General features: G+C 68.3%; 50 protein-coding genes and 1 pseudogene (2 of these 51 running past the window's edge). 10 read left to right on the forward strand and 41 right to left on the reverse strand.

Annotated elements, in window-relative coordinates; all coding sequences use genetic code 11:
* From aroB to BKH20_RS02680, 10 genes are all read right to left on the reverse strand, one after another.
* A protein-coding gene (gene aroB, locus BKH20_RS02635; RefSeq protein ID WP_075389834.1) for a 3-dehydroquinate synthase crosses the window boundary here: on the reverse strand, window positions 1–304 show its start. The gene continues 1,565 nt to the left of window position 1, outside the view; only the first 304 of its 1,869 coding nucleotides appear in the window; the start codon lies at window positions 302–304; the stop codon falls past the left edge of the window.
* Window positions 305–380: 76 nt separating this feature from the next.
* Window positions 381–1,613 (reverse strand): chorismate synthase, encoded by a 1,233-nt coding sequence (gene aroC, locus BKH20_RS02640; RefSeq protein ID WP_075389835.1) that lies wholly within the window; start codon window positions 1,611–1,613, stop codon window positions 381–383.
* Window positions 1,614–1,680: 67 nt separating this feature from the next.
* Window positions 1,681–2,652: a shikimate dehydrogenase gene (locus BKH20_RS02645; protein ID WP_075389836.1), complete on the reverse strand. Its 972-nt coding sequence runs from the start codon at window positions 2,650–2,652 to the stop codon at window positions 1,681–1,683.
* A gap of 12 nt (window positions 2,653–2,664) precedes the next feature.
* Window positions 2,665–3,882, reverse strand: a complete 1,218-nt coding sequence (gene mltG / locus BKH20_RS02650; RefSeq protein ID WP_075389837.1) for an endolytic transglycosylase MltG — start codon at window positions 3,880–3,882, stop codon at window positions 2,665–2,667.
* Entirely contained in the window at window positions 3,879–4,394 is a 516-nt protein-coding gene (ruvX, locus tag BKH20_RS02655) for a Holliday junction resolvase RuvX (RefSeq protein WP_075389910.1), read from the reverse strand. The genes mltG and ruvX overlap by 4 nt, the downstream gene beginning before the upstream one ends.
* Before the next feature lie 40 nt (window positions 4,395–4,434).
* Window positions 4,435–7,146 carry an alanine--tRNA ligase gene (gene alaS / locus BKH20_RS02660; protein ID WP_075389838.1) on the reverse strand — a complete coding sequence of 904 codons (2,712 nt, stop codon included), beginning with the start codon at window positions 7,144–7,146 and terminating at the stop codon, window positions 4,435–4,437.
* Window positions 7,147–7,384: 238 nt separating this feature from the next.
* Entirely contained in the window at window positions 7,385–8,008 is a 624-nt protein-coding gene (gene rpsD, locus BKH20_RS02665) for a 30S ribosomal protein S4 (RefSeq protein ID WP_009747225.1), read from the reverse strand.
* A 258-nt stretch (window positions 8,009–8,266) separates the two neighbouring features.
* A complete protein-coding gene (locus BKH20_RS02670; protein ID WP_075389839.1) occupies window positions 8,267–9,670 on the reverse strand; it encodes a replication-associated recombination protein A in 1,404 nt (467 codons plus the stop codon).
* Between the two features lie 117 nt (window positions 9,671–9,787).
* Window positions 9,788–10,405 (reverse strand): L-threonylcarbamoyladenylate synthase, encoded by a 618-nt coding sequence (locus tag BKH20_RS02675; protein WP_070663026.1) that lies wholly within the window; start codon window positions 10,403–10,405, stop codon window positions 9,788–9,790.
* Window positions 10,406–10,461: 56 nt separating this feature from the next.
* On the reverse strand, window positions 10,462–11,235 hold the full coding sequence (locus tag BKH20_RS02680; RefSeq protein ID WP_075389840.1) for a glycerophosphoryl diester phosphodiesterase: 774 nt from the start codon (window positions 11,233–11,235) through the stop codon (window positions 10,462–10,464).
* Between the two features lie 84 nt (window positions 11,236–11,319).
* Between BKH20_RS02680 and BKH20_RS02685 the strand changes: the two genes are divergently transcribed.
* Window positions 11,320–11,649: an ArsR/SmtB family transcription factor gene (locus BKH20_RS02685; protein ID WP_075389841.1), complete on the forward strand. Its 330-nt coding sequence runs from the start codon at window positions 11,320–11,322 to the stop codon at window positions 11,647–11,649.
* Window positions 11,633–11,956 carry a hypothetical protein gene (locus tag BKH20_RS02690; protein ID WP_075372307.1) on the forward strand — a complete coding sequence of 108 codons (324 nt, stop codon included), beginning with the start codon at window positions 11,633–11,635 and terminating at the stop codon, window positions 11,954–11,956. Before BKH20_RS02685 ends, BKH20_RS02690 begins: the two co-directional genes overlap by 17 nt.
* Window positions 11,957–12,101: 145 nt before the next feature.
* Here BKH20_RS02690 and BKH20_RS02695 read toward each other — a convergent pair whose 3' ends face one another.
* From BKH20_RS02695 to BKH20_RS02710, 4 genes are all read right to left on the reverse strand, one after another.
* Window positions 12,102–12,869: an alpha/beta fold hydrolase gene (locus BKH20_RS02695; protein WP_075389842.1), complete on the reverse strand. Its 768-nt coding sequence runs from the start codon at window positions 12,867–12,869 to the stop codon at window positions 12,102–12,104.
* Window positions 12,870–12,915: 46 nt separating this feature from the next.
* Complete coding sequence (gene aspS, locus BKH20_RS02700) at window positions 12,916–14,733, reverse strand: aspartate--tRNA ligase (protein WP_075389843.1); 1,818 nt, start codon at window positions 14,731–14,733, stop codon at window positions 12,916–12,918.
* Window positions 14,734–14,839: 106 nt separating this feature from the next.
* A complete protein-coding gene (locus BKH20_RS02705; RefSeq protein ID WP_256692995.1) occupies window positions 14,840–15,532 on the reverse strand; it encodes a DNA-directed RNA polymerase II in 693 nt (230 codons plus the stop codon).
* 178 nt (window positions 15,533–15,710) lie between these two features.
* The gene (locus BKH20_RS02710; RefSeq protein WP_075389845.1) at window positions 15,711–17,918 is read right to left on the reverse strand and encodes a hypothetical protein; all 2,208 of its coding nucleotides are present in this window, start codon (window positions 17,916–17,918) and stop codon (window positions 15,711–15,713) included.
* 1,005 nt (window positions 17,919–18,923) lie between these two features.
* Between BKH20_RS02710 and BKH20_RS02715 the strand changes: the two genes are divergently transcribed.
* The 4 genes from BKH20_RS02715 (at window position 18,924) to BKH20_RS02730 (ending at window position 24,947) form a co-directional block, all read left to right on the forward strand.
* Window positions 18,924–20,105, forward strand: a complete 1,182-nt coding sequence (locus tag BKH20_RS02715; protein ID WP_075389846.1) for an ABC transporter substrate-binding protein — start codon at window positions 18,924–18,926, stop codon at window positions 20,103–20,105.
* A 6-nt stretch (window positions 20,106–20,111) separates the two neighbouring features.
* On the forward strand, window positions 20,112–21,179 hold the full coding sequence (locus tag BKH20_RS02720) for an ABC transporter permease (RefSeq protein ID WP_075389911.1): 1,068 nt from the start codon (window positions 20,112–20,114) through the stop codon (window positions 21,177–21,179).
* Between the two features lie 4 nt (window positions 21,180–21,183).
* A complete protein-coding gene (locus BKH20_RS02725; RefSeq protein WP_075389847.1) occupies window positions 21,184–22,065 on the forward strand; it encodes an ABC transporter ATP-binding protein in 882 nt (293 codons plus the stop codon).
* 305 nt (window positions 22,066–22,370) lie between these two features.
* The gene (locus BKH20_RS02730; RefSeq protein ID WP_075389848.1) at window positions 22,371–24,947 is read left to right on the forward strand and encodes a DEAD/DEAH box helicase; all 2,577 of its coding nucleotides are present in this window, start codon (window positions 22,371–22,373) and stop codon (window positions 24,945–24,947) included.
* Between the two features lie 90 nt (window positions 24,948–25,037).
* Here the strand turns inward: BKH20_RS02730 and BKH20_RS02735 are convergent, their stop codons facing one another.
* The 8 genes and pseudogenes from BKH20_RS02735 to BKH20_RS15010 form a co-directional block, all read right to left on the reverse strand.
* Complete coding sequence (locus BKH20_RS02735; protein WP_070663038.1) at window positions 25,038–25,772, reverse strand: DUF4097 family beta strand repeat-containing protein; 735 nt, start codon at window positions 25,770–25,772, stop codon at window positions 25,038–25,040.
* Between the two features lie 111 nt (window positions 25,773–25,883).
* Entirely contained in the window at window positions 25,884–26,510 is a 627-nt protein-coding gene (locus BKH20_RS02740) for a CopG family transcriptional regulator (protein WP_075389849.1), read from the reverse strand.
* Window positions 26,511–26,572: 62 nt separating this feature from the next.
* Window positions 26,573–28,291, reverse strand: a complete 1,719-nt coding sequence (locus tag BKH20_RS02745; protein WP_075389850.1) for a GTPase — start codon at window positions 28,289–28,291, stop codon at window positions 26,573–26,575.
* Window positions 28,288–30,084, reverse strand: a complete 1,797-nt coding sequence (locus BKH20_RS02750; RefSeq protein WP_075389851.1) for a dynamin family protein — start codon at window positions 30,082–30,084, stop codon at window positions 28,288–28,290. Before BKH20_RS02750 ends, BKH20_RS02745 begins: the two co-directional genes overlap by 4 nt.
* Entirely contained in the window at window positions 30,081–31,526 is a 1,446-nt protein-coding gene (gene hisS / locus BKH20_RS02755) for a histidine--tRNA ligase (protein ID WP_075389852.1), read from the reverse strand. The genes BKH20_RS02750 and hisS overlap by 4 nt, the downstream gene beginning before the upstream one ends.
* 51 nt (window positions 31,527–31,577) lie before the next feature.
* Window positions 31,578–32,393 (reverse strand): MBL fold metallo-hydrolase, encoded by an 816-nt coding sequence (locus BKH20_RS02760; protein WP_075389853.1) that lies wholly within the window; start codon window positions 32,391–32,393, stop codon window positions 31,578–31,580.
* An 80-nt stretch (window positions 32,394–32,473) separates the two neighbouring features.
* Entirely contained in the window at window positions 32,474–33,487 is a 1,014-nt protein-coding gene (locus BKH20_RS15005; RefSeq protein ID WP_430793315.1) for an ATP-binding cassette domain-containing protein, read from the reverse strand.
* Window positions 33,488–33,535: 48 nt separating this feature from the next.
* Window positions 33,536–34,087, reverse strand: a pseudogene (locus BKH20_RS15010) (ATP-binding cassette domain-containing protein); the annotation flags it as partial.
* A gap of 293 nt (window positions 34,088–34,380) precedes the next feature.
* Between BKH20_RS15010 and BKH20_RS02770 the strand changes: the two are divergent.
* The 3 genes from BKH20_RS02770 (at window position 34,381) to BKH20_RS02780 (ending at window position 37,583) form a co-directional block, all read left to right on the forward strand.
* Window positions 34,381–35,937: a DUF349 domain-containing protein gene (locus BKH20_RS02770; protein ID WP_075389855.1), complete on the forward strand. Its 1,557-nt coding sequence runs from the start codon at window positions 34,381–34,383 to the stop codon at window positions 35,935–35,937.
* 566 nt (window positions 35,938–36,503) lie between these two features.
* Window positions 36,504–36,833, forward strand: a complete 330-nt coding sequence (locus BKH20_RS14490) for an EXLDI protein (protein ID WP_256692997.1) — start codon at window positions 36,504–36,506, stop codon at window positions 36,831–36,833.
* A gap of 381 nt (window positions 36,834–37,214) precedes the next feature.
* Entirely contained in the window at window positions 37,215–37,583 is a 369-nt protein-coding gene (locus BKH20_RS02780) for a hypothetical protein (protein ID WP_075389856.1), read from the forward strand.
* A gap of 242 nt (window positions 37,584–37,825) precedes the next feature.
* Here the strand turns inward: BKH20_RS02780 and BKH20_RS02785 are convergent, their stop codons facing one another.
* Window positions 37,826–38,698 carry a MerR family transcriptional regulator gene (locus BKH20_RS02785; RefSeq protein ID WP_081381568.1) on the reverse strand — a complete coding sequence of 291 codons (873 nt, stop codon included), beginning with the start codon at window positions 38,696–38,698 and terminating at the stop codon, window positions 37,826–37,828.
* A gap of 169 nt (window positions 38,699–38,867) precedes the next feature.
* Between BKH20_RS02785 and BKH20_RS02790 the strand changes: the two genes are divergently transcribed.
* Window positions 38,868–39,464 (forward strand): hypothetical protein, encoded by a 597-nt coding sequence (locus BKH20_RS02790; RefSeq protein WP_075389858.1) that lies wholly within the window; start codon window positions 38,868–38,870, stop codon window positions 39,462–39,464.
* An 18-nt stretch (window positions 39,465–39,482) separates the two neighbouring features.
* Here the strand turns inward: BKH20_RS02790 and BKH20_RS02795 are convergent, their stop codons facing one another.
* The 18 genes from BKH20_RS02795 to BKH20_RS02880 all read right to left on the reverse strand — a co-directional run.
* Window positions 39,483–41,810, reverse strand: a complete 2,328-nt coding sequence (locus BKH20_RS02795; protein WP_075372288.1) for a RelA/SpoT family protein — start codon at window positions 41,808–41,810, stop codon at window positions 39,483–39,485.
* Between the two features lie 147 nt (window positions 41,811–41,957).
* Window positions 41,958–42,515: an adenine phosphoribosyltransferase gene (locus tag BKH20_RS02800; RefSeq protein ID WP_081381219.1), complete on the reverse strand. Its 558-nt coding sequence runs from the start codon at window positions 42,513–42,515 to the stop codon at window positions 41,958–41,960.
* Window positions 42,512–43,615, reverse strand: a complete 1,104-nt coding sequence (gene secF, locus BKH20_RS02805) for a protein translocase subunit SecF (RefSeq protein ID WP_075389859.1) — start codon at window positions 43,613–43,615, stop codon at window positions 42,512–42,514. Before secF ends, BKH20_RS02800 begins: the two co-directional genes overlap by 4 nt.
* Entirely contained in the window at window positions 43,612–45,663 is a 2,052-nt protein-coding gene (secD, locus tag BKH20_RS02810) for a protein translocase subunit SecD (RefSeq protein ID WP_075389860.1), read from the reverse strand. Before secD ends, secF begins: the two co-directional genes overlap by 4 nt.
* Window positions 45,664–45,871: 208 nt before the next feature.
* The gene (gene yajC, locus BKH20_RS02815) at window positions 45,872–46,234 is read right to left on the reverse strand and encodes a preprotein translocase subunit YajC (RefSeq protein WP_070663050.1); all 363 of its coding nucleotides are present in this window, start codon (window positions 46,232–46,234) and stop codon (window positions 45,872–45,874) included.
* Between the two features lie 175 nt (window positions 46,235–46,409).
* Window positions 46,410–47,450, reverse strand: a complete 1,041-nt coding sequence (gene ruvB, locus BKH20_RS02820; RefSeq protein WP_075389912.1) for a Holliday junction branch migration DNA helicase RuvB — start codon at window positions 47,448–47,450, stop codon at window positions 46,410–46,412.
* Entirely contained in the window at window positions 47,443–48,096 is a 654-nt protein-coding gene (gene ruvA, locus BKH20_RS02825; RefSeq protein ID WP_075389861.1) for a Holliday junction branch migration protein RuvA, read from the reverse strand. Before ruvA ends, ruvB begins: the two co-directional genes overlap by 8 nt.
* Window positions 48,097–48,210: 114 nt before the next feature.
* Window positions 48,211–48,816 carry a crossover junction endodeoxyribonuclease RuvC gene (locus tag BKH20_RS02830; protein WP_256277504.1) on the reverse strand — a complete coding sequence of 202 codons (606 nt, stop codon included), beginning with the start codon at window positions 48,814–48,816 and terminating at the stop codon, window positions 48,211–48,213.
* Between the two features lie 71 nt (window positions 48,817–48,887).
* The gene (locus BKH20_RS02835; protein WP_070663053.1) at window positions 48,888–49,652 is read right to left on the reverse strand and encodes a YebC/PmpR family DNA-binding transcriptional regulator; all 765 of its coding nucleotides are present in this window, start codon (window positions 49,650–49,652) and stop codon (window positions 48,888–48,890) included.
* Window positions 49,653–49,696: 44 nt separating this feature from the next.
* The gene (gene pdxT / locus BKH20_RS02840) at window positions 49,697–50,395 is read right to left on the reverse strand and encodes a pyridoxal 5'-phosphate synthase glutaminase subunit PdxT (RefSeq protein WP_218638147.1); all 699 of its coding nucleotides are present in this window, start codon (window positions 50,393–50,395) and stop codon (window positions 49,697–49,699) included.
* A gap of 48 nt (window positions 50,396–50,443) precedes the next feature.
* On the reverse strand, window positions 50,444–51,151 hold the full coding sequence (locus BKH20_RS02845) for an NUDIX hydrolase (RefSeq protein ID WP_430793307.1): 708 nt from the start codon (window positions 51,149–51,151) through the stop codon (window positions 50,444–50,446).
* On the reverse strand, window positions 51,148–52,050 hold the full coding sequence (gene pdxS, locus BKH20_RS02850) for a pyridoxal 5'-phosphate synthase lyase subunit PdxS (protein ID WP_075389863.1): 903 nt from the start codon (window positions 52,048–52,050) through the stop codon (window positions 51,148–51,150). Before pdxS ends, BKH20_RS02845 begins: the two co-directional genes overlap by 4 nt.
* A gap of 164 nt (window positions 52,051–52,214) precedes the next feature.
* Window positions 52,215–53,516, reverse strand: coding sequence for a PrsW family intramembrane metalloprotease (locus BKH20_RS02855; RefSeq protein ID WP_075389864.1), 1,302 nt, complete (start codon window positions 53,514–53,516; stop codon window positions 52,215–52,217).
* 4 nt (window positions 53,517–53,520) lie between these two features.
* Window positions 53,521–54,288 carry a hypothetical protein gene (locus tag BKH20_RS02860; protein WP_081381569.1) on the reverse strand — a complete coding sequence of 256 codons (768 nt, stop codon included), beginning with the start codon at window positions 54,286–54,288 and terminating at the stop codon, window positions 53,521–53,523.
* Window positions 54,289–54,320: 32 nt separating this feature from the next.
* On the reverse strand, window positions 54,321–55,502 hold the full coding sequence (locus BKH20_RS02865; protein ID WP_070663058.1) for a glycosyltransferase family 4 protein: 1,182 nt from the start codon (window positions 55,500–55,502) through the stop codon (window positions 54,321–54,323).
* Entirely contained in the window at window positions 55,499–56,497 is a 999-nt protein-coding gene (locus tag BKH20_RS02870) for a phosphatidylinositol mannoside acyltransferase (RefSeq protein WP_075389866.1), read from the reverse strand. Before BKH20_RS02870 ends, BKH20_RS02865 begins: the two co-directional genes overlap by 4 nt.
* A complete protein-coding gene (gene pgsA / locus BKH20_RS02875) occupies window positions 56,494–57,126 on the reverse strand; it encodes a phosphatidylinositol phosphate synthase (protein WP_075389867.1) in 633 nt (210 codons plus the stop codon). Before pgsA ends, BKH20_RS02870 begins: the two co-directional genes overlap by 4 nt.
* Before the next feature lie 118 nt (window positions 57,127–57,244).
* On the reverse strand, window positions 57,245–57,246 hold a 2-nt sliver of the coding sequence (locus tag BKH20_RS02880) for an HIT family protein (RefSeq protein WP_075389868.1). 613 nt of this gene lie beyond the right edge of the window; a 2-nt sliver of its 615-nt coding sequence is all that appears in the window; its start codon lies off the right edge, out of view; the stop codon is cut by the window's right edge — 2 of its three bases fall inside, at window positions 57,245–57,246.

Consider the following 57,246-nt stretch of genomic DNA (forward strand, 5'->3'; position numbering starts at 1 on the left):
GACGCAGAACCGCTCCCCCACCCAGGGCGATCACGCCTTGAGCTGCCGCCGGGGAGTCCAGGACTGCCCGCATGGCCCGGTGCTCGCGGTCGCGGAAGCACTCCTCCCCCTCGGAGGCGAAAATCTCGGGAATCGTCATGCGGGCGCGCCTGCGGATCTCGGCGTCGGTGTCGGTGACCTGGACGCCCAGGGCCTGAGCCAGGAGCCTGGCCTGAGTGGTCTTGCCCGCACCGGGCAGCCCCACCAGAACCAGGGGCAGCTGGTCGTCGCGCAGAGCGATGGTCGGAACACGCTTCCAGGTCATGATCGTGACTCCCTCTCCGTTGAGATCGCTGTGGGTGGTACCAGTATCGCCCGGGCGTAGCGACTTACCACGAGATTCACCGCTCGGTTCGCCACTGCGTCCGTTCAGCGATGCGGCTCAGGTAGGAACGCAGGTTGCGTCGGGCCTCATCGGCCGAGTCGCCTCCGGTCTTGTCCAGTAAAAGGTCGGCCAGGACCAGGGCGGTCATGGCCTGAGCGATGACCGCTCCGGGGACGACGGCGCACACGTCGGAGCGCTGGTGGAGCCCGGTGGCGGCCTCGCCCGTGGCCAGGTCGACGGTGCGTAGGGCCCTGGGCACCGTGGAGATCGGCTTGAAGGCGGCCCGTACCCGCACATCGGAGCCGTTGGAGGTGCCGCCCTCGATACCGCCGGCGCGGTTGGTGGGCCGGGTGAGCGTTCCGCAATCCACTGAGACGATCTCGTCGTGGGCCACCGAGCCCCGCCGAGCCGCCTCGGCGAAGCCGTCGCCGATCTCCACGCCCTTGACGGCCTGGATCCCCATGAGCGCGGCCGCCAGGCGCGCGTCCAGGCGGCGGTCAGCGCTGACGTGAGTACCCAGTCCCACCGGGACACCGGTGGCGATAACCTCGACGACGCCCCCGAGCGTGTCACCGTCCTTCCTGGTGGCGTCGATCTCGGCGACCATGGCGGCACTGGTGGCGGGATCCGTGCAGCGCACGGGGTCGGCGTCCAGGCGCACGGTGTCCTCAGCACTCGGTGGGCGTACGTCGTCGGGCAGGGCGACTGATCCGATCCGCACGACGTGGCTGACCAGCCTGATACCGGCGATCTGCCCCAGAAGGGCCTCGGCCACGGCCCCCAGCGCCACGCGGGCGGCGGTCTCGCGGGCTGAGGCCCGTTCCAGGACCGGGCGGGCCTCTGGCAGGTCGTACTTGAGCATCCCCGGCAGGTCCGCGTGCCCGGGCCTGGGGCGGGTCAGCGGGCGGTTACGGGCGATCTCGCGCTCGTCACCGGTCCCGGCGTCGATGAGCAGCTCTTGGGGGTCCACGGGGTCGGCGCTCATGACCGTGGACCACTTGGGCCACTCGGAGTTGCCGATCTGCAGGGCTACAGGGCTGCCGATGGTGCTCCCGTGGCGGATGCCGCCCAGAACCCGCAGCTCGTCGCGCTCGAAGGCCTGGCGAGCGCCGCGCCCGTACCCCAGGCGACGCCGGGCCAGTGCCGCCCGGATGTCCTCACTGGTGATCCGGACTCCCGCGGGCACGCCTTCCAGCACCGCGGTCAGAGCCTCGCCGTGGGACTCCCCGGCCGTCATCCATCGAAGCATGGGGTAGATACTCTCACACGTCGATGCCGCCGGCGTCACCCGTCCTGAATCGTCGCTGTAGCGAGGATCAGCTTGAGGTCTCCGAGGAAACTGCGGTAGGGGCGCACGGCGGGGCCAGGGCCGCCAGGAGCGCGGTGCGCATGAGTTCGATATCGGGCTGCTGCCCGGTCATGAGCTGCACCTGGGGCACGGCCTGGTGCAGGAGCATAAGCCAGCCCGGGGCAAGGGCTCCCCGGGCGTGCGCCCAAGCACTGGCGACGGCGGTGGGCCAGGGGGCGTAGACGACGTCGAGCATGACGGCTCCTGCCCGGGTGCCGTCAGCCTGCTCCAGGGCCTTGCTCAGCGGGCCCGCCAGCGGGTCGGCCGCATGTGCCGGCAGGGTTGAGATGACGACGTCGGCTGCGGCCAGGCGTCGGGCCGCCTCGGTGTTGGAGGCGGCGTCGGTCGGTTTCCAGGTGAGGGGCTCGATATCCAGCCCCATGCGGTGGGCGGCGCTGAGTGCGCGTCCGGGGCCGGCGTGCCGTCGAGCCACGACGGTGATCCGGCCGGCCCGGAGCTCTCCGAGTGCCGCGAGGGCGGAGCAGGCGGTGGCGCCCGAGCCGAGCACCACGGCCTGCTCGACCCGGAGGTGGCCATCCGGGGAACCTGGTGTCTGTGTACGGGCGGTCTCCCGCAGTGCGCCGACGATGCCTGCGACGTCGGTGTTGAAGCCGGTCAGGAGCGCGCCTCCTGCCCCACTGCGCTGCGCCACCACGGTGTTGACGGCACCGACGGCCTCGGCGAGGGGGTCGATGACGTCCAGGTGCGCCAGGAGCGTCTGCTTGTGGGGCATGGTGACGCTCAGGCCCGCCCAGGCGGGCCCAGCCTGAACCGGAGCGGCCAGCTCGGCGAGCAGCCCGGGCAGTTGCGGAGGCGCAGTCTCGAGCCGCTCGTAGGACCAGTCCTCCAGCCCCAGCCCAGCATAGGCGGCCAGGTGCAGCACGGGTGACAGCGAGTGGCTCACCGGCCGACCGATGACGGCGGCGCGGTGGCGTATCACAGGCCGACCTCCTCAGCCATTCTTCTTGCTCTCGTTGCCCTCGCAGACATCCTTGTTCTTGTTGCAGTAGTCGGAGAGCTTCTTGGTGTTGGTCTTCTGCTCCTCATTGGTGGAGGCGAACAGGGTCTCGCCGGTCTTGAGGTCGACCGTGACGAAGTAGAGCCAGCTTCCGGCCGGCGGGTTGAGCACCGCCTTGATGGCGGCCTCATTGGGATTGCCGATCGGCCCTGGCGGGAGACCCTGGTGAACGTAGGTGTTGTAGGGGTTGTTGGCGTCCTGAGTCTCCACCTCGGAGGGGATGCCGCCGTCATGGCCCAGGCCGTACTGCACTGTCGAGTCCATCTGGAGCAGGCCGTGGGTCTCCCCGTCTGTCTGCGTCAGACGGTTCTCGATGACCCGTGCCACCTGCCCGTAGTACTGCTCCTTGTTGACCTCCCGCTCGACGATGGAGGCCTTGGTCAGGACCTTCTGGTAGTCCTCCTTGGGCACCTTGAGCTCTTTGAGGCGGGTGACGGTCTGGGAGACCATCTTCTTGATCAGATCCTTCGGTGTGGCGTTCTCGGTGATGTCGTAGGTGCCCGGAGCGAGCCAGCCCTCGACGTTGCCGCCGGCTTCGGCGGGCAGACCGATAGCCGCAGAGTCGGCGTAGGCCGCCTCGATCTGCTCATCGGTGAAGTTGCCGACCTTCTTGAGGCGTTCCTTGACGCTCTGCTTGGTGGAGCCGGCGATGACGGTCAGTGTGTGATCGCCCTTGCTCTCAGGATCGAGCAGTGCCTGGAGCGCGGAGCTGGCGGACATCTTCTTCTTGAGCTTGTAGGTGCCCGGCTGGATCGTCGTTCCCTTCGGGTTGTTCTTCGCCGCATTGGCGAAGGCCTTGCCGGAGGCGACGACGCCTTTGCTCTGGAGGATGTCGCCGATGTCCGCCCCGGAGGCCCCCTCCGGGATCGTCACGGTGACCTCGCCCTCGCCCTCGCCCTTGTAGTCCTCAGCATGGGTCGCCTGGGCAGAGGCGTCGCGCATGATCCCGATGGCCTTGTAGCCCAGGACGCCGACAGCCATGAGGGTGATGATGATGACAAGGCTCGTCAGCCAGTGCCGGCGCCGCTTGCGCTGACGGCGTTCGACCTTCTCCATGCGCCGCTGCCTGCGGCTCTTGGGCTTGTCCTTGGCGTCACCAGCGTCCTCATCGCGCTGGATGCCGAGCTCGGCGAAGAAATCGTCGTGGCTCACGCTCTGCCTCTCTTGATCGGGTGGACTCGCTCACCGGCCGGAACCCCGGACATCCGCTCAGTGGTGATGGCCTGTTCGAGGATGACGACCGCCGCCGCTTGGTCGACAATACCGCGGAAGCTCCTCTCCTTCAGGCCGGCCGCGTGCAGATCCCGGTGAGCAGAGACGGTGGTGAGCCGCTCGTCGACCAGCCGGACGCACACCCGCCGCGGCAGGCGGCTCGCCAGGTCTCGCGCCCACGCTCGGGCGTCCCTGGTCGAACTCGAGCTGCCGCCGCCCATGTGCTTGGGCAGACCGACGATTACCTCGAAGGCACCGTACTCCTCGACGAGGTCAACGGCCTCGTCGAGGTCTGCACCATAGCGGTCCCGCCTGAGAGTTACCACAGGAAACGACAGGATCGCATCCTGATCGCAACGAGCGACACCAATACGTGCCTTACCGACGTCGAAGGCGATGCGCACACCGGGACGGAAGTCCGTCGAGGCCGGTTGAGCCGATGAGTCTGTCACGGGATCTGCCAGGCGGTACGGGGCGAGCCAGCTTACCGGATCAGGCCTGGATCTGCTCGGCGACGGCGCGCAGCGCCTCGTCCAGAGCATCTGGGTTCTGACCGCCCCCCTGGGCCAGGTCGTCCTTGCCGCCACCACCGCCGCCCAGCACCTGAGCGGCGGTGCGCACGAGGGCCCCGGCGCGTATGCCCTGGTCGCGGGCACCGGCATTGGTGGCCACCACCACGACCGGACGCGAGCCCACGACCGCGCCGGCGGCGACAACGGCCGGCTCGGCATCACCGAGCCGGCTGCGGGCGTCGAGGACCAGCGAGCGTACGGCGTCGGCCGAGCCGACGGTCCCGAGGTCGGCCGAGGCAAGACGGACGTCACCCAGCCGGACGGCCTCTGAGACGATTCCGGCGGTGCGTGCGGACAGCGCTGCCTGTTCAGCGGCGGCCAGGCGCTTCTCGGCGTTCTTCAGGCGCGTCATGAGGCTCTCAACGCGCTCGGGCAGGTCGTCGGGACGGCCCCCGACCATGGTGGACAGCTGGGAGACCAGGGCGTGCTCCTTGGCCTGGTAGCCGTAGGCGCCCTCGCCGACGAGGGCGTCAATGCGGCGCACCCCCGAACCGATCGAGGACTCGCCCAGCACCGCGATGCGGCCGATGTGGCCGGTGCTGGGGACGTGGGTGCCGGCGCACAGCTCCTTGGACCAGTCACCCCCGATGGAGACGACGCGCACCTTCTTGCCGTACTTCTCCCCGAACAGGGCCATAGCGCCCGCGGCGCGGGCGGCGTCAATGTCCATGACCTCGTCGGTGACGGCCAGGTCCTCCGACAGCCTGGCGTTGACCCGTTCCTCAATGCCGGAGATCTGGTCCGAGGCCAGGGCGGAGCCATGGCGGAAGTCGAAACGCATGCGGGAGGGGGAGTTCTCGCTGCCTGCCTGGGTGGCGTTGTCGGAGACGATCTCGTGAAGCGCCTTGTGCACCATGTGGGTGGAGGTGTGGGCACGTGCGATCGCCAGACGGCGCGCCGAGTCGATCTGGGCGAAGGCCTTCTCCCCCACCGCGATCGTGCCCTCGGTCAGGGTGCCGCGGTGGACATGCAGCCCCTTGACGGGGGCCTGGACGTCGTTGACCTCGACGGTGCCGCCGTCGGCCAGTCGGATCGTACCCTGGTCGGCGAGCTGACCGCCCATCTCGGCATAGAAGGGGGTGCGGTCCAGGACGACCTCGACCTCGGCCGGGGCGGTGACGACGCTCTGCGGGACGCCGTCGACGAGGATCCCGGCGACGGTGGCATCGGCGGAGGACTCGGTGTAGCCCAGGAAGGTCGAGCCGCCGCCCATCTCCTTCTCCAGCTCGCGGAAGACGCGGATATCGGCGTGCCCGGTCTTCTTGGCGCGCGCGTCGGCCCGAGCGCGCTCCTTCTGCTCGTTCATGAGGCTGCGGAAGGCGCTCTCATCGACGTCGACCCCTTGCTCGGCCGCCATCTCCAGGGTGAGGTCGATGGGGAAGCCGTAGGTGTCGTGCAGCTCGAAGGCGCTCTTGCCCGACACCAGCGGGCGCCCGGAGCGTCCCGCCTCCTTCTTGGCCGAGGCCACCGCGGTGTCCAGGATCGTGGTGCCGGCTGCCAGGGTTCGACGGAAGGCGTCCTCCTCGCCGTAGGCCACCTCGGAGATGGTGCTCCAGCCGGCCTCCAGCTCGGGATAGGAGGCCTTCATGGCGTCCTTCGAGACAGTCAGCAGAGTGGGCATGGCGGCCTCGTCGAAGCCGAGCAGACGCATGGAGCGCACGGCCCTGCGGATGAGTCGGCGCAGGACGTAGCCGCGGCCGTCGTTGCCGGGACGCACGCCGTCGCAGATGAGCATGAGGGCGGAGCGCACGTGATCGGCGACGACCCGCATGCGCACGTCGTCGTGGTAGGCCTCGCCCGCCTCGGGGCCGGCCGAGCCGCGGCCGTAGACCTTTCCGGACAGCTCCTCGGCGGCCTTGATGACGGGGAAGACCTCGTCGATCTCATACATGTTGGGCTTGTCCTGCATGATGAAGGCCAGGCGCTCCAGACCGGCACCGGTATCGATGGCCGTCTGGTCGAGCTTGCCCAGGAGCTCGAAGTCGTGCCCCTTGCCCTCCCCACGCAGGAACTCGTCGAAGACGAGGTTCCAGATCTCCAGGAAGCGGTCGCCCTGGGTGTCGACGGCGGGACCGCCGTCGGGCCCGTAGGCGGGTCCGCGGTCGTAGTGGATCTCGCAGCACGAGCCGGCCGGGCCGGGCTGGCCCGTCGACCAGGAGATGTCCTTGAAGGGAAGGAGCTGGATCCGCTCGGAGGGGACCCCGATCTCGCGGGTCCAGTAGTCGAGGGACACCTGGTCCTTCTCCCAGATCGTCATCCACAGCCGGTCCCCGTCCAGACCGTAGCCGCCCTCCTCACGGCTGCCTGTCAGCAGGCCCCAGGCGTAGGAGATGGCCCCCTCCTTGAAGTAGTCGCCGAAGGAGAAGTTGCCGTTCATCTGGAAGAAGGTGCCGTGGCGCGTCGTGATACCGACGTTGTCGATGTCATTGGTGCGGATGCACTTCTGCACCGAGGCTGCCCGGGGCCAGGGGGCCTCCTCGGTCCCCAGGATGTAGGGGATGAAGGGAACCATGCCGGCCACGGTGAACAGGATGGAGGGCTCGGGAGACACCAGGGAGACCGAGGGCCGGATCTCGTGGTCGTTCGCGGCGAAGTAGTCCAGCCAGCGGCTGCGGATATCGGATGTGCGCATGGGGTCCTCATCCTGTTCGAGGTGTGCCCGGGCACTGCGGCTCTTGGGCCTGGTGCTGGGGCGTGTGGGCGGTGTGGTGTGGCCGACCGGCCGGCCCGGTGGACGGCGGAGACGGTGGAACCAGTCGCCTGTGGGCGCGGATCCGGTCGGGTTGCTCCATGGTGAGCGTACTCCCACGCCGGGGCGCCCCGAACCTCTCATGGGTCCGGGGCGCCCCGGCGTCAGGTGAGCGTGAGGGTCAGCGCGAGTAGTACTCGACGACCATCTGGACGTCACAGGTCACGGGGACCTCATCGCGCTTGGGGCGGCGCACCAGCGTGGCCGAGAGCTTCTCGAGGTCCACGTTGAGGTACTCCGGGACGGGGGGCAGCACGTCGCGGTGCGCGCCGGCGGCGGCGACCTGGAAGGGCACCATCACCTGGGAGCGGGGACGGACCTGGATGGTCTGGCCGGGCTTGACGCGGTAGGAGGGGCGGTCCACGACCTTGCCGTCGACGAGGATGTGGCGGTGGACCACGTCCTGGCGGGCCTGGGCGATGGTGCGGGCGATCCCGGAGCGCAGAACGAGAGCGTCCAGACGCATCTCGAGCAGCTCGACGAGGGACTCACCGGTCAGGCCCTGACCGCGACGGGCCTCCTCGAAGACGCGCTGGAGCTGGGCCTCGCGGATGCCGTACTGGGCGCGCAGGCGCTGCTTCTCCTTGAGGCGGACGGCGTAGTCGGACTCGGTGCGGCGCCGGGCGCGGCCGTGCTCACCGGGGCCGTAGGGGCGGCGCTCGAAGTAGCGCACGGCCTTGGGGGTCAGCGGGATGCCCAGGGCGCGAGAGAGGCGCACCTGACGGCGGGAGCGTGAAGAGCTCATGTGTGTCATTCCTGTCGGATCGGTGGTCGCACGCCGTGGCTGGTGCCGACGGCGCGGGGTCAAGCCTCGGTTCGGGCCGGGACCCCAGGAGGTCCGCATCGTCGTCGGCCGGTGGCACCCGCGGGAGCCGCCAGTCGTCCCCGATGTGGACAGCTCGAGAACTTTAGCGTGCTCACCGTCGAATACCTATGTCGGAACCGCCCGGTGTGAGACGGTCCTCAACCTCCGCTCGAGTCAGGACCCCGCGGTGGGCACGCGCTATCGCTCATCGAGGATGCGCCGCACCGCCTCGAGGCGGGAGGCCAGCTGCTTCTCGAAGCCGTTGCCGGTGGGCCGGTAGTACCGAGCGCCCTCGAGCCCGTCGGGCAGGTACTGCTGGCCGACGACGGCGTGGGGGAAGTCATGGGGGTAGCGGTAGTCCTTGCCGTGCCCGAGCCCCTCGGCCCCGGCGTAGTGCGCGTCGCGCAGGTGAGCGGGTACGGCCGCAGCCTTGCCGGCTCTCACATCGGCCAGTGACTCGTTGAGCGCCACGGTGACCGCGTTGGACTTGGGGGCGGTGGCCACGGCGAGCGCGGCCTCGGCCAGGATGAGGCCGGACTCCGGCATCCCGATCATGGCGACCGCCTGCTGGGCGGCCACGGCGGTGGACAGCACCGTGGGGTCGGCGAGCCCGACGTCCTCGGCTGCGTGGATGACGATGCGGCGGGCGATGTAACGGGGGTCCTCCCCGGCGGCGATCATGCGCGCCAGGTAGTGCATCGTGGCGTCAGGGTCCGAGCCGCGCATCGACTTGATGAAGGCGCTGATGACGTCGTAGTGCTGGTCTCCGGCGCGGTCGTAACGCACCGCGGCCACATCGGCTGCCCGCTCGACGTCGGCGACCTCGATGAGGGGCGACGTGCCGGAAGCCGGTGCCTGCGCCAGGACAGTGCCGGCGGCGGCCTCCAGTACCGTGAGCGCCTTGCGGGCGTCGGAACCGGCCATGCGCACGATCTGACTGCGCGCCTCCTCGCTGATGTCCACTGTGCCGGCCAGGCCCCGCTCGTCGCTCACGGCGCGATCAACCAGGCGCCCGATGTCATCGGCCCCCAGAGGCTGGAGCGTCAGGAGCAGGGAGCGGGACAGCAGCGGCGAGACGACACTGAAGGACGGGTTCTCCGTGGTGGCCGCGATGAGCGTCACCCACCGGTTCTCCACGCTGGGCAGCAGGGCGTCCTGCTGCGAGCGGGAGAAACGGTGCACCTCGTCAATGAACAGCACCGTCTCCTCCCCTGCTGCCAGACGGCGCCTGGCATCGGTCACGACGGCGCGCACGTCCTTGACACCGGCTGTGACCGCCGACAGCTCCACGAATCTGCGGCCGCTGCCCCGTGCCACCAGGTAGGCCAGCGTCGTCTTGCCGGTTCCGGGCGGTCCCCACAGGATGACTGAGGACAGGGAGGATCCGGAGGACCGTGCGGCGCCGCTCTGCTCGCCCGCACGGGAGCCCCGGTTCGCCTCGGCCGGCTCCACGAGGCGGCGCAGAGGCGATCCGGGGGTGAGCAGATGCGTCTGCCCCTGAAGCTCATCGAGTGTGCGCGGACGCATCCGTACTGCCAGCGGTGCGTGGGAGTCCACGGGAATCCCGGCGTCATCCGTGCCGGCCGACTCGAACAGGTCCATGAGCCGACCCTATCTCCCCGCCACCAGCACCGCGGGCGCACGATTCACGGGTTCCTGCCAGACCTCACGTCGATGCGGACCCGGCGAGCAGCACGAGCGCGGCGATGGCCGAGTCGGTCACAGGAGGCTGATGTCTCCGGCCCCCTCACGCAGCACCTCGGGGACGTCGTCGGTCAGGTCGATGACGCTGGTGGGCTCGCCCTGCCCGACCGGGCCCTCGATCACGACGTCGATGAGGTGCCCCAGGGACTCCTGGATCTCCCAGCCGTTGGTCTCGGGCTCCTCCTGGCCGGGGCGGATGAAGGTGGAGGACAGGATGGGGGCGCCGAACTCGGCGACGAGGGACTGGGTGATGGCGTGGTCGGGGATGCGTACGCCCAGCGTGTGCTTCTTGGGGTTGAGCGTCATCCGGGGCACGTCCTTGGTGCCCTTGAGGATGAAGGTCCACGGCCCCGGGGTGAGTCGCTTGATGAGCCGGAAGGCGTTGTTGCCCACGATGGCCAGCGGCCCGACCTGAGCGAAGTCGGCGCACACAAAGGTGAAGTTGTGCTTGCCGTCGAGCTGGCGGATGGTGCGGATCCGGTCCAGCCCCTCCTTGTTGCCCGGTGCGCAGGCCAGGGCGTATCCGGAGTCGGTCGGGTAGGCGACCAGGCCGCCGTCGCGCAGCGTGTCGACAACCTTCTCAACCAGACGCGCCTGCGGGTTGACGGGGTGGAGCTCGATGTAACGTGCCATGCCCCAACCTTACCCCGGGTGACGGTTCTCACATAGCGTTCCGAGGGGAGGGGGCGTCAGCGGCGAGGGATCTGGTGAGCGACGTCGGAGAACACGCCGGTGACCCCCCAGTTGAAGAGCTCGTTGGCCCGGCTCGGCGAGTTGACGGTCCAGACGTTGACGCCGTAGCCCTCGGTTCGAAAGGCCTGAACCTGCTGCCGGGTCAGGCCGGAGTCCTCGGGATGGATGAAGTCGGCGCCCACGATCTCAAGGGTGCTCCTCCAGTCGTCGGACAGCGACCGGCTCTCGTAGAGGCACCCCACGGGAACCTCCGGGGCGCGCTGCTTGAACAGGTGGAGCAGCAGGTGGCTGAAGGAGGAGACGATGACCTCGACGCCCGGACGCAGTCGCTCGAGCTGGGCGATGACGCCGTCGACGAGACGCAGGCTCGCCTCCTTGCCGGTCTCGTTGGGCTTGATCTCGATGTTGGCGTTGAGGCCGGTGTCGTTCATGAGGTCGATGAGATCCCTCAGGGTGGGCAGCGGCTCGCCCTCGAACCGAGGGGAGAACCAGCCCCCGGCATCGATGCCGCCCAGGTCGGCCACCGTCAGGTCGTCGTACCGACCGGCACGGTTCGTGGTCCGGTCCAGGGTGGAGTCGTGGCAGATGATGACAGTTCCGTCGCCGATGACGTCGACGTCCGCTTCCACCCAGCCCACCTGGTGGTCCACCGCGCAGCGGAAGGCGGCCATGGTGTTCTCCGGGGCGAGCGAGCTCAGGCCCCGGTGCCCGAAGATCATGCGCTCGTCACCACACGTGCGTCCACCACTGCTTGAGGTCACCGATGACATGGCCCAAATGCTACACGGGCCGCACGAGCACGCTCCGCGGAAGACCGCTTTGACATCAAGACAAGTTGATATAAAATCTCTTGTATGCGAAAGGTCGCCACGCCCCCGGAGGCCCCTCTCGGAGAGGACTCCGCCGTGGTGCAGCTGTTCAAGGCGCTGGCTCACCCCATGAGGGCGAGCATCGTCCACCGCCTCATCAGCTCACCTGCTGACGTCACCGAGCTGGTGACGTTCCTCGGGGTGTCCCAGCCTCTGGTCTCCCACCACCTACGAGTACTGCGCAACGCCCACCTGGTCGAGTCGGTTCGCGAAGGAAAGCGCCAGAGCTACTCCCTCATTGACGACCATGTCGCATCCATCTTCATCGACACCCTTGAGCACACGAAGGAGCACGACCATGACTGCCACCACTGAGCACCGCCCCGCCGAGGCCCACCAGCACACCCACGGCCCGGACTGCGGGCACCCCGCCGTCATCCACGGCGACCACGTGGACTACATTCACAACGGTCACGCCCACCACGAGGACAACGGTCACTACGACGAGTGCGACGTCTGCTCGTGCGAGCACTGCTCGGACTCCTGTGCCGTGTGCGAGTGTGAGGACTGCTCCTGCCCGACCTGCAACCACAACACCTGCTCGTGCGAGCACTGCTCGGACTCCTGCTCCTCGTGCACCTGCGAGGACTGCTCCTGCCCGACCTGCACGCACGCCGCCTGACGCGCTGCACCCGGCCCCCGCTCAGCGATACCGCGACGGCAACGCGCTCGCCCAGGCTCTGACTCGGGTCGGAGACACTGATGACCAGATCGATACCGCAGGCGTCGGCCGGCGCCGACGTCAGCAGGGAAGCCCCAGGGGCGGGTCACCGGCCGGTACCGGCGAAGACTTCCTCGATGAAGGGATCAACCAGCCCGTGGTAGGCCTCCGGGGCGTCCCGCCGCACGCAGTGGCCGACGCCGTCAAGCAGCACCAGGCGCACAAGCGGATTGGTCACCTCAGAGGGGTCAGGAGCCATGCTGCCGCGGCGGGGCGCCAGGTAGAGCGTCGGCATCCTCAGCCGGTTGACCGCGCTGATGAGGTCGGCCTCGCCGAGATAGGTACCCTCGCGGATGTAACGGCGGTCGACCTGCCTCTTGCACGCGGCCCAGCCCTCGATCTCGGATTCGCTCCATGAGGTCTCGAGCCTCATGCGTTCCCGCTCGGCAGCGCCGCCGTCGGCGAAGGCGTCCAGGAAGCGCTCCTGGTGCTCCACGAACCAGGGGGCCGGGGCCCAGTGCCCGGTGGGACGCGCGGCGTCCTCCAGGACCAGTGCCCGAACGAGCTCGGGCCGGGCGACGCTCACCCGCAGCGACATGAGCCCTCCCAGACTGTGCGCCACGACGACCGGCGGCTCCGAGAACAGGACCAGTGTCTTCTCAAGGTCCTCTTGCATGGTCTGCGGCGCCCGGGTCAGGGTCTCGTCGTCCCACCGCGGGGAAGCCCCGTGCCCCCGCTGATCGATCGCCAGGACGTGATACCGGGAGGACCAGCGGGCCACGGCGTCGGGCCAGGCGGTAGCCGATTCGGTCAGGCCGTGGACTAAGAGCAGCGGCGGATCCGCTGGATCGCCCCACTCGTGCAGCGCGAGCATCGTCACCTCATCGAGTGTAGGCGACGAGCGGACGCGACCGGCGAACTCAGCTCTGCTTCATCCCGCCTTCTTTGCCCTGCGCCGCAGAGCCGGACTCGTTGTCCGGGACGGCGTCGACCCCGGCCTCCTTGCGCTGCTCGGGCGTGATCGGGGCGGGCGCCTCGGTCAGCGGGTCGAAGCCGCCACCGGACTTGGGGAAGGCGATGACGTCGCGGATGGAGTCGGCCCGGGTCAGCAGGGAGACGATGCGGTCCCAGCCGAAGGCGATGCCGCCGTGCGGCGGAGCACCGAACTTGAAGGCGTCCAGCAGGAAGCCGAACTTCTCCTGGGCCTCCTGCTCGCCGATCCCCATGACGTTGAAGACACGCTCCTGGACGTCGCGGCGGTGGATACGGATGGAGCCGCCACCGATCTCGTTGCCGTTGCACACGATGTCGTAGGCGTAGGCCAGGGCACTTCCCGGGTCGGTGTCAAAGGTCTCCAGGCACTCGGGCTTGGGCGAGGTGAAGGCGTGGTGGACCGCGGTCCAGGCGGACTTGCCCAGGGCCACGTCGCCGTCGGCCCTGGCCTCGGCGGAGGGTTTGAACAGGGGCGCGTCCACGACCCACACGAAGGACCACTCGTCGTCGTCAATGAGGCCGCAGCGCTTGCCGATCTCCAGGCGGGCGGCGCCCAGCAGTGCGCGCGAGGAGTCCACGGGACCCGCGGCGAAGAAGATGCAGTCGCCGGGCTCGGCCCCGGCCGCCTGGGCCAGGCCCTCCCGCTCGGCGTCGGTGATGTTCTTGGCGACGGGCCCGCCGAGGGTCCCGTCCTCGGCGACGGTGACATAGGCCAGGCCCTTGGCGCCGCGCTGCTTGGCCCACTCCTGCCAGGCGTCGAAGGTGCGTCGGGACTGGGAGGCCCCGCCGGGCATGACGACGGCGCCCACGTAGGGGTTCTGGAAGACCCGGAAGGTGGTGTCCTTGAAGTAGTCGGTCAGGTCCACCAGCTCGCAGCCGAAGCGCAGGTCGGGCTTGTCCGAGCCGTACCTCTCCATGGCGTCGCGGTAGGTCATGCGGGCGATGGGCGTGGGCAGCTCGTAGTCGATGAGGGCCCACACCTCGCGAAGCACGTCCTCGGCGACGGCGATGACGTCGTCCTGCTCGACGAAGCTCATCTCCACGTCGAGCTGGGTGAACTCGGGCTGGCGGTCGGCGCGGAAGTCCTCGTCGCGGTAGCAGCGGGCGATCTGGTAGTAGCGCTCCATGCCGGCGACCATGAGGAGCTGCTTGAACAGCTGCGGGCTCTGCGGCAGGGCGTACCAGCAGCCCGGTGCCAGACGAGCCGGGACCAGGAAGTCACGGGCCCCCTCCGGGGTGGAGCGGGTGAGGGTTGGGGTCTCGATCTCCACGAAGTCGTGGGAGTCCAGGACCCTGCGGGCGGCCTGGCTGACCTTGGCGCGCAGGCGGATGGCGTGCTGCATGGCGCTGCGCCGCAGGTCGAGGTAGCGGTAGCGCAGTCGCGCCTCCTCGCCGACCTGCCCGGCGTCCTCGGCGTGGTCGGAGATCTGGAAGGGCAGCGGCGCGGAGGCGTTGAGGATCTCGACGTCGGAGACGACGACCTCGATCTCGCCGGTGGGCAGGTTCGGGTTGGCGTTGCCCTCGGGCCTGGCGCTCACCTCCCCGGTGACGGCCAGGACATACTCGGCGCGCAGGTCGTGGGCGACCTCCTCGCGGATGACGACCTGGGCGATCCCCGAAGCGTCCCGCAAGTCGATGAAGGCCACGCCTCCATGGTCACGACGTCGATCCACCCATCCGGTGAGGGTCACGACCTGGCCGATGTCTGAGGTGCGCAGAGAGCCTGCGGTACGGGTTCGCAGCACGGTGCTGGGTTCCTTCCGTGTGGGGCACTGAGCCGGTGCCCGTCGGGGCGCACCACGAGACGGGTGGGCGCCGGCGGCAGTTTACAAGGACCTCGGCTCTCAGGCCTCAGGCCATGGCCCGACGACGTTGATAGGCCGCCATCCTGCGACGGTTGATCGCTACAAGTACCGACAGCACCACCAGGATCACGCTGAGCGCGAGGACGGAGGCACCGATGATCGGAAACCCGGTCGACTCACCAGCCGCCCCAGCGGCTTGGATGCCGGAGGCCGCGGCTGCGTTGGACTGCCCCATTGCCGCGACCTGACGGGGTGGCGGCGTGGGAGCCGGTGGAACGGTGGGAGGGGCGGACCCGCCAATGACCGTGACGCCCGATACTGTGAAGTAGGGGCTCTTGTTGGTGTAGTCCGCCGCGTTGCCCTCCTGGCCGCTCTCCCCCTGCGCCCCGGAGACCCGGAATCGCAGCCAGTGGTTTCCCTGCTCGACGTACTCAGGAAGCTCGAAGGAGCCTGCCGCAGTGCCGTCCTTCTTGACGGTGATCGTGGCGACCACCTCGGACTCCGAGGGGCGCGAGGCGACCAGCGCGCCGTCGTCGATGAGGACCTGGACCGTCACACCACTGGGAAATCCTGAGAGCGTGTACATGATCGTTCCTCCCACGGCGACCGTCGAAGGGCTGACCGTTGAGGCGGTCCCTGTGGTGGAGGGACCGGTCTTGGTGTCCGCCCTGGCAGCGGGACTCGTGGAGACCAGCGCCGCCAGGGAGGCCAGGAGGACAGAGCAGACGATGACGAGCACGCGCGGTGATCCCTGGAGGCGCTGGAAGCCGGTCCGATACCGAGCCGGCGCAGGATGCCGCTCACGCCGTATGCGCTCAGCATTCCGGAGCATCCGGATCATCTGCTCCCACCTCCTTTCCACGGCCGCGTGCTCCGGCCCCTTGACGATGTCATTGACGTTCTCCTACCACTCCGGCTCAGTGCCTGCGCGGGAGCCGCGGCTGCTGGGTGGTCCGTGGTGCGCGCAGCGGCATTCCGGAGAACGCGGCGACCAGCAGGCTCACGGCTCCGACGACCAGTAGTCCCCCAGCGGTCCCCAGGAGCATGTCGTTGGCGCTGAGGCCCTTGGTGGGCGCGGCCGCCGTGTCCGGGAAGGTCAGCAGCTGGGCCTGTGCCGGGTTGCGAGGATCGAAGGATGCAGAGGAGATCTCCAGCTTCGCCCACCCCAGGAGGCTGTTGTCTCGATCGGCCACCGCCAGCTCGTAGGAGCCGGAGTTGAATGTCGAGATATCGATGGAGACGCTGTTGGCATCGTCAACCTGTACCCAGCCCTTGGTGGTGGCTCCGGGGAAGACGAACACCGAGACCCACTCGCCCGCCTGCACCTTGGACTTGGGCAGGACGAGGTTGACGATGTTGCCCTGGCGGGACCCGGACAGCGAGCCGGCGTTGTCCGCGCTCAGGTGCGCTGCACTGGTCACTGGGGCCACCGGGCTCCGGTCGGGACGGGTGGTGCGCTGAGAGGCCGCGTCGGCCTCAGGTGAGTCCTGCGCCGAGGCCGCGGAGTCTTCCGGGGCATGGGCGCCTTCGGCTTCTGAGTCTCCGGCGTTCGGGGCGGGCACCGCATCTGTGTCGGTCTGCTGGCGGGCGGAGTCGTCCTGCGAGGTCGAGGAGCGGGAGTCCGACCCGGCATCGGTTGTCTGTTGCTCCGAGGAGTCGTCCTGGCCTCCTGCGCCCGCGCCTGAACCTGAACCCGCGCCGGAGCCCGTGCCGCCACCTGGGTTGTTGCCAGGGGCATTGTCCGTTCCGGGGCGTCCGCCGCCATTGGGGTTCGGCCTCTGGGCGTTCTGATCGGGGCCGGTGGTGTGCGGCGCGGGGGACGGCTCCGGCTTGGGCTGCGGAGTGACGGCCTTGTTGAGGGCGAAGATGTTGGTGGCGGCCATCAGCCCGGAATCGATGAGCGAGAGCTGCAGGTAGTAGCGCCCCTTGTCGACGTTCCCCCCGGTGTAGAGGGCCGACAGGTTGAGCTGGGCCTCGAAGGACCCGTGATGGAAGGTGACGGGAACCGAGAGCGTTCCCGGAACCACGTACCCGCCGTAGGCCGCGACCTTGATCTCGACCGGCTTCTCGCCGTCGAGCATCGTCCCCTGGGAGCACCAGCCCGTACCGCGGACCTTGACTGCAGTATCCGGGTCGTAGGCGGGCTCTTCCCCCTGAAGGTCTGAGCCATCGGAGCTGAGCACCTGGACGGCGGGCTTGTCCTGGCACGTCTTAGCGGTGGCGCTCGGCTGAGCGGAGGCAGTCGGCTCGGGCTTGGGAGACTGGGAAGGCGAGGGCGATGAGCTGGGCGAGGCAGTCGTGGAAGGACTGGCCGACGGGCTGGGCGCCGCAGAGGGAGTCGGTGAAGGTGTTGGTGCAGGTTCCGGTGTGGGGGAAGCCGAAGGCGCCGCCGACGGTTCAGTCGTGGCTTGAGGAGTCGGTTCTGCGGTGGGTGCGGCCGTCGGCTCGGGAGCCGGTTCGGGTGCGGGCGCAGCGCTCGGTTCTGAGGTGGGCTCCGCAGTCGGTTCGGGAGCCGGCTCCGGCGTGGGCTCGGGGGCCGGGGGGTTGATGATGTCCGGGTCCTGCTTGACGAAGGAGAACAGGCCCGTCGTGGCGCTCACCGTTCCGCTGGTGTAGGTGAGGCTGAAGACCTTCGTGCCGACCTCCCAGCCGCTGTCGCCGGTGACCTGACGCACACCCTTGACAAGGTAGTCAGTCGGGATGAACACGTCCTGCTCGCCGTTGGCGGGAGCCGGACGCTCAAGCTCGGCCTTGATGCCGGGGAGCAGGTAGGGGGTGACGGTCTTGCCCTCGACGACGTTGAGCGTGATGGTGGGGTCCTCCAGGACCTTCTCTGCGGTACTGCACCAGTCCGACAGGATCGATTCGACGCCGTACTTGGTCTCATAGACCGGCACCACGTACTCGGGTGCCGACTGGCCCTCGGGGTAGACCATTCTGGCTGCGGGGTGGCAGGCCGAGCTGTTCTCCGTGTCCTCAACGGCTTTGCCTTCGTTCAGGAGGGGCATGGCGGCCACACCAGCGGTGGCCAGAACAATGCCGAAGGCTGTCAGAACAGCAAGAATCGATCGCAGGCCACCCCGGGTAGAAGGGAGGGCGGCGAGCAGCCGCTGAGCGTATTGCATGACGTGGTCTCGTTCACGGGCGGGGACAGGTGGACTTACTCGTACAGCGAATGGCTGACAACCGAGATGCACGAGGAAAGTACGCGCCACGAAGCAGGCGCGACGGCCTTTCTCGAACGATGATAGACGGACGCCTCCCTTCTAAGAATCCGCTATCACCCGAAAGCATCGTCCGCGTTGTCGATTCCGGATTAAGTATACACAGCGGTAACCCGTCAACCGGTCGGGCTGAGACCGTTCAGAACCGGGAGCCTTGAGGAAACTCGAGCATTGGTAACGATAAATTGGGGTACGTGATCTCTTTGTAGCCAAGATTTCTTTTGTGTCACGGTTTTATTTGCGCAGTAGATCCGGCCCCCACAGCGCGCTCTCGCCGACGGCGGTCGCACACGAAGCACCTCAGGTGGCCCAGCCGCAGGACCCCAGGTCCTGCTCGTGAGCATCGAGCCCCCGCGATCCGCTGCGCACACCATGGAGACTGACCGGCACCGTCCGAAGGTGAGCCGGTCACGCAGCCCGCTACCAGTTCTGCAGCGATCCGGCGATGGGACGCTCCCATCATGAGACGAATGGCAGGCTTGCATTGTTCCGGGGAGGGTGGCGTAGGGTGGCCTTCATGACGCACATCGTTCTGACGACCACAGCCGCTCGAGGCGCACAGGCGCTCGCGGTCATGTGTGGTGCGCAGATGTGTTGCTGTCGGGCCTGTTGATCCCTTCCCCTCCCCCAGTGCTGCACCTGCCCGGGGATCGCGACGACGCCTCACTACAGCTCTGACACCGGCCGAGAACGATGACCGGCCATGACCTTCAGGGCTCCCGTGCCGCGTGTTCCGCTCGTCAGAGTACGGGGACGCCCTTCCACAAGCGCTGATGGCCTGAGGCTGTGTCCGCTCCTACCCAGCTCACTCTGCTCGGGCTTCTCGTGCTCCTCCTCCACCGTTTTCACAGGGACGCCTCAGCGTCTTGCGCATCGCGGTCCGTTCCCACCACCACAGGAGAAACCATGTCCACGTCCTCTTCTTCCTCCCATCCGCCCCAGTACTCCGACTCCTTGACCTCGGTTCCATCGGACGCCGAGGTCGTGGAGTCTCAGGAGGTCACGGCTGACAACGCCGCCGCGATTCTGGCAGCCGATGACGACATCGACGATCTTGGCACCAATGAGTCGGACCGGTCGCATCACGGCAAGCCGTCACGGCGCACGCTGCTCACGTTTGGGGGGCTCGCAGCCGCTGCCGTGGTCGGCACCGGCGCGTACCTGACGATTCGGCGCACCAACCAAGGAGTCATCGGGGCCCACGAGGCACTCCCCCTGGTGATTGGCGGCGACATCTGCGCCGCACCGCTGTACGCCGCCTACCATCAGGGTTTCTTCGACGACGCGGGACTGAAGGTCACGCTGGCGCGCACCCAGCAGACCGAGGACACCAAGGACGGCGTGGGCGCCGGCAAGTACATTGGCGCTCCTGGGATCTTCTTCTCCTGGCTGGAGCCGATCTACAACGGCCTCAATGCCAGGCTCACCGCAGGGCTCCACGCCGGCTGCCTGCGCCTGGTGGTGCGCAAGGACTCTCCGTATCAAAAGCTGGCTGACCTGAAAGGCGCCACCATCGGCGTGCCGTCACTGTCGTCATCCGCTTTCGCCTACTTCGCGATCGGGCTGTCGGAGGCCGGCATCAACGTCAAGCCGGATGGAGGCGACATCACGTGGCGCACAGTCGATGCGGACTCCTTGGGGACCGCGCTGAGCGACGGTCAGGTGGACGCCATCATGGGCTCCGACCCCGGACCGCTGCTTCCCGTCTTCAACGGGACGGCCCGTGAGCTGGCCAACAACGACGCTGAGGAGTTCTGCTGCTCGGTGGCACTCAACGGGGACTTCGTACGTCGGCAGCCCCAGGAGGCGAAGGCTCTGACCGAGGCCTGGTTGAAGGGCTCGGCCTACGTTCCGGACCACATCGAGGAGATCGCCAAGATCGAGGTCGACAACGACTACGTCGCCGCGGACCAGGACGTCGTCGTCCGGGTGCTCAAGACATACGGGTTCAAGGCCTCGGCCTCCAGGTTCCGGGCCGCGATCGAGCCCGGCATCGAGAAGTTCAAGGGGACCGGTTTCATCGCATCCGACGTCTCCGCCCGGAAGCTGACCGACACCGTCGTCGCCGACCTCGGCATCAAGGACTGATTGACCATGCCCACTGAGGTGAGCCCCACGACCGCATCCTCCAAGCCCATCGACGATCGGCTTCCACAACCGCCCTCCTCCACAGCCAGGCAGAGCGCACCAAGCGACCGCCGTTCCAGCGCAGGTCCTCTTGTGAGCACGACGGCACTGTTCCTGTGGCTGGCCTACCTGGTCATCGTCATCGCCCTGCCGCAGGCAGACCTTCTCCGCAAGGAGTCAACCACTCCAGTCGCAGTTCTTGCCGGGACATGGCTGATCGCCCTGATCGCGTGGACACTCACGGCACGGGTCCGACCGGCCTCTCCGGCAGCGAGGTCACTGACGCACTTCCTGCCCTGGATCAACGCCACCGGCGCATGGTTCATCGTCTGGCAGCTGACAACATCCAAGCTCGGACTGCTCACGCCGCCGTACTTCGCCGCCCCAGAGGTACTCATCGCCTCCTTCATCGGTGACTGGAGGCTGCTGCTCAGCTGCCTGGGCGCCTCGGCGCTGCTGTTCATCATCGGGTACACGGCCGGATCGGTGCTGGGGTTCTTCACGGGCCTGCTCATGGGCTGGTCGAGGCGCGCCGACTACTGGCTCCATCCGCTCCTTCAGACCATCGGCCCAGTTCCAGCGGCCTCGCTCCTTCCGCTGGCGCTGCTGCTGCTTCCGACGACGTACGCCTCAGCAGCCTTCATCGTCGGCTTCGGCGCCTGGTTCCCCATGGCGACCATGACCCGCGCGGGCGTACGCTCCGTGCGCCGCGACTACATCGACATGGCCCGCACGCTGGGAGCCGACGAGCTCTTCCTCATCAGGCGGGTGGCCGTGCCCTCAGCGTTACCGGACATGCTCACCGGCCTGTTCACAGGCCTGGGCACCTCGCTCGCCGCCCTCATGACCGCCGAGCTGACCGGCGTCGACAAGGGCCTGGCCTGGTACATCAACTGGGTCAAGGGCTGGGCGGACTACCCCCGGATGTATGTGGGTCTCATCATTCTGGTGACCTTCTGCCGCACGCTCATGGTCATGCTGTTCAAGATCCGCTCCTCGCTGCTGGCATGGCAGCAGAACCTTGTGAGGTGGTGAACCGATGTCTGCTAGTTCTCCAACGGCTGCTGGCGCGCCGCAGGTCTCAACTCCGTCCGCCCCCCGTGGCGCACAGGTCGATCTCACTGGTGTCTCCCACAGCTACCCCTTGTCCCATGATCTGGAGCACGGGTGGCTCCATCTGCTGCTGCGCCAGTTCTCCCCCGCTGCGAGGGCTCGTTATGGGGCAGAGGCTGCCAAGCCGGATCAGCTTGCCGTCCTCAATAACATCGACCTGACGGTTGCACCCGGCGAGTTCGTCTCGCTCGTGGGGCCCTCCGGGTGCGGTAAGTCCACGATCCTGAGACTGTTGGCCGGGCTGGAGCAGCCCGTCGAGGGCGGCGTCACCGTCGACTCCACGCAGGTGACCGGGCCCTCGCCTCTGCGCGCGCTCGCGTTCCAGGACGCCACGCTGCTGCCGTGGAGGACAGTGCGGGACAACGTCGCCCTGGGCCCCGAGGCGAGAGACCGTATGGAGCGCGACCGGCGCCGGGTGGAGGCCGCCCTGCAGATCGTGGGGCTGCGGGACTTCGCCGATTCCTACCCCGCCACGCTCTCAGGCGGTATGGCTCAACGGGCCTCGCTGGCCCGAGCCCTGGTCAACCGGCCCCGGCTCTTCCTCCTGGATGAGCCCCTGGGCAAGCTCGACGCCCTGACACGCCTGCAGCTCCAGGACGAGATCCTCAAGCTGTGGGAGTCCCAACGCTTCACCGCCGTCCTGGTCACCCACGACGTGGACGAGGCCCTGCGCCTGTCCAACCGAGTGGTCGTCCTGTCCGAGCGCCCCGCGCACATCGTCGCCGACATCGAGGTGCCCGAGCACGACGAGTCAAGTGAGGAGGTTCGCGAGCTGCGTCGGGAGATCCTCAGCCTCCTGGGCCGGTGATCGGGCCACGAGACCGACCTCACCTGTGATCCAGCCCGTGGAGCACGGAGTTCCGCCGATTCTCCCGTAGCCTGGATATAGGAGCGATCCGTGCCCTGTTGACCCCGTTCGGGTTCTGCCGCACCCGGTGTGCGGCATGAGCATCCCGTGAGTCTGTGCGTGTTAGCCCATGAGTCACCCGGCCAGTCCGGGTGCGGGGCGAGTGTGGTGGGCCAGGTACGGCAAAGAGCGGAGGACAAAAGGTCCTCCCCCACACTCCGCCGCGGTCCCCACCATCTTCATGGGGACAGATATGGGAAAACTTCATGACTCACTCCAGCAGCACTGCGCCCGGCACCTCCGACGCTCAGAACGCCGACAGCAACGGCCCTCTCAGCCTTGACGCGCTCTTCTCCGCCGAGCTCTCCGGCGGCGAGCCGGCCGACCCGGCCAAGAACGGCGAGAACGACGAGAACGGCGCCGTTGCCACGCCGCGCCAATCCGATGACACCACCTCCTCCCCCGCGGACTTCGCCACTCCCGCCTCCTCCGACTCCCCCGAGGACCCTGAGGACGTCGACCACGACGACGAGGCGGACGACATCGACCGAAACCGCCCCGAGGCCGACCCGGAGGACGGGATCGACAACTCCGACGAGGACGACGGCGTCGACATTGATGAGGATGAGGTCGACGGCCATGCCCCCTTCATCGACGCCGATTCCGACACTGATTCTGACGGCCACCGGCACGACGCCGAGCACACCGCCTCCCCGCGCAACCGGGACAAGATCGAGGTAAGGACCGCTCAGGAGGACGAGGAGATCACCTTCGCCGACCTGGGTCTTCCTTCGGACCTGCTCAAGGCCGTCACCGACATGGGCTTCGTGACCCCCACCGCGATCCAGAAGGAGGCGATCCCGGTCCTGCTGGCCGGCCGCGATGTCGTCGGCGTCGCCCAGACCGGTACCGGCAAGACGGCGGCCTTCGGGCTGCCGCTGCTCGACGCCGTCGACTCGCGCGACAGCGTGGTTCAGGCACTCGTCCTGGCCCCCACCCGCGAGCTCGCGCTCCAGAGCGCCGAGGCCATCACCGACATGGCCGCCCGCTCCCGCGGCCTGGAGGTGGTGGCCGTCTACGGCGGTGCCCCCTACGGCCCCCAGATCGGCGCGCTCAAGGGCGGCGCCCAGGTCGTCGTCGGCACCCCCGGCCGCGTCATCGACCTCATTGACAAGGGCGCGCTCCAGCTCGACGACGTGCGCTACTTCGTCCTGGACGAGGCCGATGAGATGCTGCGCATGGGTTTCGCCGAGGACGTCGAGACGATTGCGCAGTCCCTCCCCGCCGATCGACGCACCGCCCTGTTCTCAGCGACAATGCCTCCGGCCATCCAGGCCGTGGCACGCCAGCACCTTCACGAGCCCGTTCAGGTCGAGGTCTCCAGGCCTGCCTCCACGGTCGCCACCGTCCACCAGACCTACGCGGTGGTTCCGTTCCGCCACAAGATCGGCGCCGTGTCCCGAGTCCTGGCCGTCACCGACGCCGAGGCCGCCATCGTCTTCGTGCGGACCAAGTCCACGGCCGAGGACGTCGCCATCGAGCTGGCGGGCCGGGGCATCCAGGCCGCAGCGATCTCCGGTGACGTACCCCAGCGCGAGCGCGAGCGCCTGGTGGAGCGGCTGCGCGCCGGCACCCTTGACGTGCTGGTGGCCACGGACGTCGCCGCCCGGGGTCTGGACGTGGACCGCATCGGCCTGGTCGTCAACTTCGACGTGCCCCGTGAGGCCGAGGCTTATGTGCACCGTATCGGTCGCACGGGCCGCGCCGGCCGCCATGGTGAGGCCGTCACCTTCCTGACCCCCAAGGAGAAGGGCAAGCTCCGCCAGATCGAGCGCCTCACCGGGACCCGTCTGGAGGAGATCACCCTGCCTTCCCCCGCGGACGTCTCCGAGCACCGCGCCCGCAAGCTCCTGTCCAAGGCGGCGGCCCGCCATGAGCGCGGCCGGCTGGACATGTACCTTCCGCTGGTTACCGACTCCTCCCGGCAGCTGGATATCGACGTCGAGGAGCTGGCGGCCACGCTGCTGGCTCTGGCCGTGGGTGATGAGGGACCGCGCAGGCGCGAGGAGCGTGGCGGTGAGCGCCCCCAGCGCGCCCGCCGGGAGGAGAACCTCGATTCCGAGGGGACCTTCCTGTCGGCGTCCTTCGAAGGCGGGCGTGAGAAGAACCGTCGCGGCGAACGGGGCGACCGAGGGGAGGGACGCCGCTCGGCCACCCGTTCCGGGCGCCGCGAGCACGAGGGTCCCGGGACCGTCTACCGCGTAGAGGTGGGGCACCGGGACCGGGTCCTTCCCGGCGCGATCGTTGGTGCACTGGCCAACGAGGGCGGTATCGAGGGCTCCGACATCGGCAAGATCGACATCCTTCAGTCCTTCTCCCTGGTCACGATCTACGCCGACCTCAGCCCCGAGCAGCTGAGCGTCATGGGGCGGGCGACCTTTGGGGGCCGCGAGCTGCGGATCCGCCCCGACGAGGGCCCGGGTCACGGCTGGTCCGGCCCCAATGGCGCAGAGCGTCGTCCCAAGCGCCGTGACTGGGAGGACCGTAAGGATCGCGGTGAGCGCGGCTTCCGTCCCCGCCGTGATGACGGCGAGCGCGGTTGGAAGGACCGTGATGGGCGCGGCGGCAGGGGCGGTTACGACCGCTCGGAGCGCCGTGACAACCGTCGGTGGGACGAGCGTCGTGGCGACCGGGACGGCTTCCGCGGCCGACGCGAGGACCGGGGCGGTCGCGGCTATGACCGCGACGGTTACCGGGATGACCGCCGCGGCTACGGCGAGCGCAACCAGAACCGCTTCGGCGGCAACCGGGGCGGCTTCCGCGGCCGACGCGGCGACCGCTGAGTCCAGAGGACTCCACTGATGCGGCTGGGGGCGGCAACGCGTGTTGCCGCCCCCAGTATTCTGCCGGCTGGCCGCCGCATTGGTGGGTGCTCAGCCCCTGCGCACCCGCACAGTTCCCATCTGCGCGCGAGCCCTCAGCTCGAGGCGCCTCTCGAACAGCTCGGGGTGATCCTGGCGGGGCAGGTCGATCGTGACTCGACCGAAGTCGGAATGGCAGTCCGCCAGGACCGCAGTTCCCTCAGGCACCCCCACCGACACGGTTCCCATCTCACTGGACAGATCCAAGGATCCTTCATACGCCTCAACGATCTTGACCGAGCCGGCCTCCGTGTGGGCCAACACGGTGCCGGAGGTGGAGCGGATGCGCACCGAACCGGCTTGGGCCCGCACGTTCCCGTCATGCAGGGCACCGATGACGATGGAGCCGGCGTCGGCGTGCACCTGCGCACTCGTGCAGTCGCCCAGCCGGATCGATCCCGCCGAGGTCCGTATCTGCACCTGCTCCCAGGAGTGCTCAGCGCTGATCGATCCGGCATCGAGGCGGGCATCCAGGCGCGTACCGTGCGGCACCGTGACCCGAACCCGAGATGTCTGCGGGCCCCATGGCCAAATGCCCGCAAATCGCTCACGTCCCACGAGAGCGATCTGACGGATGCTCACCTTGGCTCCGTCGGCGGTGACATCCAGGAGGGGTTCCAGGATCTCGTCGGCCTCGACGGTGATCGTGCTGCTCACCCCCGGCGCGGTCACCACACTCAGGGTGGACAGGTCCAGGACGAGGTTCGGCTGAACGTCGTCGGGAAGGTCAAAGGTCCATATCGGCATGGGTGGTCTCCTCAGGTTTCAGGTGTCTGCGCGGACTGCCGCACTGGTCAGGCAGCGGAGAAGTGATTGGGCTCGGACCAAGTCGGTGGCACGACGGCGCGGTGGCACGGATCAGCCGAACCACCCAGTGAGCTTCACCCCCGAGGTCTGCCGCCCTGTCGGTCCAGTGGGCCGGCCGGAGCGGTTTCCGACGCCGTCGAGCTCACTGCCACCACGAGCGGCCCCACTGCCAACGCTCCAGGTACCCGCTGAGCTCCAAGAGCCTGACGGCGACTCATGTCCTGCCAGCGCGCTGCGAGCCGCCTCGACGAGCCAGGCATTGACCGAGCGTCCCTGGCTCCGGGCTGCGGCGTCGATCTGCTGCTTGAGCGACTCGGGCAGGCGCAGCGTTGTACGGACCTCCGGTCCCTCCTGCACCTCAGGTGCCGCGTGCGCCGGAGTATCGGTATAGCGTTCCGTCCCCGTCACGTAGCCCTGATCCTGCTCATCAGACCGATCAGCCTGGGTTACCAGAAGATGAGGCGTCGAGCCGTCCATCACCACGGTGACATGTGCTCCGTCGAGCTCGCTGTTGAGCTCATCAGCGGTGTCCGTCAGCATCTGCAGGGCCACGAGGCGCAGAGCCGGATCGAGTGCCGCCGTCAGGGAGCGGGCCACCTCCTGGGTCCGTTCGTCGCCCAGGGACGAGGTCTCCACAAGGGTCCGGCGCAAGGTCTCGGTGTAGGCATCCACACGCATGGCACCATTTTGACACCATCAGTCATGCCTGTCCAGAGAGCATGACGCCACAATGGTGTCATTCAATGTGAGTGAATGGCGTCATTCGAGATGATTCGATCCAGAGTCCGTGCAAGCTCCACCCATCCGTGCGTCTCGGCCTTGAGCGGCTCGATGAGCTCGGCGTTCACGACCTCGTCGGTGGCCCGGCGCAAGCGCTCAATGATCCGTCTGCTGTGGCGTCTGGCCTGAAGGCGGGCCAGGAACGTTCCCAGCCCTGCCAGGACCAGTCCGGTCAGCAGGCCTCCGAGCAGGAGGATGGTGGGCCAGGGGACTGCCCCCCAGCGCGGAACGTCGATGCTGATGAGCAGGAGGTAGTCCTCCAGGACGTGAATGGTCACCAGCCACAGCCCGCCGATCAGTGCCGTCAGCGCGGTCACCCACTGCAGCACGTTGGCCAGCCTCCACCAGACCGGGCGCTTCCACGTCCCGTAGTCCACCTGGGCCACAGCCAGTTCCAGAGGCTCGGCAAGCCTCTCAGCACGCTCGTCACTGCGCAGGACGGCCTGGGCGGCCAGGTCGCCGGGCAGAGCGGAGCAGGCCGCCACGGCGTAGACGTGAGCGCTGCTGCGCAGCCTGCCCCTTGCGGCAGGTCCTGCGGGGGGCAGGGAGGTCAGGTCGATGACGTCGGGGCCCGTGGCGCCGTCGGATTGTTCGGCGTCTGCGGACTTCTGGGCCGGTGGTCGCCCGGTTCCCAGGTGAAGGGCTCGAAGCGGGTCGCGCCGCAGGTGCTCGATCCACCGCAGCCAGAACCAACCGACTCGGGTATGGGCCCGGTGACGGTCCGATCCTTCAACCGCCTGCGAGACGACGTCGACTCCGGCGAGGCTCGCGGCCGCCAGCCGAAGCGTATCGAGGGACTGACGTACCTGCGGCGCCTGCCGAGCGGCCGGATCCGGTGTTGGCGCACCGAGGCCTAATGGAGTGATGAGCCCCGTGCGTTCCCCCAGCTCACTGGCTGCGCGCCTGGCGTGGGCGACGAGACTTCGAGCGCTGGCCAGCCTGCTGGAGGCGACGGAAGCCACGGCGTGCGCCAGGGTCTCAACGCCCTGTCCGGTGCGGGCACTGACGGGAATCACTGAGACGGTTCCAAGACCTTCCCGGTCCAGAATCCTCCTGAGGTCGCTGAGCACCGCGTCCCGGCTCTCAGGGTCGAGCCGATCCACCTGGTTGAGGGCGACCACCATGACCTCGGCGTGCGCCGCCATGGGAAGGAGGAAATCACGATGAACGACGCCATCGGCGTACTTCTCCGGATCGAGGACCCACACCAGGACATCGACCTTGCCCGCCATGCGCTGGGCGATGACCCGGTGCGCGGGTTCGTCGGAGTCGATGTCGGGCAGATCGACCAGCACCGTGGACCCGCCCAGGGCCCAGTCACCGTCGACGCGCACCCTGTGGCTGATGGAGAGCCAGTCCAGCAGCTCAGTGGCCTCGACAGCCGTGTCTGGGACGACGGCGAGGGGCTGGGTGGTCGTCGGACGGGTGCGGGCGGTTCGGGACACCTCGGAGCCGGCCATGGCGTTGGCGAGGCTGGACTTGCCCGACCCGGTCGCCCCGAGAAGGGCCGCCACGGTGGTCTGCGGCGCCAGACGCCGTCGGTGGGAGGCCTGCGTGAGGACGTTACGGGCCTGGGTGAGCTCTTCGCCCAGACCGAGCCGCTCGCCCAGGTCGACGGCCCTGGCCAGGTCCTCAAGAACCTGCGGCAGGTCTAGCGCGCCGGGGCCGTCGGTCGTCACCTGGCCCTCCTGCCGGCCGTCCGACGGCCGCGGGCCGCCGGCAGGGCGCGCAACGACGTGGCCGCCTCCTGGCAGGCCTGAAGCTGTTCTCGCAGCGTGTCGGCGCTGGGGGTGGGTAGCGGAAGAGCATCGGTGAAGCACTTCGCCTGGTTGGCGAACAGGGCCGTGGCACGCTCGCAGAGGTCCTCCCGGGCCCGCTTGGTCATGCCGCGCATCGCCTGGTCTCCGAAGACGGCCTCCAGAACGCGCTGAGCCAGGATGGCAGTGCCGCCCGCGATCCCCACCTCTCCCCCGGACAGTCCGCCGGTGTGGGCGAAGACGAGGATCATGAGAACGACTCCGGCGCCGTTGATCCCCAGGGACAGCAGGCGGGCGGTGAGCCGCTTGTCAGAGCCCTCGGCTCGAACGAGCGTGAGAACCTGACGCTGCCAGTCGTGGACGAGGGCCGCGGCGACGACCTCCAGCCCGGTCTGACTGGGCACCTCAGCCAGAGCCCGGTTCAGGGCCTGCTGGGAGGTGCCGGCCCGTCTCCAGGAGCGTTCCGTGGCCAGACAGGCCCGTTGGGACTCGGCGACCAGGAGCTCGACCAGGGAGGAGCCGATCGCCTGCTCAACGCGCTTGGCGGGCGCCGGACGTCCCCGCAGGAGCGACGTGACGCGGTCGCGGACCCTCCCCACCTGCGCCTCCAAGGACCGGAACAGGTCCCCGGTTCCCACGAACTCCTGCCAGCGGGCCAGCACCTCACCGTGCAGCATGGAACCGTCCTCGGTGGCCTCGATGACGCGTTCCAGAGCGTCATCGTGCTCGGAGGTGGCTGCTCGACGCAGCTCGGCGTGCTCGGCCTCCTGGGAGGCCAGCTCGACGGCGAGCAGCTCGCTCTGCGCCAGGAGGGAACCGATGGCGCCGGTCAGGCTGCGGTGCGCGACGTCCTGGCGGGCGGCCGCATCGGAGGCCAGTGCCCCCAGCCACTGGCGCAGCGGCGATACGTAGGACTCAGGCAGGAAGCCGTCATCGTCCAGAGCGGTCTCGGGAATCGTGAAGACGGGCGCCTCAGCCAAGTTCGCCTCCGCGAGCCGGCGCCGCAGGTCGGCCTCCACCTCGATCTGCGCGCCCTGCGGTACGCGGTCCAGGACGATGGCGGCCGTGATGTGCCGCTCGGCCGCGGCCCGAAGGTGCTCCCAGGGGACGGCGTCGGCGTAGCGCGCCGCCGTGGTGACGAAGATCCACAGGTCTGCCCCGGCCAGGAGCGTCGCGGCCAGGTCCCGGTTGTCCTCGACCACGGAGTCGACATCGGGTGCGTCCACGATCGCCAGTCCCTCGGGCAGCCCCTCGCAGGCCCGCAGCTCGAGCTCTCTGGGGGTGTGGTCGGTGGCAGGGCTCGCCGGTGCGTCGGCGTCCACACGCATGCGCGACAGGGAGCCCAGGACCCGGTCGGTGTCGAACCAGGCGGCGTCGGTCGGTGCGTGCAGCAGCAGGGGGCGACGCGTGGTGGGGCGGATCGCCGAGGCCCTGGCCACGTGCCTGCGAACGAGTGAGGACACGAGGGTCGACTTGCCGGCCCCGGTCGAGCCGCCGACCACGGCCAGCAGCGGGGCGTCCAGGCTGGCCAGGCGGGGAAGGATGTAGTCGCCGAGCTGGTCGCGGATGAGCGTGGCCTTGTCGGCGGCGGCGGCGGTTCCCTGAAGGACGTAGGGCATGGACAGGGCCGTCAGGCTGTCCCGGAGGGCGGACAGCGCCATGGTCGCCTGCTGGACGTGGTGCGTGCTGCTGGACTCGCTCCGGCTGGGGGTCATGAGGCTGAGTCGCCCTCGCGGCCGTCCTGGCCACCGGCCGGGGAACAGGCTGCGGCCGGGCTGACGGTGATCCGTGGGGCGACGTCGTCGGTGGGCGGCTGCCAGGAGGCGGCGTCGGCCTCGACCTGCTCGCCGGAGCGGATGTCCTTGACCGAGTCGGGGGCTCCGTCACCGCCGGGGAACCACACGAAGGGGATGGACCGTTTGTCCGCGGCCTTGATCTGCTTGCCGAACTTGGCGGCGCTGGGGGCCACGTCGGCGCTGATGCCGCGGGCGCGCAGCGCATCGGCGATGGCGTCGGAGGCGCAGCGGTGGGCCTCGTCGGTGACGGCCACGAGCACCGCTGTGGGCACGGAGCGGCTGACCTCCACCAGGCCCTCACCGATGACGCGGGCCAGGAGCCGGGACAGGCCGATGGAGATGCCCACACCGGGGAAGGTGCGCTTGCCGTTGGTGGCCAAGGAGTCGTAGCGGCCTCCGGAGCACACCGAGCCGAGGTCCTCGTGGCCGGCCATGAAGGACTCGTAGACCGTGCCGGTGTAGTAGTCCAGCCCGCGAGCGATCTTGAGGTCGGCGATGACGGCGCCGGGGCGGCGGCGTCCGGTGGCCTCGAGCAGGGCGGTCAGCTCAGCCAGGCCCTCGTTGAGGAGCTCGGTGGGCTCGGCGCCAGCCAGCGCCCGCAGGACCTGATCGGAGACGTCCTGGCCATCGGTGCCGGTGATGGTGGCGAGTCTGAGGGCCTGCGCCGCCTGCTGCGCGCTGATGCCGACGCTCTGGGTGAGCTCGGCGGCCACCTTCTCGGGGCCGATCTTGTCGAGCTTGTCGACCACGCGCAGGACTTCGATGAGCCGGTCCGTGTCGATGCCGATCGACTGGTAGAAGCCCTGAGCGACCTTGCGGTTGGAGACGTGGATGGTGACCGCGGGCACCGGCAGGGCGCTGAGCGCCTCGTGCATGATGAGGGGGACCTCGACGTCGTGGTGGAGCGGCAGGGCGCCGTCACCGACGATGTCGATATCGGCCTGGATGAACTCGCGGAAGCGCCCCTCCTGGGGCCGTTCCCCGCGCCAGACCTTCTGGATCTGGTAACGCTTGAACGGGAAGGTCAGCAGCCCGGCGTTGTCGACGACGTAGCGGGCGAAGGGGACGGTCAGGTCGAAGTGGAGCCCCAGCTGCTTGCGCGGATCCGTCTCAGACTCGGCGTCGGCGGGATCGGCCTGCAGGCGGCTGAGCAGGTAGACCTCCTTGGAGGTCTCCCCCTTCTTCGTCAGCTCGCTCAGCGGCTCGACGGCACGGGTCTGGATGCCGCTGAAGCCGTGGAGCTCGAAGGTGCGGCGCAGGATGTCGACGAAGTGCTGCTCGACGATGTGGCCCGCAGGGAGCCACTCGGGGAAGCCGGACAGTGAGGAGAGAGCTTGTCGTACCTGTGCCATGGTCCGCATTGTGTCATGACGAGCAGTGAGCCTGCGCGTCGCCGTCGGGCCCTGGCGCCATCAGGCCTTGAGGTCTCCCCCACGGATCTTGGCCTCGGCGAGGTAGGGGTTGCCGTGGTGCTCGTGCTCCATGGTGGTCACTGCACCGTGCCCGGGCAGCAGGATGGTGGCCGGGTCGACGGCGTTGGCCAGGAAGCGCAGGGTGGCGAGCATCTGCACCTGGTCTCCGCCGGGCAGATCAGTGCGTCCCACGGATCCCTTGAAGATGACGTCGCCGTCGAGGGCCATGAGGTAGGTGTGCTCCTCGTCGGCGACGGCGGGGTCGTCATCGATGACCTCGGCCTCGTAGAGCAGGGCGTTGTCGGCCAGGCGGGCCTCGAAGAAGAACAGCGTGGAGCCCTCCGAGTGGCCCGGAGCGGGGACCGCGCGCAGCGCGATGCCGGGGACCAGCTCGATGGCCTGGGAGAAGCCGTCTGCCGGGAAGAGACGGATATCGGCGGGCTGCTTCCACTCGCTGCCGGCCATGTCGGTGAAGCTCATGCCGTTGGCGCTGATACCAGTGGTGATGTCGGGCTCCTCGAGCCGGTAGCGGTCGCGCTCGGGGATGTAGACCGGCACGTCGACGGCGTCGTCACTGGTGAGCAGGCCCTCAGCGTGGGCGGCCTCGATGAGCGCCTGGCTGTCCCACACGTGGTCGGCGTGACCGTGGGTGAGCAGGATGGCGCTCAGGGTCAGGTGATTGGACCGCAGGAGGGCCATGGCGCCCCGCACGGAGCCGGCTCCGGGGTCGACGACGAGGGCGGGCTCACCCGGGCCTGCGGCCAGGACGTAGCAGTTGGCGGCGAACACGGGTGCGATGGTGCGCTCCAAGATCATGCCCCCAGCCTACTTGGGCCGTCTGGGAACAGTGTCGATACGGGTCAAAGAGCTGCTCAGGTCCACAGGACCCGGCTGGCTCACCGAAGGTGAAGCCGCCGCCCCCACCAGTGCTCAATGAGCCAGCGGTCGTGGCTGGCGACGATGAGCGTGCCCGTCCATGTCCTCAAAGCGGCCTCGAACATCTCGAGGGCGTCCAGGTCCAGGTAGTTCGTGGGCTCGTCGACGACAAGCACCTCAGGCCCCGCAGCAGCGGCAAGGGCCAGCTGAACGCGGCGCTGGTTGCCGTCGGAGAGCTCGCTGATGGGACGGTTCCACAGGCGCGGGTGCAGGGCTCCCCGGCCGCGGTCCCCGATCCCCTCGGTCCACACGCTCTCATCCACCCCAGGGTCGCCGAGTTTCGGCAGGTGCTGGGGTATCCGGAGCACCGAACCGGATACCGTGAGGCTGCCGACGGAGTCCTCCGTGGGTGCTGACCGCCTACCCATCCAGGCCAGAAGCGTGGACTTGCCGCTGCCATTGGCGCCGGTGACCAGCAGGTGCTCGCCTGCCATGACATCGACCGTGACCGGCGCAAGGCGCCCGGGTACGACCGCTGACCGGGCCGAGACCGCCATCCCTGTTCGCTGCGCCGGTTCAGTCAGACGCAGCTGCAGGTCGTAGGAGCGGGGCCTGCGCACCTCGGTACTGGCGAGTGCCTCCAGCCGGCGGTCGTCCTGCGTCTGGCGCCGGGTGGAGACGCGCTGGGCGCGGTCGGCGTAGAACTTCCGGGCTATGCGGGCCTCGGTCCGGGGCGCTGCCCCGCTGTGCCCAACGATCTCGGAGTCGCGACGGTGACGCACGAGCTTGCGCCGCTGCTCCTGCTGACGCTGGTGAAGACTGCGGTGGGACGACCTGGCGTGCGCCTTGTCCACGAGGTAGTCGCTGTATCGCCCCGAGCACCGGTAGGCACCCATGGGGCCGCTGTCCCCGGAGGCGGTGGCCAGTGCCTGCCACGGCGCCGTGTCGAGGTCGACGACGGCGGTGGCCACCTCGTCAATGAAGGCACGATCATGAGAGGTGAACAGGACCGGTCCGGGCCATGACACCATCATCTCGCTCAAGTAGCTACTGCTACCGGCATCCAGGTGGTTGGTGGGCTCGTCGAGCACCAGCGCCTGACCGGCTGAAAGAAGCAGAGCCGCGATCTCCAGCCTCCCCCGTTGGCCCGGCGACAGGGAGGAGACGAGGCGGCCTGTATCCACGCGCCCCAGTCCCAGCCCGGCGAGCGCCTCAGCCCGTCGAGCCGGCAGGTTCCAGGCGTCGAGCGACTCAAGCCGGGTCAGTAACGAGTCGTATTCCTCGGCGAGGGAGCCGGCTTCAGCTCCGGCCTGGGCAATGGCCTCGCTCATGCACTCGAAACGACCAAGCGCGTCCAGGGTCTCAGCGCAGACGGCGTCGAGGTAGCCCGCGATCGACGTTGCAGTCGACTCCTCCGAGTCGGCCGCCGGCGGGCCGTGATGCTCAGGCACGCTGACAGTCCCGTGATCAGGGAACAGCTCACCGGTGGCCAGGCGCAGGAGCGTGGACTTCCCCGATCCGTTGGGGCCGACGACGCAGACGCGTTCGTCGTCGGAGACCGTAAGGTTGATGTTCTCCAGCAAGGGGGCGGAGGTGTAGGAGAAGCTGACATGGGAGAAACTGATCGCAGGCATGACTCGTCCTTGGCATGAGGCGGTGGGGGCACAGGGGCAAGTCACGCGAGCATGGTCACATGCTAACAGCGCCAGTCGTCGACAAGGCCTGGGGAACCGACACCGGCCCGCTTGTGAGGGGCATCGGCGCTCAACGAATCAACGGAAATCAGTGGGGCGAAGGATGGTGAATGCTGCCGGCGGGAACGTAGACTTTCGGCACTGCCGTCCTCCGACGGCACCTCACCACCACCCGGCTTGACAGCCGGGCGCGAACGGAACGGAGCGGTCACGCCGCTCCCTCCCCGTCAACCATGAAGGAGCATCCCGTGACTGAGCGGATCCAGCCCGACAACCGGTCTGACAACCAGCCCGAGGCTGAGCAGACCATCCAGCCGACCGACCTGAGCGAGTCGGCAGCGCCCAGCCCGACGGAGCAGCCCACAGCGGCGTCCTCTGACGAGCCGGCATCTCCCGCCTCCGAGGAGCCCGCCCAGACCGAGCAGCCGACAGAGAAGGTTCAGGCCTCCGAGGCCACCCCGCAGGACGCCACGCCGACCCCGGCCGAGGTTCCCGCCCCTGCAGCGGCGCCTGCGGCACCTGCCGAGCCGGCCGTCGACCCGCAGGAGGCGATGGACGCAGCCAAGTGGGGGCGCGTGGACGGCGAGGGCCGGGTCTACGTCCAAGACGGCGGCGCCGAGCGCGAGGTCGGCCAGTTCCCCGATGCTCCGATCGCCGAGGCGATGGCCTTCTATGTGCGCCGCTACCTGGATCTCAAGGCGACCATCGACCTGTTTGCCACCCGTCTGCCCCAGCTCAGCGTCCGAGAGATCGACTCGACCCTGTCCTCGATCTCCGAGTCCCTCACCGAGCCGGCCGCCGTCGGTGACCTGGAGGGACTGCGGGCCCGTTTCGCCGCCCTGAAGACTGTGGCCGCCGAGCGACGCGAGGCTGTCTCCGCTGAGCGCGCGGCCGCCAAGGAGCAGGCCCTCAAGGAGCGTACGGCGATCGTCGAGCGCGCTGAGGCCATCGCCGAGCAGGACCCGGCTCGCACGCAGTGGAAGAACTCCGGCGCCGAGCTGCGTGAGCTGCTCGAGTCCTGGAAGGCCGCGCAGCGGCGCGGGCCGCGCCTGGACCGTCCCACCGAGGACGGGCTGTGGAAGCGCTTCTCCCACGCGCGCACCACCTTCGACCGTCACCGCCGCCAGTTCTTCAGCGAGCTGGACGCCAAGCAGGCGCAGGTGCGGGCCGCCAAGGAGGCGCTCATCAAGCGTGCCGAGGAGATGCAGACCTCCACCGACTGGGCCGGCACCTCCGCGAAGTACCGTGACCTGCTGGCCGAGTGGAAGAAGGCCGGACGCGCCTCCCGCAAGGAGGATGACGCCCTGTGGGCCCGTTTCCGTGCCGCCCAGCAGGTCTTCTACGATGCCCGCCGCGCCAAGGACGAGGCCGTCGACGCCGAGTTCGCCGAGAACCTCAAGGTCAAGGAGGCGCTGGTGGCCAAGGCCGAGGCGCTCCTGCCCATCAAGGACATCAAGGCCGCCAAGAAGGCACTGCGCCCCATTCAGGACGCCTGGGAGGAGGCCGGGCGGGTCCCGCGCGGCGCGGTGCGTCGTATCGAGGGCCGCATGCGCGCCGTCGAGGACGCGATCCGTGAGGCCGAGAACGCCGAGTGGCGCCGCACCGACCCGGAGACCAAGGCCCGCGCCGAAGGCCTGGCCGGTCAGCTCCAGGACGCGATCGCCGGTCTGGAGAAGGACCTGGCTGCTGCCCAGGCCACCGGTGACGCCAAGAAGATCGCCGAGACCGAGGCCGCGCTGACGGCTCGCCGGGCCTGGCTCGAGCAGGTGCTGCGCTCGGCCAAGGCCTGACCCGAGCACCTTCCGCTCAGTTCTGAGACTGAAGGAACACCTGAGGCGGGGCCGACGCCACCCACCGGTGTCGGCCCCGCTTCGTGTCTCGTCCTGGCATCCCTAGTTGTTGTGAGTCATGAGGTTGTAGTCGTGGGTGAGGGCAGCGGGACTTGAGCTGTCAGAATGAGTGGCGCTGAATCATCGTTCTGACAGTAGAAACCCCCGCTGCCATGACCCACCGTAACGCTGTGTTGACGCCTCGGAGCCGCTACCGGCTCGTGATGCGTGTCCAGGCCGGTCACCCCATCGCCCATGTAGCCGCCGAGGGCCGAGTCTCCGTCGCGGGCATCCCTGATGAGCCTCGTCGGGATCTTGACGTCGATCACTAATATGTGCATAGTCATGTTCATGCCAACACGAAACGTCTATGTTTCAGAGGATGATGTGAGCCTTTTCGCTGAGGCGGGGGAGATCGCCGGTAGTCTCTCGTCTGCCATCGTTGAGGCCCTCCGTGACTATGTCAAGAAGCGTGGCACTCGGCCGAGGGCTATCAGGAGATCGAACTGAAGCTGTCTACGGGCGACGTGGATCGTCGGGTCACGTTCGTCGGTCGACGCCTGGTGCGCCTGACGAGACCGGATCCTGAGGGAACCCGCATCGACACGGTCTACCTCACAGCCAAGGGCCAGCTGGCTGTAGCGACAAAGGTTCAGAGGAGGCTGCCGGACTGGACTGCTGGCCAGGACGACCTTTGGTCCAACCCGGAAACATGGAGTCGGGACTTCTGGATCGCCGGGGACAGAACTCTGAGTGTCTTCCCAGACATTGATCACCTTCAAAAGGAGGATCCGGTTATGGCAGAGCAAGCCCGGGCGGCGCTGGCCACTCCGGCTCTCGAGGTCTTGGACATCTGACATGCAACCTTCAACCCCAAAACAGTACGTCCAGGCTCCTACTTTATCTGTCCTGGATGTTGCCAAAATATAAAATCGGAAGTTGCTACGAGGTGCCAGCGCTTAATGGAGTATTCTGGTTCTTCAGTACCCAATGGAGTGGGTAACACAACTCTCGTCAGAATCGAGATTCATCCCTCTCCCTGGCCTCATCGACCGATGTGGCGACGAGTCATTTCTCCCCCATCCCATGGGAGGTCACCCCTCCACTAGCAGCATCGCAGCATCGCAGCATCGAGGCTGCCAACTACCAGCTACGTAAGGATCGTCGACGAACCGGGGACACTTCTCCTCTGATAAGCCGGAGGACAAACCGCTGAAGACTGGTGATCTGCGACACCTGTGGGCAAAAGAGTCCGAGAACGCGACAAGGAGAAAAGGCTAGCCCCGTCCAAGCGCAAGGCCAAGAGCAAACTCGTCGACGGACAGGTCGCCACCGACTGGAACAAGACCCTGACCCAGTTCACCGCCGCCTACCTCAACCAAATCAATCTAAACCTTGCACAAAACACTGGACAGGCTCATGAGGGATTCACCGACTACCTCGTCGATATTATTTCAGACCTTGAGACGGTGGACTGGGAGATACCGGACTCATTGCCCAACGTCTGCATGAGGTCACCAGACCTTACGGCTGGAAATCCCTCGATTCAGGCTTGGCAGATCATGGCGGTGGTGCCAGCGTCGCTCAGGTCCTGCAGACCGATCTGAAGCAGACAGTGGATGCGTCATCATAGCCAGGTCCGGATCAGTCAGGACTTCCTGGGTCAGCGTGGACACAGCAGACTGGTGAGGAGGCATCATAGGAGTACCTCCTAGTGAATCTTGATCGAGAAACCGGGTCCTATGATGCCTCCCTGACTCTCTTCTCAGCCAGGAACCTCGCAGGAACTACCACCACACTAAGAGACTCACCCCGCGTCTCGTCCTGGTGTCGCTGGTCGAGCGATCTGCTACTCCCAGGTGGCGGTCGCGGGGTCCACTCCCTCAGACCTGGCGCATGCGTCGATGACGTCCTTGAGCCAGGCCGCCAGACCAGGCGCGCGTTTGTCGTAGTAGCGGGCATAGCGTTCGTCCGCCACATAGCCGCGGGCGATGATGACCTGCTTGGAGGTGGAGACCTCGAACCACCGGTTGAAGTCCTTGCGGTGCCACCGCGCCAGGGCATTGGCCTCGGGGCTGCCCGGCTCAACGCCGCTGCGCATCGCCTCGGCAAGCGCGGTCTCCAGAGCGACGGTCTCCTCGTGCGCCTGCTCCCAGTTGGCGCGAGACATCCGGGCCTTGCGCCGGTAGGACTCGGCCCACTCCGGTGTATCACCCCACTGCGCGCGGGCCTCCTCGACATAGACGGGGTCCCAGTCGGTCCCCCAGATCTCCGCCATCTCAGCCACGGAGATCCTCGCCCCCAGCTGCTGTATGTCTATCACCATGTCGATGGAGCTGAGCTTGTGCTGCAGGTGGGAGATCTGTCCTTGCACCAGCTCGCGCTGACGGCGCAGGTGCGTGAGCGCGTCAGTGCCCGGCTCGTCGAGGACCGTCTTGATGTCGGCCAGGCTCATGCCGGTCTGCCGGTAGACGAGAACCTGCTGGATGCGCATGATGTCCGCCTCGCTGTAGAGCCGGTAGCCGGCGGCACTGCGCCGGGAGGGATGCACCAGACCGGACTCGTCCCAGTGATGCAGCGCCCTGACGCTGACGCCCAGGAGCGTTGAGACCTCACCGACCGTCATAGCGATGTCCGCGTCGTCGGGCACGGCGCTCATTGCGGTGTCGGCTGCTGTGTCATGTCTCCCGGTTCCGTCATGACGCTGTTGAGAGTCCTTCACCCTGTGTCCTTCCTCAGTACTCGCTCCGGCCGGCAGGTGTCCTGGCACATGCCGTCCACCGTGATGCCTCCCGCTGCGTGAGGGTCAACTCCTCACGGTCACCACGAGGTTATCCACAGGCGGCCGATTCACTGTGGCGCCGACGGCCGGTTGACGTCCACGATGGCGTATGGCTCGTTTCGTCCCGGTTCCCGGTCACGCCGCCGTGGCCCACCTGTCCGCCCGCCCACTCTCCCCCGTTCTAGGCACACTTCCACCCCAGGATATGCAGGTACTCAGGTGCGCCGGGCTCGACCCCCGGCTGCTGGTCAACATCCTGGGCAACCTGCAACCGGCCGACACTCTGCGCTCGGCCGAGGGACGTATGCGGGCCATTGCCGCTGCAATGCCCTGCCGGGGTGTGCTTCTGGCGAGCACCGCCCTGTGGGTGCACGTCGGCGGGCCAGCTCCCGACGCCCTGGAGGTGAGCCTGCCCGGAGGCCGTCGAAGTCGACTGCCCTACCTGGTGACCAGACGAGGCCGGCTGCCCCACTGCGACACGACCGTGATCAGTGGTATCACCTGCGCCACGATCGCCCGAGCCGCCGTCGACATCGCCCGCCTGGGGCCGCCGGTGCAGGCAGTGCAAGCCATTATGGCGGCCCGCGACCATGGAGTGAGCCGAGTCCGTCTCCTGCTCACGCTCAACCACTGCCGTGGGGCCGCCAGCAGAGGCTGCCCGCGGGCGCAGCACATCATCGAGGAGGTCATGACCGGCGCGTCATAGCCGGCGCCCAGAATCTGCTCAACTGGAGCGGCGCGCGGCGGACAAGCTTCTGCGCGCCTCGAAGACGCCGTCGATGCGCCGCAGGGCCGCCAGCGTGTGGTCCAGGTGCCCGGCCTCGGCCAACTCGACGACGAACCGCCCGGTGACAACCCGGTCCCGGCTCGTACCGATGCTGGCACTGACAAGGTTGACGTGGCTGTCCGCCAGTGCCCGGGTGATGTCGGCGAGAAGGCCCCCACGGTCCAGGGCCTCAACCTCCACCTGGACCAGGTAGGCCGACTGGGCGTGATCCGCCCAGGAGACGGTGATGAGGCGCTCGGGCTCGCGCTGGAGCTGATCGACGTTCTGGCAGTCGGCCCGGTGTACTGAAACACCCGAGCCCCTGGTGATGAAGCCGACGATGGGGTCGCCCGGCATGGGGGTGCAGCAGCGCGCCAGCTTGACGTAGACGTCGCCCTCATCCATTCCTGCGACGACGACTCCGGCATCGGCCGTTCGTGGACGCCGGTGCGCCGTGGCCCGAGTGGGCAGGACTCCCTCCGCGAGAGTCTCCTCGGCGCCGTCCTCCCCGCCCATGGTGGCCACCAGAGTGTCGACGACGTGCTGGGCCGACACGTGCCCCTCACCCACCGCGGCGTACAGGCCGTCGATGTCGACCTTGTCGAGGGTCTTGGCCACGTTCATGAGGGTCTCATGGCTCATGAGGCGCTGAAGAGGCAGGTTCTGCTTACGCAGGGTGCGGGCAATGGCGCCCTTGCCCTCCTCGATGGCCTCCTCACGGCGCTCCTTGGAGAACCACGAACGGATCTTGTTACGCGCGCGGGTGGAGGCGACGAAGGAGAGCCAGTCGCGCGAGGGACCGGCGTTAATGGCCTTGGAGGTGAAGACCTCCACCGTGTCGCCGTTCTCCAGGCGCGTGTCCAGGGGCACCAGTCGGCTGTTGACGCGCGCCCCCACGGTACGGTGGCCGACCTCGGTGTGGACGGCGTAGGCGAAGTCCACCGGGGTGGCTCCCGCAGGCAGGGCCAGGACATCGCCCCGGGGGGTGAAGACGTAGACCTGGTCCCCGGCCATCTCGTAGCGCAGGGCGTCGAGGAACTCGGTGGGGTCCTGGGTCTCCTTCTGCCAGTCCACAAGCTGACGCAGCCAGCCCATGTCGCCCTGGTCGGAGTCTCCGGGTCTGCCTCCCAGGGCGCTGGGGCCCGAGGCGTTGGGGTCCTCCTTGTAACGCCAGTGCGCCGCCACGCCGTACTCGGCCATGCGGTGCATCTCGTGGGTGCGGATCTGGATCTCCACCGGCTTGCCACCCGGCCCCACGACAGTGGTGTGCAGCGACTGGTAGAGGTTGAACTTGGGGACGGCGATGTAGTCCTTGAAGCGCCCGCTCATGGGGGTCCAGCGCGAGTGCAGGGAACCGAGCACCGCGTAGCAGTCCTGGACGGTGTCGACGATGACCCGCACCGCCACCAGGTCGTAGATGTCGTCGAACTCCTTCCCCCGCACGATCATCTTCTGGTAGATCGAGTAGTAGTGCTTGGGTCGCCCGGTCACGGCGCCCTTGATCTTGTTGACCCTCAGGTCCTCCTCGATCTGGAGGCGAACCTGGCGCAGGTACTCCTCGCGAGCCGGGGCCCGCTCCGCCACCATGTGCTCGATCTCCTCGTACACGCCCGGGTAGAGGGCCTTGAAGGACCGATCCTCCAGCTCCCACTTGATCGTGTTCATCCCCAGGCGGTGGGCCAGAGGCGCATAGATCTCCAGGGTCTCCTTGGCCTTGCGGGCGGCGTTCTCCGCAGAGACGTACTTCCAGGTGCGGGCGTTGTGAAGCCGGTCGCCGAGCTTGATGACCAGGACCCGGATGTCCTTGGACATCGCGATGATCATCTTGCGCACCGTCTCGGCCTGGGCGGCCTCCCCGTACTGGAGCTTGTCGAGCTTGGTGACGCCGTCGACGAGCAGGCTGATCTCGTCACCGAAGTCGGCGCGCAGGCGCTCGAGGGTGTAGTCGGTGTCCTCCACGGTATCGTGCAGGACGGCTGCCGCCAGGGTCTGGGCCGTCATCCCCAGCTCGGCCAGGATGGTCGCCACTGCCACCGGGTGGGTGATGTAGGGCTCCCCGGACTTGCGTCGCTGGCCGGAGTGAGCCTTCTCCGCCACCTCGTAGGCGCGCACGATGAGGCTCGTGTCGGCCTTGGGGTGGTTGGCGCGCACCGCGCGCAGCAGCGGCTCGATGGCCGCTGGCGTGGAGTGCCCCCGGGAACCGAACCACGCCAGACGGCTGCGCACGCGCGAGCCGGGGACAACACTGTCACCTGACGTGTCCGGGGTGTTCTTCGTCTCCGTCATTAACGCATCATATAGCGGCCGGCACACCGAGGCGTGTCGGCGCTGCCGATGGCCGTGTGGTGTCGCGTCCTTCAGGGTCACGACACCACACCGGAATCAGCAGTGGCAGAGGACAGGGCGAAGCGAAGGCGCCGCCCGATCCTCGTCTCAGAAGATGACGATCGAGTCGACTTCACGCCCCTGGAGCCGGCCGCGACCGCCGAGGTCCGACAGCTCCAGAAGCATGCAGATGGCCTCCACCGAGGCGCCGGCCTGCTCAATGAGGGAGATGGAGGCGGCGGCCGTCCCACCTGTGGCCAGAACGTCGTCGATGACCAGGACGCGCGCGCCCTTGGTGACGGTCTCGGGCCTCAGCTCCATCCTGGCCGTGCCGTACTCGAGTGCGTAGTCCACGCCAATGACCGGGCCGGGCAGCTTGCCACCCTTGCGCACCGTGATCATGCCGACCCCGAGCCGAACCGCCAAGGGCGCCGCCAGGATGAAGCCGCGCGACTCAAGCCCCGCGATCGCATCGATCCGCCCCCGGTAGTGATCGGCCAGCCCCTCGACGAGACCGGCGAAGGCCTGTCCATCGGCCAGGAGCGGAGTGATGTCCCGGAAGAGGACCCCCGGCTCGGGGAAGTCGGGAATCTCGCGCAGGTGGCTCAAGACCAGCCTGGTCAGAGACTCGGGCACCGAATCGGAATGGGCCACGGGAGCGGTCATCTGCGCTTCTTCTTCCTTTTTGGCTGAGCCGCCACGCCGAGGTGGTGGCCGGGAGTGACTGGTGAGGCGGCCGGAACCGCGTCAATCTTAGCCAGTTCCTCGACGTCGTCACCGGCCTCCTCCCGACGGTGCTGGCGCGCTGCGGCAACCTTGGCGGCCTGCTCCTTGATGCGCTTCTCACGTGAGCGCAGGTCCACCAGGAGCGGGGTGGCCAGGAAGATCGAGGACAGGGTCCCGGCGATCATGCCGATGAACAGTGTCAGGGCGATGTCACGCAGCGTTCCCGCGCCCAGGATGAAAGCGCCGACGAACAGCAGCGAGGCCACCGGGAGCACACCGACCACGGAGGTGTTGATCGAGCGGATGAAGGTCTGGTTGACCGCCAGGTTGGCGAGCTCGGCGTAGGTGGAACGGCTCTGGGACTCAAAGCCCTCGGTGTTCTCCCGGATCTTGTCGAAGACCACCACCGTGTCGTAAAGGGAGTACCCCAGGATCGTCAGCACACCGATGATCGTGGCCGGGGTGACCTCGAATCCGGACAGGGCGTAGATGCCCACGGTGACGATGATGTCGTGGCACAGAGCGAGCAGGGCTGCAGCCGCCATCTTCCAGGTGCGGAAGTACGCCCAGATGAGCAGCCCGACGAAGATGAAGAACAGGACCAGCCCTCGAACCGCCTTCTTCGTGACGTCGGAGGACCAGGTCGGTCCCACGGTCGTCGCTGAGACGTTGGAGGCGTCGGTCTTGTAGGCGGTGGCAATCTGACCGGCCAACGAGTCGAGGCGCTGCTTGCTCAGCTGAGTGGTCTGCACCCTGACCGATGACGACCCCATGGTGGTCACCGAGGAGCCGGCCGCCAGGTCGCTCTTGGAGAGGACCTCGTTGGCGGGACGCTCTGAGGGGGAGGACAGCCCGGTGACCGTGATCTCCGAACCGCCCTTGAAGTCGATGCCCGGAGTGAGTCCCACGGTGCTCAGGAGCGTGGCCGAGCCCAGGATGATGACGACGGCGATGAGGTACCAGACTTTCCGTTTGCCGACGAAGGCGATGGATGTCTTAGCCGAGTAGAGCTCGTTACCGAGCGTGGCGAGAGACTTCACTTCGTCTCACCGTCCTTTCCCTTGTCGGCCGCGACATCGACCGCGTCGCCCTCCTGCTGCTCAGCCTCACCGTCGGACTCTTCAGCTGCGCGCTGCGGGCTCTCGGCGTTCCTGCGGGCCTCGGCCTTTCGGCGCGCCAGCGACCCGGCCACGCGGTCGGCGACGGCCTCGCGCCCCCTGCCGTAGGTCGAGGACGTCGCCCCGAGGTGCTCGGGGTCAAGGCCGGAGAGGCGGTGCCCCTCACCGAAGAAACGGAATCGGACGATCCACTCCATCATCGGGTGGGTGAAGAAGATGATGATGGCCAGGTCCACGCACGTGGTCACCCCCAGGGTGAAGGCGAATCCCTGGACCCCGCCGACGGCCAGGAAGTACAGGACGATCGCGGCCACGAGGTTGACGGCGTCGGACACGAGGATCGTGCGCCTGGCGTGCTTCCATCCCTCATCGATCGCAGTCCTCAGGGTCCGTCCCTGACGCACCTCGTCACGGATGCGCTCGAAGTAGATGATGAAGGAGTCGACTGTGATGCCGATGGAGATGATGAGTCCGGCGACCCCCGCCAGGGACAGGCGGTAGCCCATGGTCGCGCTCAGGGTCGCGATGACCAGGTAGGTGCCGGCTGCTGCCACCACCAGGGAGGCCACGGCCACCACCGCCAGGCCACGGTACTGCCAGGCCAGGTAGAGGATGATGAGAGCGAAGCCGATGAGCCCGGCGATCAGGCCGTTGCGCAGCTGCTCGGTTCCCAAGGTGGCGGAGATCTGCTGCTCGGACTGCACCGTGAAACTCAGCGGCAGCGAGCCGAAGGAGAGCTGGTTGGCCAGCGTGTTGGCCTGGTTCTGGGTGAAGCCACCGGTGATCTGGACCCGCCCGTCGGTGATGGGCGAGTGGACGGTCTCGTTGAAACCGGAGGCCATGATGGTCAGGCCGTCCAGGACGATGGCGAACTGGGCCTTGTCACCACTGCTCTGAGCCTGCTGGTTCTGAGCGCCCTGCGCGCCGGCGGCGCTCGCCTGGTCGCGGTAGGCCAGCAGCCGCTTGGACAGCTCGGCGAACTTCTTGGTGCCGTCAGCGTTGAAGGCCAGCGAGACGACCCACTGGTTGGTGGCCTGCCCTCGGGAGTCGGTTTCCAGGCCCGAGTTGGCGCTCTTGAGCTCGGTCCCGGTGATCTCGGCCGGGCCGAGGATGTAGGCGCCGTGTTGCCGGGAGCCGGCCTCCTTGGAGCAGGAGATGACGGCGACCTTGGGGTCCTGCGTCTGCCCCGTGAGGTTCTTCGGGTCGGAGCAGTCGGTCATGTAGCCGTCGTAGAGGAGCTTCTCGGTGATCCAGGAGTCCGACGAGTTCGTCTTGTCCTGAGCGGGAAGCGGGGCGGAGGAGATGACGCCGTCCTGGTTGACGTCCGCCAGCTGCTTGGCGATCTCCTCGGGAGTCCTGGGCTGTGCCGTCGACTGAGCCGTGGGCTGCGCGGTGGGGGCCGGGGTTGCGGCCGGCTGCTCGCCCTCGCCTGCGCCCTCCTCCTCGGCGCCCTCCGAGTCCGCTGCCGGCTGAGTAGCCTCGCTGGTGGCGCTCGGGCTGGGCTGAGCCGTCGGCGCCGGGGTCGCCGCACCGGAGGGGTTCTGGCTGGCGATGCTCTTGGCGGCCTGCTGGGCGCTGCCCGGCAGGATGCGAAGGACCGGTCGGAAGTACATGACGGCGGAGGTCCGCACCAGCTCCAGGGTGGCCTGGCTGGGCTTGCCGGGCAGCGAGACCACGATGTTCTGTCCGCCCTGGCGGGAGATCTGCGCCTCGGAGACGCCGGAGGCGTCGACGCGCTGGCGGATGACCTCGATGGCCTGCTCGACGTCCTCGTCGCTGATGGCCGAGCCGTCGGAGGTGGTGGGCGTCAGAATGAGCTGGGTACCACCCTCGAGATCGAGGGCGAGTCCGGGGGTGAGCGAGGCCTTGTGCCTCATGCTTCCCGCCACGAGCGCACCGAAACCGATGACGAGGACGAGGATGAACATCAGGAGGCGGCGCCCTGGGCGCTTTCGCTGCTTACTGGACACGTGGTCCCTTCCTGGGGTGGAGTGTGCTCGAGCGCATGGCCCGAAGGCTGAGGTGAGTGTGGGGGTTGGGATGCTAGGCGGGCACCACCATGAGACGCACCGTTTCCGGTGGACTCGGCGAGTCGGGTCGCCAAGCGCGAGTGGGGTCTGCGGGGCTCCGCTGGGAGCCGCCGCGCTCACATCGTGGGTGAACGGTCGTTTCGCGATGTCAGGACTGCGGCTCGGCCGCGTCCTGCTCGGGCTCACGGCTGTCGTCGTCAGCCTGCTCGACGTCTGAACCGGGCTCCTCATGGGCGGAGGCGGAACCGAAGGGCGGCTCCTCGATAGCAGCGATCGCCCGTTTGCTCCACAGGGTCTCGTCGCCCAGCGGTGTGGCCAGGGTGACCACATCGCCGTCGACCTCAACGACCGTGCCGTAGAAGCCTCCGATGGTGCGAACCCAGTTGCCGGGCACCAGGCCCTTCTCAGTACGGCGCTTCTGCTCCTCCTGCACCGCGCGCTGCCTGCGGCTGACGAACCACATCATCAGGAGCATCCCGATGAGCATGATCCAGAGGAAATACGACGACATGGAGGCCTCTTCCGTTTCGACTAGGCAGTCTCGGCTGATGCAGACCTACGACTGTCACAGGCCGGCAGTGGCGAGTCTATGGCACGTGGGCCAGAGCTTTACCTACCGTTGGCGAGTGGTCGGGCACAACTGGGTACCAGCCGGTTACAAAGTGATCACATTACCCGGTTGTCGCTCAGGAGAACAATGATCCCTCGGCAGGGGGCTCAAGTCCCAGGTGACTGTAGGCCGCCGGCGTGGCCGCCCGCCCCCGCGGGGTGCGCACCACCAGCCCCTCGCGCACCAGGTAGGGCTCGGCCACGGTCTCCACCGTCTCGGGCTCCTCCCCCACGCTGACCGCCAGCGTCGTCAGCCCCACCGGGCCACCGCCGAATCGCGTGCACAGGGCCTCGAGCACCTGGCGGTCCAGACGATCCAGGCCCAGGGCGTCGACCTCGAAGATGTCCAGGGCGCCGCGGGCCGCCGCCAGGTCGAGCCGGCCGGGCCGCCCGTGCACCTCCGCCCAGTCCTGGACGCGGCGCAGCAGCCGGTTGGCGATACGAGGTGTGCCGCGGGAGCGTGAGGCCAGCTCCTTGGCGGCGTCAGCCTCCAGGCTCACGCCCAGCAGACCTGCACTGCGCGTGAGGATCCGGGTGAGCTCGCCCGGCCCGTAGTAGTCGAGGTGCCCGGTGAAACCGAAACGGTCACGCAGCGGCGCGGGCAGCAGACCCGCCCTCGTGGTGGCTCCGACGACGGTGAAGGGAGGCAGGGACAGGGGGATGGAGGTCGCCCCGGGACCCTTTCCTACGACGATGTCGACGCGGAAGTCCTCCATCGCCAGGTAGAGCATCTCCTCGGCGGTCCGTGCCAGGCGGTGGATCTCATCGATGAACAGCACGTCGCCCTCCTCCAGGGAGGACAGGATGGCCGCGAGGTCTCCGGCGTGCTGGATGGCCGGTCCCGAGGTCAGGCGCAGGGAGCCGTCCACCTCTGCGGCGATGATCATGGCCAGGGTGGTCTTGCCCAGCCCGGGCGGCCCCGAGAGCAGGACGTGGTCAGCCGTCACCCCGCGGGCCAGAGCCGAGCGCAGCACCACCGAGAGCTGGCCTCGCACCACCTCCTGCCCGGTGAAGTCCTCCAAGCGCTTGGGCCGCAGGGCCGCCTCTGCGGCACGCTCGGTGGCATCGGCGCCGCCACCGACCAGGCGCTGCCGGTCGAGCTCATCGGACTCAGCCACGGCGCCCACCCCCCAACCACCTCAGGGAGGCCCGCAGCAGTGCCGCCATGTCCGGTTCCTGGTCGGCCTGGACGGTATCAGCCGTCACGGAGGTGACGGCCTGGCGCGCACTGGCCTCGTTCCAGCCGAGCTGCACCAGGGCGGCGACGACCTCGGCGTGGGGCTCGGGACCGCCTGCGGTCATCGTCTCCGTCCCCCCGGCTGTCTGCGCAGCGGTCCGCGCGGTCCCGAGATCATCCCCGGTGACAGGACCCAGCTTGTCGGCCACGTCCAGGATGACGCGCTGAGCACCCTTGGGGCCGAGGCCTGGCACCCGCGTCAGGGCGGCGACGTCCTGCGAGGCGATGGCCCGCCTGAGCGCGTTAGGTGTGTGGACGGCCAGCATCGCCAGCGCCAGCTTGGCCCCAACCCCTTTGGCGCTCATCAGGGTGCGGAAGCTGTCCCTCTCATCGGTGTCGGCGAAGCCGAACAACGTCAGCGAGTCCTCACGGACCACCATCTCGGTGTGGACGAGGGTCTCCTCACCGACCTTGAGGCCGGACAGCGTGGTGGGCGTGGCCTGGATACTCATGCCGACGCCGCCGGCCTCAATGACGGCACTGGTGAGGCCGACACTGAGGACAGTGCCGCGCAGGGAGGCGATCATGGGCGACTTCTCCTGGGGTTCTCAGCGGGTTGAGCGCCCTCAGGTCGACTTGACGGACGCCGACGGGGCTCGAACAGACGTTCGGATCCTAGCAGCCTGAGTCCGGCGGTGCCCTCAGCGCCGCACCCGTCGCGGGTCAACGGCACCGGTGCGCCGGGCCGCGGCCTGGGCGGCGGCCCACTGGCGCTGTGCCGGCGTGCGGGCTGAGACACGCACCGCTCCCCCGGCGGAGACCATCTCGGTGGCATCGTCCGTCCCCGTTCCGCCGCCGCGCCAGCCGTGGCAGATCGCCTGGGCCAGGGCGTCGGCGGCGTCGGCCGGCCGGGGCGGGGCGTCGAGGCCGAGGATGCGGGTGACCATGGCCTGGACCTGGGTCTTGTCAGCCGTGCCCGAGCCGGTGACGGCGGCCTTGGCCTCGCTGGGCGTGTGCTGAGCGACCTCCAGGCCTGCGCGCGCCGCCGTGGCCATCGCCGTGCCCATGACCTGGGCGACCCCGATGACGGAGCGCAGGTTGTCCTGCGCGAAGACCCGCTCGATGGACACCACGGAGGGGCCCAGGCGGGCGATCCAGTCCTCAATGGCCTCCGTGATGGTCAGCAGCCTCAGCTCGGGGCTCTGGGAAGGCGGCGTGCGAACCACGCCAACCTCCACCAGGCGGACCTGACGGCGAGGGTCGACGTCCACGCATCCCAGACCGCAGCGGGTCAGTCCGGGATCGATTCCCAGGACCCGCTGCTGGGCGACGACGGCGCGAGCCGAGCGCGGCCGGGAGTCGGCGAGGTCCAGGGGGCTCAGTCCTCGTCGCCTGCGAACTCAGCGGCCACCTCCGGGCTGAGGTCCACCGAGGTGTAGACGTTCTGGACATCGTCGGAGTCCTCCAGGGCGTCGATGAGGCGGAAGACCTTCCGGGCTCCTTCGATGTCGACCTCCACCTTGGTGCCGGCGACGAACTGGACCTCGGCGGAGTCGTAGTCCATCCCCGCCTCCGTCAGGGCGGTACGCACAGCGACGATGTCGCCGGGCTCGGAGTAGATCTCGAAGGACTCGCCCATGTCCTCGACCTCCTCGGCGCCGGCTTCCAGGACGGCCATGAGGATGGAGTCCTCGTCCACGCCGTCGGCCTTGGCGACCTCGACGACGCCCTTGCGGGTGAAGTTGTAGGCCACCGAGCCCGGGTCGGCCAGGTTCCCGCCGTTGCGGGAGAAGGCCACGCGCACGTCGGAGGCGGCCCGGTTGCGGTTGTCGGTGAGGCACTCGACGAGGAAGGCAACCCCTCCGGGGCCGTAGCCCTCGTACATGATGGTCTGCCAGTCGGCGCCACCGGCCTCCTCGCCACTGCCGCGCTTGACGGCGCGGGTGATGTTGTCCGCCGGCACGGAGTTCTTCTTGGCCTTCTGGATGGCGTCGAACAGAGTGGGGTTACCGGTGGGGTCACCGCCGCCGGTGCGGGCGGCGACCTCGATGTTCTTGATGAGGCGCGCGAAGAGCTTGCCGCGCTTGGCGTCAATGGCGGCCTTCTTGTGCTTGGTGGTGGCCCACTTGGAGTGACCCGACATTAATGCTCCTTGGGAGTCGATGCTGAGGGCGCGGCCGAACGTACTCAGGCCCGGCGCGTCACCATGGAGACGAAGACGTCGTGGACCCGGTGGTCGCTTCCGACCTCCGGGTGGAAGGACGTGGCGAGCAGGGCCCCTTGACGAACCGCGACGATCCTACCGCCGTCGGCCCCACCGACCCCAGCCGCACGTCCAGCGCGGGTCGTGGCGAGGATCTCGACGCCCGGGCCCACCTCCTCCACCCAGGGCGCCCGGATGAAGACGGCGCGCAGCGGTCGGTCCCGCCCCGCACCGAGTACCGGGGCGATGAGGTCCTCCTCGTAGGAGTCCACCTGACGGCCGAAGGCGTTGCGGCGCACCGTCATGTCGATGCCCCCCAGGAAGGCCTGGCCCTCCTGCGCCCCCTCGACGCGGTCGGCCAGCATGATCATCCCGGCGCAGGACCCGTAGGCGGGCAGGCCCGCACCGATGAGCTCACGCAGGGGCGCGAGCATGTCGAAGGCGACCAGCAGCGTGCTCATGGTGGTCGACTCCCCACCGGGGATCACCAGGCCGTCAAGCCGGTCGCCGGGGGCGTCACCCAGATCGGCGGCGCTGCGTACGACGACGGGTCGCGCTCCGGCCGCCTCGAGGGCCAAGGAGTGCTCACGCACGTCGCCCTGAAGGGCCAGGATCCCGATCGTGGGGCGGGAGTCGGGTGCTGCGAGCGCGGGGAACAGCGCCCGGGGGTGGTGGGCGTCCATCGTCTGGACCGGGCGGTGGGCATGGCTCTGGTCGGTCATCGGGTTCCTTCAAGTGCTGGGGTCGAAGTGACGGGCCGGGTTGCTCGCGAGCTCGGCCAGGACTTTGCAGTCCACCGGATCGGTCAGGTCGAGGCGTCGGCCGTTCCAGCCCGAGGCGAGCTCCCCCACGATCTCGGGCAGGCGCACGGGGTAGATCTCCCGCCCCCGCTGCTGGGCGGCCCGCAGCTGCTCGACGTTCCACCAGGAGATGGAGTCGACGACGTCGCGCTCCAGGCACGTCCAGCCGTCCTTCCTGACCGGGCGCCGGGTCGGCAGGTGCAGGAGGAAGAAGATCTCGTCCTGACGGCACGTGACCGAGGCGAAGCGGAAGATCGCCTCCCGGTGGGCGACGGGCCCCTCCAGGTCCGCGGGGGCGACCTCGATCCCGGATTCCTCAACCAGCTCACGCACGGCCCCGGCACGGGGGTCCTCACCACTGTGGATTCCTCCTCCCGGGGTGAAGATCCAGCTGTGAGCCGGGTCCGCGGCGTCGTGCCCCACCAGCAGCAGCACCTCGCCGTCCTGGGTCACGGCCAGAACCCGGGCAGCTGTCCTGAAGGGCAGACCGTCCTCCCCCAGGCTCCACTCGGTGGCGTCGAGGTGCTGGTCCCAGTCCTCGGGGACCAGCACCGGGTGGCGTCCACCGACCAGGCGGCCGGTGGAACCGTTATCCGTACCGACGACGAGGTGACCGGCGTCCTGCGAGGAGCCGGTCACCAGCCGCGTTCCGCCAGGCGGTGGGGCTCGGGGATCTCGTCGACGTTGATCCCCACCATCGCCTCGCCCAGTCCGCGCGAGACCTCGGCGATGACGTCGGGGTCGTCGAACTGAGCGGTGGCGCGCACGATGGCGGCGGCCCGCTTGGCGGGGTCACCGGACTTGAAGATGCCCGAGCCCACGAAGACGCCCTCGGCCCCCATCTGCATCATCATGGCGGCGTCGGCCGGGGTGGCGATGCCACCGGCGGTGAACAGCACGACCGGCAGGTGGCCGGTGCGGGCAACCTCGGCGACGAGCTCGTAGGGAGCGGAGAGCTCCTTGGCGGCCACATAGAGCTCGTCCTCAGGCAGCGAGGTCAGGCCACGGATCTCATCGCGGATCGTGCGCATGTGGGTCACTGCGTTGGAGACGTCCCCGGTTCCGGCCTCCCCCTTGGAGCGGATCATGGCCGCGCCCTCGGTGATGCGGCGCAGCGCCTCGCCCAGGTTGGTGGCTCCGCACACGAAAGGAACGGTGAAGGACAGCTTGTCGATGTGGTGGGTGTAGTCGGCCGGGGTGAGGACCTCGGACTCATCGATGTAGTCCACGCCGAGGCTCTGGAGGACTTGGGCCTCCACGAAGTGGCCGATACGGGCCTTGGCCATCACCGGGATGGAGACCGCCTCGATGATGCCGGTGATGAGGTCGGGGTCGCTCATACGGGCAACGCCGCCCTGGGCTCGGATGTCGGCGGGGACGCGCTCGAGCGCCATGACGGCGACGGCTCCCGCGTCCTGAGCGATACGGGCCTGCTCGGGCGTGACGACGTCCATGATGACTCCACCCTTGAGCATGTCCGCCATGCCGCGTTTGACGGTGAGGGTGCCGGTGCTGGGGGTGATCTGCTCTGTGCTCAATCGTGGTCCTCTGGCCGTGAGCCGTGGCTGCCGCTCGGGGGGCGACAGCAACGTCTCCGTGAAAATGCTGACGCCACGCATGCTACTCCGTGCCTGCGCAACAGTCCCCGGTGCTCGCGCAGCAAGACCTGAACCGTCGCAGGACATTCGGCTCCTGACGCCTCCTAACCGGCCCCGAGGAAGGATCGGCGCGCCGAGCTGATTCGGGTGAGCAGCTCGGTCTCCTTGACCGACAGCTCACCCTGAACATGGCTGTCCACCGCCTGCTGGCGCAGCTGAGCGAGCTCCGCAGCGCCTTTCTGGAACGTGTTCATGGCCGCTGCGGCCTGCGGCCCCCTGGTGACGGCCCACCGTCTGCCCGCCCGACGCCCCCCACCGGTGGTGAGCATCTGAACCTCGGCCGGGGAGAACCAGCCGGCGTGGGCGTAGTCCTCTATCCCCCGGCGCATGGACCGACGCTCACTCCAACGCAACCACGAGACCAGCCCGGCGCACAGAGCGTAGAAGGGGAACTGAAGCAGCAGATACACCCCGAAGTTCTCGGCGACGAACCCGTTCCAGGTCGCGTGAAGCACAATGGCACCGACCAGGCCCACAGGAGCCATCCACGCCCAAGCGTACTGGGACCGCCTGCGAGAGGAGACGCCGATGGCGACCCCAGTGCAGGCAGTGAACGTCAGGTGAGCGAATGGAGACAGCAGTGCGCGCATGACGAAAATGGTCCTCACGTACTCCCATCCCTGAACGAAGTAGAGAATATTCTCAACGAAGGCGAATCCGGCGGCAGTGAACGCCGCATACACGACCCCGTCAATCGTCCCATTGATCGCGCGGCGCCAGATGAGGAAGACGAACAGGACACCCAGCCCCTTGGTCAGCTCCTCAACCAGAGGCGCTGAAATCACACCAGCTGCACCCGGGTCCCCCATGGCCTCGGTGATGACCCGAGCCACCCAGCCGTTGACCACCATGGAGCACAGGGTGGACACGCTCGTCCCCCACAGGAATGCCACTATGAGAGTGACCGCTGTGAACACCCCGGGAGGCCTAGGCTCCCAGCGAACGTACCAGAACACTCCCGCGAGCAGCATCGTGACCACCAGCACACCGCATAGCGGGATGAGTGCCAACAGAAACGACGGGAGCACGACCGGCCCGAAGTCCTTATGAAGCCCTGAGAAGAAATACAGGGTGTACAGAGAGAAGAGAACGATCGCGGTCAGCATGACGAGTGCCCCGACCTTCGCCGGGATGCCAGGTGGGATGAGGGAGGCCACCTGCGCGTGCTGCTGCCGGCCATCCTGAGAATCTGAGTCCCGCGAAGGAGGCGTGCCCTGAGAGTCACGATGAACCTGGTAACGCTGCCCGACTCCGGTCAGGGGACCGGAATCGGCTGAGATCTGCGGCAGGGCGCTGGAGCGCCGGTATCCGGGGCGGGGGGCCCAGGGGCTGGGGGGCATGCTCATGGATTCACCTCGGTTGCACCTCGTCGTCGCGCTCGGGCTGCGTCTCGGGGGTAGTGTCGTCGTCGGCATCGAAGGTCTGGGGCATGGGCGCGTGCCCAGCCAGGTGGAACATCCGGACGAGTAGCCGTCCCCTGAGCGCCTGGGCCTCACTGACGTGGGTGTTGTGGAACCTTCGGGCCAGGACCAAGCGGGAGCAGGCCCGGTCCAGGCGGTTGAGCGCGGGCACGCTCAGCGGGTCGGCGGACAGCTCGCGGCGTGCGGGCTCGCAGACCACCGTCCGCAGAACCCTGCTGAGATCGGACTCGATGAGGGCCCGGCTGCGGGTGGTTGGCGCCGGGAGCGCTGCACCGCCTGAGGCAGGATGAGAGGAGGGGGCGCACTCAAGAGGCGTGGAGGTGTCCAGACCGTCGTCGACGAGAGGCCCCTCGGCATCCAGTGCCTCGCGCGCGGCCCGGCTGAGCAGCAGTCCGGAGGCCGGATCCAGGGCCGGGACGGTGGCCAGCTCCGCCGCGGCCTCGGCCCGGTGCACGAGCTGGGCCTCAAGCGTGGCTCGGGCTCCCAGCACCTGCCGGTGCAGCCGGTCGACTCGCACCGCCCTGGCATAGAGGGCCCACCCGGTGGCCACGGCCAGCCCGACCAGCAGCACGACGATGCTCCACATCAGCGCAGTCGTCACACCGGCCCCCGCGGAGGAGAGCGCTGGTAGGGCAGTAGTCGCACCGGCCGGGATATCAACGGGCTGCGTCATGGCCGTCGTCATGGTTGCTGCCATGGTCGGTTCCTCATCACTCCTGAGATCAGCTGCTAGTCATCCAGGGCATCGCGCAGCCGGCCCAGCATGGTGCGCGAACCGGGGGCGGGCTCCACCCGGGTGTGGGCGGTGGACAGAGCCATGTCGTAGACGTCAAGGACCTCGTCGGTGACCGCGGACCAGTCGTAGCGGCCGACCACCTGACTGGCCGCCTGGACGCGGGCCTGGGCGGCGGTGGCGTCCTGCAGGGTGTCGATGATGACTCGGGCCAGGTCGCCGCCGTCCTCGTTGTGGAACAGCGCCCCGTAACGGCCCTCGCCGAGCACGTCGGAGAAGGCCTTGAGGTCGGAGGCGATGACCCGGGTACCGGCGGCCATGGCCTCCACCAGGACGATGCCGAAGGACTCCCCTCCGGTCTGCGGGGCCACGTAGCAGCTGGCCGAGGCCAGCATGGCGGCCTTGTCCTCGTCGCTGACCCCTCCCAGGAAGACCACGGAGTCACCGAAGCGGGCCAGCTCCTCACGGATCTCCTGGGCCTGCCCTCGTCCTGCGACGAGGAAGCGCGCTCCCGGCACCGATTCCAGCACCGTCGGGATGGCGTCGGCCAGGACCCGCAGTCCCTTGCGGGGCTCGTCCAGGCGCCCCAGGAAGGAGATGGTGGGGGCCTCGTCCGTGCCCCGGAACCGGGGGTCGTCCTTGGGCGCGTCGGCGAAGGGCCCCACATTGACACCGTTGGGAATGACGACGGCGTCACCGCCGTGGTACTGGATGAGGGTGCGGCGGGCCTCCTCGGAGACGGCGATGCGGGCCGAGAGCTTCTCCATGAGCGGCACCGTCGCCGGACTCAACAGCTCGCGGGCCAGCGAACGGTCCATGGCGGCATGGAAGGTGCCCACAACCGGTCCGGTGGCGGCCTGCAGGGCCAGCATCCCGACACTGGGGGTGATGGGCTCGTGGATGTGAAGGATGTCGAAGTCCCCGGCATCGAGCCAGCGTCGGGCCCGCCTGGCCACGAGGGCACCGAAGTTGAGCCGCGCCACCGAGCCGTTGTAGGGAATGGCGATGGAGTCACCGGCGCTGGTGACCCAGTCCGGCAGGTCGGTGTCCTGGGAGGCCGGCGCAAGGACCTGGACCTCGTGGCCACGGCGGAAGAGCTCACTGGCCAGGTCCATGACGTGGACCTGGACTCCTCCGTGAGCGTCGAAGGAGTAGGGGCAGACGATACCGATCCTCATGCGTCCTCCTCGTGGGCGATCTGCTGGTCACGGGCGTGGCTGCGAGCCAGGCGCTCCTGGTCCAGGTCGGCGTCGAAGACGGGCTGGAGCATGTGCCAGTCCTCAGCGTGCTCGGCGATCAGGGGCTCCAGTGCGGCGACCCAGGCGCGAGTGTGCGCTACAACCTGCTCGCGTCCCTCCAGGTGCCGGGGCGCCGGAACCCTGCGGGCGGTCAGCACGAGCCCCCAGGGCGATCCGGCCAGGCGGCGTCGCCGGCCGCTCAGTGGCTCGTAGTGGATCGAGGCGGCGTACAGGGGGCGTCCCAGGCGCTGGGCGATCGCCGCGGGACCGGCGGCCACCCGGGCGGTGGCGCCGCCCAGCCGCGCGGTGATGCCGGCCGAGGACAGGTCCCGATCGGCCAGGAGCGCGACGACGTAGTGCCCCTGGCTCGCCGTTTGCAGGAGGCGGTCGAAGACCTTCTCCCCGTGGGCCTGGCCGATGATGCGCATGCCCAGCAACTGACGGAAGGACACGAACTGTTCAAAGAGGTCCTCGGGCTCCAGGCGCTCGGCGACGGTCAGGACGGTGGCCAGCTCACGGCAGGCCCAGGCTCCGATGAGGTCCCAGTTGCCCATGTGCGGCAGGGCCATGACGACGCTGCCGGCGCGCACGTCCTCATGGAGCTGGGGGTCGATGTCGGTGCGCACGCGCGCGAGGACCTGTTCCGGGGTGATTCCGGGCAGGGCGAAGGCCTCGTAGAAGTAGCGCATGTAGGAGCGCATGCCGGCTCGGGTGGCCTGGCGCAGAGCACGTGGCGGAGTCCCCGGGGGGAGGATGCGCGCCAGGTTGCGCTCGAGCTGTCCCACCCCGGTGGCTGAGCGCCTGAGGCGCTGCCAGGCCCACAGCGCGTCCGCGACGGTGTGCGCCAGGCCGTAGCCCACCGGCGCGGGCAGGTGGCGGGTACCGCGCCAGGCCAGGCGGTAGGCGTCGGAGACGGCGGGCAGGCGCAGCCTCATGCCGGATCATCCGCCTGACGGACCTGCTGGGAGACGGTGCGCACGCGTTGGATCACGGTAATGAAGGAGGCGATCGCCACATAGAGCAGACCGATGGTGAGCACCCACTGGGGAGCCCCGAGCCCCACGATGAAGGTGGCGCCGAGCGCTACGAGGAGCCGGTCGGTGCGCTCGGCGATCCCCACGGAGGCGGTGGCGCCGATGGACTCGGCCCGCGCCCGGGCGTAAGGAACCGTGGCCGCCATGACGACGGCGACCAGGGCCGCTGCGACAGTCACGGTGCGCAGCACGCCGGTGGGCATGGACAGGGCCGCCCAGGCCGCGAGGGAGCCCAGGACGGCCCCGTCGGCGAGGCGGTCCATGGTGGAGTCCAGGAAGGCTCCGAAGACTGAGCTCTTCCCAGTGGCTCGGGCCAGAATGCCGTCGAAGGAGTCGGCCACCAGCACCACGAGCAGGACGAGGGGCCCGGCCACGAAGTGTCCCTGCGGCAGCAGGGTGACCGTTGCCGTCACGGACAGGACCGTTCCGGTGACAGTGAGCATGTTGGGGGTCACCCCGAGCCGCCCGAGCGCGAGGGCGGGACGGGTGAACAGGGCCTTGGTCAGGCCGCGGCCGTGGTTGCCGAGCATGAGATCCTTAGGTCTCGGGTGGAGCAGTCAGAGAGACGAGCCGTGATGGCACGGTATAGACTGGGACGGAGGGTGTTGCCCTCATCCTGGCGGAGTGCGTCAAGAAGGGCCAAGGAGATC

This window comes from Actinomyces oris, from assembly GCF_001937445.1.
Classification (GTDB): domain Bacteria; phylum Actinomycetota; class Actinomycetes; order Actinomycetales; family Actinomycetaceae; genus Actinomyces; species Actinomyces acetigenes.

Excerpts from the sequence above, each read along its gene's own strand:
- aroC (WP_075389835.1), bottom strand. The coding sequence starts at position 1,613 with ATGCTTCGATGGATGACGGCCGGGGAGTCCCACGGCGAGGCTCTGACC.
- alaS (WP_075389838.1), bottom strand. The coding sequence starts at position 7,146 with ATGCGCACATCCGATATCCGCAGCCGCTGGCTGGACTACTTCGCCGCG.
- rpsD (WP_009747225.1), bottom strand. The coding sequence starts at position 8,008 with ATGAGCTCTTCACGCTCCCGCCGTCAGGTGCGCCTCTCTCGCGCCCTG.
- BKH20_RS02670 (WP_075389839.1), bottom strand. The coding sequence starts at position 9,670 with ATGGACCTGTTCGAGTCGGCCGGCACGGATGACGCCGGGATTCCCGTG.
- BKH20_RS02675 (WP_070663026.1), bottom strand. The coding sequence starts at position 10,405 with ATGGCACGTTACATCGAGCTCCACCCCGTCAACCCGCAGGCGCGTCTG.
- BKH20_RS02680 (WP_075389840.1), bottom strand. The coding sequence starts at position 11,235 with ATGTCATCGGTGACCTCAAGCAGTGGTGGACGCACGTGTGGTGACGAG.
- BKH20_RS02685 (WP_075389841.1), top strand. The coding sequence starts at position 11,320 with ATGCGAAAGGTCGCCACGCCCCCGGAGGCCCCTCTCGGAGAGGACTCC.
- BKH20_RS02690 (WP_075372307.1), top strand. The coding sequence starts at position 11,633 with ATGACTGCCACCACTGAGCACCGCCCCGCCGAGGCCCACCAGCACACC.
- BKH20_RS02695 (WP_075389842.1), bottom strand. The coding sequence starts at position 12,869 with ATGCTCGCGCTGCACGAGTGGGGCGATCCAGCGGATCCGCCGCTGCTC.
- BKH20_RS02710 (WP_075389845.1), bottom strand. The coding sequence starts at position 17,918 with ATGCAATACGCTCAGCGGCTGCTCGCCGCCCTCCCTTCTACCCGGGGT.
- BKH20_RS02715 (WP_075389846.1), top strand. The coding sequence starts at position 18,924 with ATGTCCACGTCCTCTTCTTCCTCCCATCCGCCCCAGTACTCCGACTCC.
- BKH20_RS02720 (WP_075389911.1), top strand. The coding sequence starts at position 20,112 with ATGCCCACTGAGGTGAGCCCCACGACCGCATCCTCCAAGCCCATCGAC.
- BKH20_RS02725 (WP_075389847.1), top strand. The coding sequence starts at position 21,184 with ATGTCTGCTAGTTCTCCAACGGCTGCTGGCGCGCCGCAGGTCTCAACT.
- BKH20_RS02730 (WP_075389848.1), top strand. The coding sequence starts at position 22,371 with ATGACTCACTCCAGCAGCACTGCGCCCGGCACCTCCGACGCTCAGAAC.
- BKH20_RS02735 (WP_070663038.1), bottom strand. The coding sequence starts at position 25,772 with ATGCCGATATGGACCTTTGACCTTCCCGACGACGTTCAGCCGAACCTC.
- BKH20_RS02740 (WP_075389849.1), bottom strand. The coding sequence starts at position 26,510 with ATGCGTGTGGATGCCTACACCGAGACCTTGCGCCGGACCCTTGTGGAG.
- BKH20_RS02750 (WP_075389851.1), bottom strand. The coding sequence starts at position 30,084 with ATGACCCCCAGCCGGAGCGAGTCCAGCAGCACGCACCACGTCCAGCAG.
- hisS (WP_075389852.1), bottom strand. The coding sequence starts at position 31,526 with ATGCGGACCATGGCACAGGTACGACAAGCTCTCTCCTCACTGTCCGGC.
- BKH20_RS02760 (WP_075389853.1), bottom strand. The coding sequence starts at position 32,393 with ATGATCTTGGAGCGCACCATCGCACCCGTGTTCGCCGCCAACTGCTAC.
- BKH20_RS15005 (WP_430793315.1), bottom strand. The coding sequence starts at position 33,487 with ATGATGGTGTCATGGCCCGGACCGGTCCTGTTCACCTCTCATGATCGT.
- BKH20_RS02770 (WP_075389855.1), top strand. The coding sequence starts at position 34,381 with ATGAAGGAGCATCCCGTGACTGAGCGGATCCAGCCCGACAACCGGTCT.
- BKH20_RS02790 (WP_075389858.1), top strand. The coding sequence starts at position 38,868 with ATGGCTCGTTTCGTCCCGGTTCCCGGTCACGCCGCCGTGGCCCACCTG.
- BKH20_RS02795 (WP_075372288.1), bottom strand. The coding sequence starts at position 41,810 with ATGACGGAGACGAAGAACACCCCGGACACGTCAGGTGACAGTGTTGTC.
- BKH20_RS02800 (WP_081381219.1), bottom strand. The coding sequence starts at position 42,515 with ATGACCGCTCCCGTGGCCCATTCCGATTCGGTGCCCGAGTCTCTGACC.
- yajC (WP_070663050.1), bottom strand. The coding sequence starts at position 46,234 with ATGTCGTCGTATTTCCTCTGGATCATGCTCATCGGGATGCTCCTGATG.
- ruvA (WP_075389861.1), bottom strand. The coding sequence starts at position 48,096 with ATGATCGCCTCCCTGCGCGGCACTGTCCTCAGTGTCGGCCTCACCAGT.
- BKH20_RS02835 (WP_070663053.1), bottom strand. The coding sequence starts at position 49,652 with ATGTCGGGTCACTCCAAGTGGGCCACCACCAAGCACAAGAAGGCCGCC.
- pdxT (WP_218638147.1), bottom strand. The coding sequence starts at position 50,395 with ATGGACGCCCACCACCCCCGGGCGCTGTTCCCCGCGCTCGCAGCACCC.
- BKH20_RS02855 (WP_075389864.1), bottom strand. The coding sequence starts at position 53,516 with ATGAGCATGCCCCCCAGCCCCTGGGCCCCCCGCCCCGGATACCGGCGC.
- BKH20_RS02860 (WP_081381569.1), bottom strand. The coding sequence starts at position 54,288 with ATGGCAGCAACCATGACGACGGCCATGACGCAGCCCGTTGATATCCCG.
- BKH20_RS02865 (WP_070663058.1), bottom strand. The coding sequence starts at position 55,502 with ATGAGGATCGGTATCGTCTGCCCCTACTCCTTCGACGCTCACGGAGGA.
- BKH20_RS02870 (WP_075389866.1), bottom strand. The coding sequence starts at position 56,497 with ATGAGGCTGCGCCTGCCCGCCGTCTCCGACGCCTACCGCCTGGCCTGG.
- pgsA (WP_075389867.1), bottom strand. The coding sequence starts at position 57,126 with ATGCTCGGCAACCACGGCCGCGGCCTGACCAAGGCCCTGTTCACCCGT.